53 protein-coding genes (2 of these 53 cut by a window edge) are annotated in these 57,671 nt (G+C 39.6%); 38 read left to right on the forward strand and 15 right to left on the reverse strand.

All coding sequences use genetic code 11. The features are described 5' to 3' along the window. Positions 1–235, forward strand: the 3' portion of a protein-coding gene (locus tag JGE69_RS00285; RefSeq protein WP_199111787.1) for a LysR family transcriptional regulator. The gene continues 656 nt to the left of window position 1, outside the view; 235 of the gene's 891 nt are visible here — the last part of the coding sequence; its start codon lies beyond the left edge, outside the window; the stop codon is at positions 233–235. Positions 236–248: 13 nt separating this feature from the next. On the opposite strand, the gene JGE69_RS00290 is transcribed toward JGE69_RS00285, so the two are convergent. Next, positions 249–524: a hypothetical protein gene (locus tag JGE69_RS00290; RefSeq protein ID WP_063098281.1), complete on the reverse strand. Its 276-nt coding sequence runs from the start codon at positions 522–524 to the stop codon at positions 249–251. Between the two features lie 385 nt (positions 525–909). On the opposite strand from JGE69_RS00290, the gene JGE69_RS00295 reads away from it, so the two are divergent. From JGE69_RS00295 to JGE69_RS00325, 7 genes are all read left to right on the forward strand, one after another. Beyond that, positions 910–3,546: a type VI secretion system Vgr family protein gene (locus JGE69_RS00295; protein WP_069123464.1), complete on the forward strand. Its 2,637-nt coding sequence runs from the start codon at positions 910–912 to the stop codon at positions 3,544–3,546. A gap of 2 nt (positions 3,547–3,548) precedes the next feature. Continuing rightward, the gene (locus JGE69_RS00300) at positions 3,549–4,451 is read left to right on the forward strand and encodes a DUF4123 domain-containing protein (protein ID WP_063098282.1); all 903 of its coding nucleotides are present in this window, start codon (positions 3,549–3,551) and stop codon (positions 4,449–4,451) included. A gap of 73 nt (positions 4,452–4,524) precedes the next feature. Next, positions 4,525–4,992, forward strand: coding sequence for a DUF3304 domain-containing protein (locus JGE69_RS00305; protein ID WP_060465377.1), 468 nt, complete (start codon positions 4,525–4,527; stop codon positions 4,990–4,992). Between the two features lie 23 nt (positions 4,993–5,015). Beyond that, positions 5,016–5,531 (forward strand): DUF3304 domain-containing protein, encoded by a 516-nt coding sequence (locus JGE69_RS00310; RefSeq protein ID WP_060465378.1) that lies wholly within the window; start codon positions 5,016–5,018, stop codon positions 5,529–5,531. Positions 5,532–5,558: 27 nt separating this feature from the next. Next, positions 5,559–7,073: a T6SS phospholipase effector Tle1-like catalytic domain-containing protein gene (locus JGE69_RS00315; protein WP_063098283.1), complete on the forward strand. Its 1,515-nt coding sequence runs from the start codon at positions 5,559–5,561 to the stop codon at positions 7,071–7,073. A 300-nt stretch (positions 7,074–7,373) separates the two neighbouring features. Beyond that, positions 7,374–8,081 carry a YoaK family protein gene (locus JGE69_RS00320; RefSeq protein ID WP_063098284.1) on the forward strand — a complete coding sequence of 236 codons (708 nt, stop codon included), beginning with the start codon at positions 7,374–7,376 and terminating at the stop codon, positions 8,079–8,081. Positions 8,082–8,230: 149 nt separating this feature from the next. Beyond that, a complete protein-coding gene (locus JGE69_RS00325) occupies positions 8,231–10,144 on the forward strand; it encodes an esterase/lipase family protein (RefSeq protein WP_199111788.1) in 1,914 nt (637 codons plus the stop codon). A 55-nt stretch (positions 10,145–10,199) separates the two neighbouring features. On the opposite strand, the gene JGE69_RS00330 is transcribed toward JGE69_RS00325, so the two are convergent. The 7 genes from JGE69_RS00330 to betI form a co-directional block, all read right to left on the reverse strand. Continuing rightward, the gene (locus JGE69_RS00330) at positions 10,200–11,534 is read right to left on the reverse strand and encodes a basic amino acid/polyamine antiporter (protein ID WP_002117544.1); all 1,335 of its coding nucleotides are present in this window, start codon (positions 11,532–11,534) and stop codon (positions 10,200–10,202) included. 5 nt (positions 11,535–11,539) lie between these two features. Continuing rightward, entirely contained in the window at positions 11,540–12,418 is an 879-nt protein-coding gene (locus JGE69_RS00335) for a homocysteine S-methyltransferase family protein (protein ID WP_104075123.1), read from the reverse strand. Positions 12,419–12,634: 216 nt separating this feature from the next. After that, the gene (locus JGE69_RS00340) at positions 12,635–13,105 is read right to left on the reverse strand and encodes a hypothetical protein (RefSeq protein ID WP_199111789.1); all 471 of its coding nucleotides are present in this window, start codon (positions 13,103–13,105) and stop codon (positions 12,635–12,637) included. A 91-nt stretch (positions 13,106–13,196) separates the two neighbouring features. Next, positions 13,197–14,837, reverse strand: coding sequence for a malate dehydrogenase (quinone) (mqo, locus tag JGE69_RS00345; RefSeq protein ID WP_199111790.1), 1,641 nt, complete (start codon positions 14,835–14,837; stop codon positions 13,197–13,199). 510 nt (positions 14,838–15,347) lie between these two features. Then, on the reverse strand, positions 15,348–17,006 hold the full coding sequence (gene betA, locus JGE69_RS00350; protein ID WP_199111791.1) for a choline dehydrogenase: 1,659 nt from the start codon (positions 17,004–17,006) through the stop codon (positions 15,348–15,350). Between the two features lie 95 nt (positions 17,007–17,101). Then, on the reverse strand, positions 17,102–18,574 hold the full coding sequence (gene betB, locus JGE69_RS00355; RefSeq protein ID WP_075382446.1) for a betaine-aldehyde dehydrogenase: 1,473 nt from the start codon (positions 18,572–18,574) through the stop codon (positions 17,102–17,104). After that, positions 18,567–19,190, reverse strand: coding sequence for a transcriptional regulator BetI (gene betI / locus JGE69_RS00360; RefSeq protein ID WP_005070763.1), 624 nt, complete (start codon positions 19,188–19,190; stop codon positions 18,567–18,569). Before betI ends, betB begins: the two co-directional genes overlap by 8 nt. 264 nt (positions 19,191–19,454) lie before the next feature. On the opposite strand from betI, the gene JGE69_RS00365 reads away from it, so the two are divergent. The 4 genes from JGE69_RS00365 (at position 19,455) to JGE69_RS00380 (ending at position 24,657) form a co-directional block, all read left to right on the forward strand. Then, positions 19,455–21,077, forward strand: coding sequence for a BCCT family transporter (locus JGE69_RS00365; RefSeq protein ID WP_057068449.1), 1,623 nt, complete (start codon positions 19,455–19,457; stop codon positions 21,075–21,077). Between the two features lie 121 nt (positions 21,078–21,198). Then, positions 21,199–23,265: a choline transporter gene (locus tag JGE69_RS00370; protein ID WP_199111792.1), complete on the forward strand. Its 2,067-nt coding sequence runs from the start codon at positions 21,199–21,201 to the stop codon at positions 23,263–23,265. An 11-nt stretch (positions 23,266–23,276) separates the two neighbouring features. Continuing rightward, entirely contained in the window at positions 23,277–23,891 is a 615-nt protein-coding gene (locus JGE69_RS00375; RefSeq protein ID WP_002117499.1) for a MarC family protein, read from the forward strand. A 250-nt stretch (positions 23,892–24,141) separates the two neighbouring features. Continuing rightward, positions 24,142–24,657 (forward strand): acyl-CoA thioesterase, encoded by a 516-nt coding sequence (locus JGE69_RS00380; protein WP_005070756.1) that lies wholly within the window; start codon positions 24,142–24,144, stop codon positions 24,655–24,657. A 131-nt stretch (positions 24,658–24,788) separates the two neighbouring features. Here JGE69_RS00380 and JGE69_RS00385 read toward each other — a convergent pair whose 3' ends face one another. After that, entirely contained in the window at positions 24,789–24,989 is a 201-nt protein-coding gene (locus JGE69_RS00385; RefSeq protein ID WP_000761577.1) for a hypothetical protein, read from the reverse strand. A gap of 500 nt (positions 24,990–25,489) precedes the next feature. On the opposite strand from JGE69_RS00385, the gene JGE69_RS00390 reads away from it, so the two are divergent. Then, complete coding sequence (locus JGE69_RS00390; protein ID WP_199111793.1) at positions 25,490–26,488, forward strand: CobW family GTP-binding protein; 999 nt, start codon at positions 25,490–25,492, stop codon at positions 26,486–26,488. Between the two features lie 45 nt (positions 26,489–26,533). Here the strand turns inward: JGE69_RS00390 and dctA are convergent, their stop codons facing one another. Beyond that, positions 26,534–27,796: a C4-dicarboxylate transporter DctA gene (gene dctA / locus JGE69_RS00395; RefSeq protein WP_032004182.1), complete on the reverse strand. Its 1,263-nt coding sequence runs from the start codon at positions 27,794–27,796 to the stop codon at positions 26,534–26,536. Between the two features lie 189 nt (positions 27,797–27,985). Here dctA and JGE69_RS00400 point away from each other — a divergent pair, with 189 nt between their 5' ends. The 5 genes from JGE69_RS00400 to pgaD all read left to right on the forward strand — a co-directional run bounded on the left by JGE69_RS00400 (position 27,986) and on the right by pgaD (position 32,956). Beyond that, positions 27,986–28,516: a YaeQ family protein gene (locus JGE69_RS00400; RefSeq protein ID WP_002117684.1), complete on the forward strand. Its 531-nt coding sequence runs from the start codon at positions 27,986–27,988 to the stop codon at positions 28,514–28,516. Between the two features lie 87 nt (positions 28,517–28,603). Continuing rightward, positions 28,604–28,942, forward strand: coding sequence for an FKBP-type peptidyl-prolyl cis-trans isomerase (locus JGE69_RS00405; RefSeq protein WP_002117532.1), 339 nt, complete (start codon positions 28,604–28,606; stop codon positions 28,940–28,942). Positions 28,943–29,185: 243 nt separating this feature from the next. Beyond that, positions 29,186–31,180 (forward strand): poly-beta-1,6-N-acetyl-D-glucosamine N-deacetylase PgaB, encoded by a 1,995-nt coding sequence (pgaB, locus tag JGE69_RS00410; protein WP_199111794.1) that lies wholly within the window; start codon positions 29,186–29,188, stop codon positions 31,178–31,180. Between the two features lie 13 nt (positions 31,181–31,193). Then, on the forward strand, positions 31,194–32,453 hold the full coding sequence (gene pgaC / locus JGE69_RS00415) for a poly-beta-1,6-N-acetyl-D-glucosamine synthase (protein WP_002117710.1): 1,260 nt from the start codon (positions 31,194–31,196) through the stop codon (positions 32,451–32,453). 83 nt (positions 32,454–32,536) lie between these two features. Next, positions 32,537–32,956 carry a poly-beta-1,6-N-acetyl-D-glucosamine biosynthesis protein PgaD gene (gene pgaD / locus JGE69_RS00420; protein ID WP_005075401.1) on the forward strand — a complete coding sequence of 140 codons (420 nt, stop codon included), beginning with the start codon at positions 32,537–32,539 and terminating at the stop codon, positions 32,954–32,956. 102 nt (positions 32,957–33,058) lie between these two features. Here the strand turns inward: pgaD and JGE69_RS00425 are convergent, their stop codons facing one another. Then, complete coding sequence (locus JGE69_RS00425; protein ID WP_199111795.1) at positions 33,059–33,847, reverse strand: crotonase/enoyl-CoA hydratase family protein; 789 nt, start codon at positions 33,845–33,847, stop codon at positions 33,059–33,061. Between the two features lie 246 nt (positions 33,848–34,093). On the opposite strand from JGE69_RS00425, the gene pnuC reads away from it, so the two are divergent. Beyond that, positions 34,094–34,675 carry a nicotinamide riboside transporter PnuC gene (pnuC, locus tag JGE69_RS00430; protein WP_199111796.1) on the forward strand — a complete coding sequence of 194 codons (582 nt, stop codon included), beginning with the start codon at positions 34,094–34,096 and terminating at the stop codon, positions 34,673–34,675. A 14-nt stretch (positions 34,676–34,689) separates the two neighbouring features. Beyond that, positions 34,690–34,989 (forward strand): hypothetical protein, encoded by a 300-nt coding sequence (locus JGE69_RS00435; RefSeq protein WP_199111797.1) that lies wholly within the window; start codon positions 34,690–34,692, stop codon positions 34,987–34,989. Between the two features lie 45 nt (positions 34,990–35,034). Here the strand turns inward: JGE69_RS00435 and JGE69_RS00440 are convergent, their stop codons facing one another. After that, positions 35,035–35,847: an IclR family transcriptional regulator gene (locus JGE69_RS00440; protein WP_005803024.1), complete on the reverse strand. Its 813-nt coding sequence runs from the start codon at positions 35,845–35,847 to the stop codon at positions 35,035–35,037. Between the two features lie 273 nt (positions 35,848–36,120). On the opposite strand from JGE69_RS00440, the gene JGE69_RS00445 reads away from it, so the two are divergent. The 14 genes from JGE69_RS00445 to JGE69_RS00510 all read left to right on the forward strand — a co-directional run bounded on the left by JGE69_RS00445 (position 36,121) and on the right by JGE69_RS00510 (position 49,574). Then, on the forward strand, positions 36,121–36,426 hold the full coding sequence (locus JGE69_RS00445) for a non-heme iron oxygenase ferredoxin subunit (protein WP_002117586.1): 306 nt from the start codon (positions 36,121–36,123) through the stop codon (positions 36,424–36,426). A 27-nt stretch (positions 36,427–36,453) separates the two neighbouring features. Then, the gene (locus tag JGE69_RS00450; RefSeq protein WP_005070730.1) at positions 36,454–36,753 is read left to right on the forward strand and encodes a recombinase-like helix-turn-helix domain-containing protein; all 300 of its coding nucleotides are present in this window, start codon (positions 36,454–36,456) and stop codon (positions 36,751–36,753) included. A 16-nt stretch (positions 36,754–36,769) separates the two neighbouring features. After that, on the forward strand, positions 36,770–37,837 hold the full coding sequence (locus tag JGE69_RS00455) for an aromatic ring-hydroxylating oxygenase subunit alpha (protein ID WP_005070727.1): 1,068 nt from the start codon (positions 36,770–36,772) through the stop codon (positions 37,835–37,837). Beyond that, on the forward strand, positions 37,830–38,594 hold the full coding sequence (locus JGE69_RS00460; RefSeq protein WP_125518769.1) for an SDR family oxidoreductase: 765 nt from the start codon (positions 37,830–37,832) through the stop codon (positions 38,592–38,594). Before JGE69_RS00455 ends, JGE69_RS00460 begins: the two co-directional genes overlap by 8 nt. An 11-nt stretch (positions 38,595–38,605) precedes the next feature. Further along, positions 38,606–39,535: a VOC family protein gene (locus tag JGE69_RS00465; RefSeq protein WP_069037295.1), complete on the forward strand. Its 930-nt coding sequence runs from the start codon at positions 38,606–38,608 to the stop codon at positions 39,533–39,535. A 28-nt stretch (positions 39,536–39,563) separates the two neighbouring features. Continuing rightward, positions 39,564–40,775, forward strand: a complete 1,212-nt coding sequence (locus JGE69_RS00470; RefSeq protein ID WP_005803017.1) for an NAD(P)/FAD-dependent oxidoreductase — start codon at positions 39,564–39,566, stop codon at positions 40,773–40,775. Between the two features lie 42 nt (positions 40,776–40,817). Beyond that, on the forward strand, positions 40,818–42,041 hold the full coding sequence (locus tag JGE69_RS00475) for an MFS transporter (RefSeq protein ID WP_005803015.1): 1,224 nt from the start codon (positions 40,818–40,820) through the stop codon (positions 42,039–42,041). A 23-nt stretch (positions 42,042–42,064) separates the two neighbouring features. Further along, entirely contained in the window at positions 42,065–42,586 is a 522-nt protein-coding gene (locus JGE69_RS00480; RefSeq protein WP_002117566.1) for a cupin domain-containing protein, read from the forward strand. Between the two features lie 35 nt (positions 42,587–42,621). Further along, positions 42,622–43,446, forward strand: a complete 825-nt coding sequence (locus JGE69_RS00485; protein WP_199111798.1) for an alpha/beta fold hydrolase — start codon at positions 42,622–42,624, stop codon at positions 43,444–43,446. A 15-nt stretch (positions 43,447–43,461) separates the two neighbouring features. Beyond that, positions 43,462–44,256, forward strand: a complete 795-nt coding sequence (locus JGE69_RS00490; protein ID WP_000009973.1) for an SDR family oxidoreductase — start codon at positions 43,462–43,464, stop codon at positions 44,254–44,256. 15 nt (positions 44,257–44,271) lie between these two features. Further along, a complete protein-coding gene (locus JGE69_RS00495; RefSeq protein ID WP_057077353.1) occupies positions 44,272–45,063 on the forward strand; it encodes an aspartate dehydrogenase in 792 nt (263 codons plus the stop codon). Positions 45,064–45,076: 13 nt separating this feature from the next. Beyond that, a complete protein-coding gene (locus JGE69_RS00500; RefSeq protein WP_199111799.1) occupies positions 45,077–46,543 on the forward strand; it encodes an aldehyde dehydrogenase in 1,467 nt (488 codons plus the stop codon). Positions 46,544–46,581: 38 nt separating this feature from the next. Further along, positions 46,582–48,222 carry a thiamine pyrophosphate-binding protein gene (locus JGE69_RS00505; RefSeq protein WP_199111800.1) on the forward strand — a complete coding sequence of 547 codons (1,641 nt, stop codon included), beginning with the start codon at positions 46,582–46,584 and terminating at the stop codon, positions 48,220–48,222. A 155-nt stretch (positions 48,223–48,377) separates the two neighbouring features. Then, positions 48,378–49,574 carry a hypothetical protein gene (locus JGE69_RS00510; protein WP_199111801.1) on the forward strand — a complete coding sequence of 399 codons (1,197 nt, stop codon included), beginning with the start codon at positions 48,378–48,380 and terminating at the stop codon, positions 49,572–49,574. Positions 49,575–49,635: 61 nt separating this feature from the next. Here the strand turns inward: JGE69_RS00510 and JGE69_RS00515 are convergent, their stop codons facing one another. Next, the gene (locus tag JGE69_RS00515) at positions 49,636–50,934 is read right to left on the reverse strand and encodes an MFS transporter (RefSeq protein ID WP_199111802.1); all 1,299 of its coding nucleotides are present in this window, start codon (positions 50,932–50,934) and stop codon (positions 49,636–49,638) included. Positions 50,935–51,175: 241 nt separating this feature from the next. Here JGE69_RS00515 and def point away from each other — a divergent pair, with 241 nt between their 5' ends. Together def and JGE69_RS00525 are read left to right on the forward strand one after the other, a co-directional pair. Next, positions 51,176–51,658 carry a peptide deformylase gene (gene def, locus JGE69_RS00520; RefSeq protein ID WP_199111803.1) on the forward strand — a complete coding sequence of 161 codons (483 nt, stop codon included), beginning with the start codon at positions 51,176–51,178 and terminating at the stop codon, positions 51,656–51,658. A 178-nt stretch (positions 51,659–51,836) separates the two neighbouring features. Continuing rightward, entirely contained in the window at positions 51,837–53,159 is a 1,323-nt protein-coding gene (locus JGE69_RS00525) for a glutaminase (protein ID WP_174727340.1), read from the forward strand. Here the strand turns inward: JGE69_RS00525 and JGE69_RS00530 are convergent. Next, a complete protein-coding gene (locus JGE69_RS00530; RefSeq protein WP_086264867.1) occupies positions 53,126–53,914 on the reverse strand; it encodes an AraC family transcriptional regulator in 789 nt (262 codons plus the stop codon). The genes JGE69_RS00525 and JGE69_RS00530 overlap by 34 nt on opposite strands. Before the next feature lie 106 nt (positions 53,915–54,020). Here JGE69_RS00530 and JGE69_RS00535 point away from each other — a divergent pair, with 106 nt between their 5' ends. Both JGE69_RS00535 and JGE69_RS00540 read left to right on the forward strand, forming a co-directional pair. Continuing rightward, positions 54,021–55,241, forward strand: a complete 1,221-nt coding sequence (locus JGE69_RS00535) for an MFS transporter (protein ID WP_033848582.1) — start codon at positions 54,021–54,023, stop codon at positions 55,239–55,241. Between the two features lie 269 nt (positions 55,242–55,510). Then, positions 55,511–56,746: a hypothetical protein gene (locus JGE69_RS00540; RefSeq protein WP_199111804.1), complete on the forward strand. Its 1,236-nt coding sequence runs from the start codon at positions 55,511–55,513 to the stop codon at positions 56,744–56,746. Between the two features lie 151 nt (positions 56,747–56,897). On the opposite strand, the gene JGE69_RS00545 is transcribed toward JGE69_RS00540, so the two are convergent. Then, positions 56,898–57,671, reverse strand: partial view of an aldose epimerase family protein gene (locus JGE69_RS00545; protein WP_130625646.1) — the 3' portion only. The gene runs 372 nt beyond the window's last position; only the last 774 of its 1,146 coding nucleotides appear in the window; its start codon lies off the right edge, out of view — the gene reads right to left on this strand; the stop codon is at positions 56,898–56,900.

The raw sequence follows: 57,671 nt of genomic DNA on the forward strand, positions 1-57,671 counted from the left end.
TGAAGCTGACTCGATTAGTTTACAAACCCATTTGGTTTCCGAGTCTCGCATGTACACCATGCTGGGGCCGCAAGCGTTAAAAAAAGCCAGCCAATACACCCCAATTCAAGCCGCAAAAATTATTAATCCCGCGCTCAAGCGCTATATATCTTTGTCTATTTCTAAGCACGGCTATTTAACGCCTGCGTGTAAGGCGGTGATGGAAGAAATTAGGAATTTGGCTGATTTGCTTTAATCAACCTGTAAATTTATGGCTGGCACTGTTGCATAGTACGTCTCATGGACTTTACAAAATCGCGCGGTATTTCAGGGCTTTGTAAACTCAAACTTCCAAGTTTATGCATGAGTTTAGGGGAGTATTGGCGTTCTAAACGATGATAAATGCATGTACAGCTTGCACGGCTATGACCAGCCGCGATACATTTCAGATAGAAATCACGATAAGGACTGTTTTTTTGACCCGCGAAGGCAACAGATACAAATAATAATCCCCCTAAAAAAACTGAAAAATTATAAAGTGACATATATCTACTCGAGATTGTTGTTATTGATTATCCATATTTTGGCATAACTTTTTCAGATCCAAAACCAGTTGATGTCAACTAGTGGCTTCATCATAGTTAGAACAGTTTTAGAGGTCAAATTGATTTGACATTAAAATTTCTAACTGAATACGTCATGTAGGTTTTAGAAATACATAAATATTATTAAGTAAAAATAATATATCTTACACATCATAATTATAAATAAGACAAGAAAATTATTTTAAAATAACTTTTAAATACAAAATATTATTCTATTTATTTTGTTGATTATATTTAAGTTTATTAAAAATCTATAAGCTTCTTTGTTTGAGTGTGTTGGATCTATTTGTTAAAATAAAATGGATCATTTGTGGTTAAAATAACAGTGTTAAATAATATCTTTGATTTCTTAGACAAAATTGGTTTTGCTTCACAAAAACGGGCACTACATATTTATTTTACTAATCCTGAAATAAATAATCAGGTTTTTTTACAACGTATTGATGGTTTTCATGCAATTAATGAAGGTCTCTCTGCGGAGCTTATTTGCTTATCAACAAATCCTTATATTTCTTTAAAACAATTTATTGGTTGTCAGGTTGCAGTAGAACAAGTAACAGATTCGGGTAAATTATTTAGAACGACAGGAATTATTACAGGGGCGAGTCAAGGGCAAAGCGATGGCGCTCTTTGCTTATATAAACTGACTATGCAAGATGCGACCAGTTTATGGCACAAACGACGTAATAGTCGAGTGTTTATGAACAAAAGTGTGGTAGAAATAATTGAGATTATTTTTAAAGAATGGCAAAACAAAAGCCCCTTATTTGCTGCGAGTTTACAAATAGATAGCAGTGGCTTAACGAAGAATTATGATGTTCGCCCTTTTTCTATGCAGTCAAATGAAAGTGATTATGCATATTTAACCCGTCTCATGCGGGAAGAGGGTATCAACTGGTTAGTTGATGAATCAGAGGCTATGGTCTTGAGCAACAGTCAGACGATTGAGCCTCAAAAATTACGTCTTATTGATCATAATCATGAGTATAAAATCTTAGAGCGCCGAGCTATTCGCTACCATAGAAGCAATGCAACTGAACAAAATGACAGTATTACTAGTTTTATTGCACAAAGACAGTTGCAACCCACCGCAATCCATCTTCAACGTTGGCAAGCGGATAATTTAAGTCAAGAAGATGCAAGTGGCAGTGTTTTAAGTGCACATCAGCATAGTTCACAGCGTGATAATGAAAGTTTAAGTCTTGAACAGGCATGGACAATGTCACCTGCTTGGATTGCGGATCTAAATGGAGAAGATCAGGCAACTATTTCAAGCAATAGTCAGATTGAAAAACTAAATAAACAATTAAATCAATATCAAGCTTTACAGGCAAAATATTTTATTGCTCAAAGTAGTGTACGGGATGCTCAAGTTGGTTATTGGTTTCAGTTAAATGAACACCCTGAACTTGAAAGAAATCATGAAATTTCTGATAAAGAATTTTTGATTTTAAGTAAGCGGTTTTATAACCAGAATAACCTGCCTAAAGATATACGTGATCAAGTTGAGCAACTATTAAGTTTGAGCCATTGGCAAGTCAGCCATGATCGAGCGCAAGAACGACAAGCCAATGAACTCATGGTTGTACGCCGTTATATCGATATTGTTCCAGAGTTTGACCCATTAATACATCGTCCCTCGGCCCATGTGCAACGGGCCAAAGTAGTGGGTTTAGATGGAGAAGAAATTCATGTAGATGAATGGGGACGTATCAAGGTTCGTTTTTTATTCACCCGTACCGATGACCATCAACATGATGGAGGTGCAGGAAGCAATGACAATGATACTGACTCGGCTTGGGTAGATGTATTAACTCCATGGGCAGGGGAAGGATACGGTGCACGCTTTTTGCCACGAGTGGGTGAAATCGTTGTAATTGACTTTTTTGATGGAAATATTGATCGTCCATTTGTTACAGGGCGAGTCCATGAAGGGCAACGGTCACCCACCAAATTTGATATTAAAGGCCAGCTACCGGATACCAAAAAGTTAAGTGGTATTCGTACTAAAGAAGTAAGTGGGTCTGGTTTTAACCAACTTCGGTTTGATGATACGACTGGGCAAATTAGTACTCAGCTCCATAGTAGCCATGGGGCGAGTCAGTTAAATCTAGGTAACTTAAGTCATCCTAAAGACGGCGCTACAAGCGAAGGCCGGGGAGAAGGCTTTGAACTTAGAACTGATCAATGGGGAGCTGTACGCGCAGGTGACGGTTTACTGATTTCAACATATAAACAAAAAAATGCAGCTCATGATGCGCTTAATCTAGAGCAGACGATTGCTGATTTAAAAACACATAAAGAATGGAATACAGTTCTAGAAGATAATGTAAAAGAACATAAAGTCATGGCACTAGATGCTTTAGCGACATTGACAAAAAGTATTGAGGCTTTAGAGGCAGCAGGTAAAGAGGCTGAAGTTCAAACGTTAAAGGAAGCGATTATTATTCTAACGAGTCCAGCAGATATTACCTTAAACTCATCTAAAAATATTCTTCTTCAAAGTCAGTCAAATACCCATATTTCAGCTAAAGAAAATATTAATTTGATGAGTGATCAAAATACGGTTTTAGCAAGTCAAAAGAAATTAAGTCTTTTTTCTTATGAAGACCTTATGCAAATTATTAGTGCCAAAGGAAAGTTAGAAATACAAACTCATGAAAAATCAATTGAAATGATTGCGAATGAGGTTGTTAAAATTTTGTCTGTTAAATCCAATATTGAACTCACTTCGCCAGAAGAAATTACTTTAACTGCTAACGCGTCTCAAATCAAAATCAATGGAAGCGGTGTATTTATTACCACTACTGGAAAATTTGAGGTTAAAGCAGGGCAGCATGTATTTTTGAGTGGTGCAAAAGCTGACTTACCAAAACTAACGTGGTCATTTAAAGAGAAAACTGCGAGTTGTATGAAGAACGCGAGTGAATCACATGAAGCCTTCATTGGTTTTGAGGGATAGTCATGGAAATTTTTACTCAATCGCCAGATTTGTTGGAAAATATATTTGCACCTACAGAAGAGGTTGATGAAAGCTTTTATTATTTTTTAATCGATAGTAGTTCTTTTTCAGGTGTGGATAGCTTTTGTAAGGATTTTCCATTTGATGGTGGGCAGAAAATAAACCTCTACTCAGATTTTTCTGAAAATCTACAAGAAAATGGAGCACTACTTTATTCTTTTACTCACGAAGAATGTATTAAAAATATTGAGCTAATTAAAAACATTAGAGACCAAGGTGGGCTAAATTTCTTCAATTCTTATTTTGAAATTGAACAAATTAAAGAACATCTTGATGAACTTATGGAAATTAAGCAACCTAATGGAAAAAGTGCTTTATTTCGATTTCAAGACAATTTTGCTTTTCATGCAACGGTAAGTGTAGTAAATGAATTGAAATGGAGAAAAATCTTATCATTTAAAATTAACTATTGGATTTGGCAAAATATTGATAATACTTTTCATCGTTTAGATAATGTTCCAACCAATCGCTCCATTCTTACGACATTAAGTTTTTCAGAGGATGAGTTTAAAGAGATTAATATTAATCTTAAACCAATGCGACTAATGCCTCTATTAAAAGAATATGATGAAAATTTAAAAGAGTTACCTTTTTATCAGCTCTATGAAATAGCAATAAACTTGCTTAAAGAGGCTAAAAAACAACAGTTGATCAGTTTTGAAGATGAAATTTTATTTAGTACTTTATATCACAAATTTGGTGAGTTCTTTCTTGCCGAAGGGCCTTTTAAAAAAGCTTTAAATAAAACTCAAATGACAGCAATGAGTTTTCAAAAAACGACTGATGAAATTGATTTAGAAGAGCTGGACGATTGGTATAAAAGATATCAAGAAGTTCAAGTCTAAATATATTTATTACAGAGATCATACATTGATAAAACCTCTAAAAATATTATGTTGTGCAGCAATACTTCCGTTCATGGTTGCCTGTCAGGCGGAAACGGTCGACTTAACTTTCTTAGTTTATAACTATAGTACGGAGGGGCTTGGCGAAATTCAGGTCAACGGTAAGGGAAGTACGATTGCTGATGGAGCAGAACGATTAGGCAGTGTAGGAGAGGCTGGAACAGCTTGTTGTGTTCATTTAATAGCAAACAGTGATACTGCCGATGTAAGCTTTTATACTGATCAAGGCGATGGCTATAAGCAGTACCATATTAAAGTTCTCGTAGAAAACCTCAAAGACACTCCCCAATCATATGCAGTTTTACATTATTTCCCAAATAATACAGGGGTAATTGAGGTCTCAATGCGTAGACCAAGTTTCCGTAAGGATTTATTTGATAAAGCACTAGGGAATAAAGCAAAAAATATTCAGTTAGATTCTCCAACAATGTGGAATACGATTCCTGAAAATGTAGCAGCCCGAATAGAGTATCCAGATTAAATACGACAAATTGGAATGAAATAATGAAGAATATTTTGAAATTAATACTGTCGGCAGCAATATTGCCGCTAATGGTTGCCTGTCAGGCCGAAACGGTCGATTTAACATTTATGGTTTATAACTATAGTACGGAGGGGCTTGGCGAAATTCAGGTCAATGGTAAAGGAAGTACTATTGCTGATGGAGCAGAACGATTAGGTAGTGTAGGTGGTTCAGGATCAGCTTGTTGTGTTCATTTAGTGGCAAACAGTAATACTGCCGACGTAAGCTTTTATACAGATCGGGGTGATGGTTATAAGCAGTACCATATTAAAGTTCCTGTAGAAAACCTCAAAGATACTCCCCGTTCTTTTGCGGTTTTACATTATTTTCCAAATAATACGGGGGTAATAGAGGTTTCAATGCGTTGGCCAAGTCCACGTAAAGATTTATTTGATAAAGCTTTGGGTGAAAAGGCTAAAAAGATTGTATTGGACTCTCCTGAAATGTGGAGCACTATCTCGGAAAATGAAGCAGCTCGAATAGAGTATCCCGATTGAAATTTTATAAATATCAAGACAACAGTTATGACTCAAGCAATACAAAATGAAACCCGTTCCGTGAGAGATATGCTTATAGCTGCCAAAGTTTTAGCAAAAGATGGTAAGGCTACAGAAAGCCCCTGTAAAACCTGTCGTGTGCCGGTTTGGGTCAGTTTCTTTTTTGATGGTACAGGAAATAATAAAGATGTTGATGCGGCAACTTTAAACCAAAGCAATGTAGTCGCTCTTTTTGAAGCTCATAAACAGGCTCCATTAAATGGAATTCAAAAATTTTATTATGAAGGTTTAGGTACACAGTTCAGGTTTGATAAATACTCAGTAGTGGACTCAGCAAAAATAACTGCTGCTGCACGAGGTTTACAGGGTAAAAAAATTGATATTACCGATGCTGAGTGGCGTAAACATGGTTATAGCGAGAGTGGTAAAGGTGTACAAGGAGCTTTGGGGTTAGGTGTTGCATTAGGTATACAACAACGTTTACAGAAAGCTATTTTTGAGTTAGTTGCTTATTTGGATGATATTTATAAACAAAAAGGAATTACTGAAATCAATATTTCTGCTTTTGGGTTCTCACGTGGTGCAACAGAAGCTCGTATTTTTATGAACTGGTTACAGCATGCCCCGAATGTGACTACCCAAGGCGCAGGCAGTAGCAAAAAATTGTTTTATAGAGGTAAACCATTAAAAGCAAATTTTTTAGGTATTTTTGACACAGTAGAGTCAATTGGTAATGCTGGGCAAAATAAAAATCCTGAGTTATATAGAACACGTATTGAAGACTATATAGAGCATAGTATGCACTTGGTCGCGTCTCTTGAAATGCGGCAGTCTTTTCCTTTAACTCCCACAGGTAAACCTACGGCAAATACTGTAAAAGGGCTTATTCATGACCAAAAGGTTTACCCTGGTGTACATTCTAATGTCGGGGGAGGTTATATGCCTATGGAACAGGCACGTATTTTAGGTTTGTCTCGTATTACTTTACATGCTATGTATAACCGTGCCTGTGCTTATGGATTAAAATTTTTTACCCTGAATGAATTAAGTGCTTCCAAGCAACGTAAAATAGTTTTTACAAGATTTTATGCTTTTGATTCCAAATGGCAACAAGATTTAAATAATTTTATGGGATATGTCAAAGGAGGAACCTCTTTTGAACAGCAAATGCAGAGCCAAATAGCGTTATATCATCAATGGATACGCGAAGGTGGATATGCTCGTTTTATTCATCGTAAAACGAGAGAGCGAATCGGCCGAAAAGAAAAAATCACTGCTATAACAAAACTCAATGATGGCTTGTTTGAAAATATTCGTCAGGCCCTAAATGTTTATGTACCAGAAGGTGCAAGACCGTATGATGTGATAAAAGGCAGAGATCGCAAAAGTACTTTACCAAAAGAAGTGATTTACTATTTTGAAAACTATGTTTGTGATTCAGTCGGTGGCTTTATTGCTGAAGCCAGTGACTTCCAAGCAATTCTCAATGATGGTAAAGCACCTAATTATTTTATCTCTAGAGGAATCGTTCGACCTACTTAATTCAATAAAGCAATTTGTATTATTCCTAAACAAGAGATATCGCAAACGCAGTTTATTGATGCTTATGAACAAGCTCAACAGACAGATAACTTTTTTAAATGCATCTTAGAGATGCATTTAAAATACCTTAGCTTTAAAAATAAAAAAGCTAATTACATTGTATCTTGTGTAAATACAATCTGTCTTAAAATGAATAGCTAGGTTTTTACATAAAGATCTGTTGTTATAAAGACGGAAGTTTATATTAAATTTCTGACAAAAAATTTCTAATTAAAAAACCAGTATTTGATAGGAAGTGTAATGACAGATACCCCAATTAAAAAAGACACAGAAAGTACCTGGGCAATATGTCGAGATCCTGTTTTACTCACCATGGTGGGTGGAGCAATTGATACTATTGGCTTTATTGCATTGTTTGGCTTTTTCACCGCGCATGTGACGGGAAACTTAGTGTTGGCAGGGGCAGCATGGGTTAAAGGTGGCTCGGGGTTATGGATAAAGCTCGCAGCAATCCCGCTATTTATTTTGACAGTGGTGATCACCAAACTGTTAATTGACCTTAGTCAGGTTAAGCACAAAACACTGTCTTATTTATTTTTATTTGAAGCTATTTTTCTCTTTGCCTTTATGGTTGCTGGGCTTTATTTTGAGCCATTTAAAAATGCCGATGCGATTACCGTTGCTATCACGGGTGGCCTCGGTCTAATTGCCTTAGCTATTCGTAATACTTCAAGTAAAACCCTCATTAAAAATATTAGCCCAAGTACCATGATGACAGGCAATACTACCCAGCTTGGGATTGATATTGCCAACTTACTTAAAAACAATAACGCAGCTAATCGAACAAGTTTTCTAAAAAGTGCCAGTATTGTAATTGGTTTTGTGATTGGTGCTTTCTTAGGAGCGATCCTCTATGTCTATTTTGATTTCTGGAGTGTAGCGCCGTTTATCTTACCAATTTTGTATTTCTCTTATTTAGCTTCACAGCAAAAGTTCAACCAAGCTTAATTTGAAGAAATAACAAATTAGCCTGAATTAAAATGAGTTCAGGCTTTTTTTCGTAATAAAGCAAAACGGAAGCGGAGTCGAAATTGTTCGTTCATTGCTTTACAGGCATAATGACCAGATGGGGAATACATTCGATTAAGGAAGGCAGAATGACAAAGTCTTACCATTATTCAATCATAACAATAATGGCTTTGCTCAGTGGTTGTCAGGTCATTCATTTAAAAGAAAGTAATTTAAGCAATGCTTTAAAAAGTAAGAATGAAAGTATTTTGACCGACGGCACCTTAAGTCATCAAACCCAAAACTTACTGTATTTGGTCAAAGAAGATGAAAAAACTTGCCTGCAAAATTTTGATGATTGTTTAAAGAAAATTCAGAGCTTGTCCGAAAATAGTAGCCGAGAAGAACGCTATGCTGCGCTGAGTGAAATTTACTTGGCAAAAGCTTTAGATGTCGGGCGTAGTAGCCAGTGTCATGTTATTAATAAAAGTAAGAGTTGCGTTGAGCAAGAGTTAGCGCTGTTCGATAAAAGCTTGCGCTATAGTTATGTCTATTTATTTGATTCTGAAGAGTCGCCGTTTGATCGGGTGTTTGACCATCGCCAAAATCAGGTACGTATTTTTTATAACGTGGCCTTGTCAAAGCTTATGACCACGTATTTTAATCATTTAAATACACATCGTTTTCCGCCATTGCTGAAAGCAGATGGGCATGAGTACCACGTCAATTTTGACCACGCGTTAGATGTACAAAAAATAGAAGTCGATACTTTTCGCTCAAGCTATAACATGAACTTTTCTGGTTTTAATACCGTTAACCGTAAGGATGGTTTGGGGGCAGAGTTTATTGTTGGGCGTAAAGAAAATGATGTGAATCACGGCTTCATTTTAGACCCCGATAATTTTTATGCTCACCAAGCCAATCCTAATATTCACTTACCACGCTTCTTTCCAGCTACTGCCATTGCATATCCAAAACAAAAAGCCACAGCCGATCAGGTCATTGCTGGGGCAGAGTTAGAAATTTCAATGTTCGATCCATATCGACAAGACCGTGTAAAAATTGAAGGTGTGGACTATCCACTGACTGCAAACTATTCGGCTCCTTATGGGCTTTGGTTGTCGAAATATAATTTAGGTGCGGCAGGTTATTGGTCTTTAATTAATAAAGAAGCCAATTTAATCATGCCGCATTTATATATGCTGGAACCTTTTAACCCAAATAAGAAAATTATTGTGTTTGTTCATGGTTTAGCAAGTAGCCCAGAGGCATGGGTGAGCCTAACCAATGACATTATGGGCGATGCTGAATTAAGGAAAAACTATCAGGTTTGGCAGGTGTTTTATTCAACCAATATGCCGATTTTTGAAAGTCGTTTTCAGATTTATTCATTGTTGAATCAGGCTTTTCAAAACATTGCGAAAGACAGTTATGCGGCACACGATGCAGTGTTGGTCGGGCATAGTATGGGCGGTGTGATTAGCCGTTTACTGGTGAGTAATGCCGATATTTCAGAGCAAGCCATAAAAAAAATGAATGAAGCGCAGTTAAATCGTTTAAAAGAAAATCCGGTAATTCGTGAGCGTTTTCAGTTCAAGGCTTTGCCATATTTTAATCGAGTTGTTTTTGTTTCGGCACCGCATCATGGTACAGACTACGCTGACCGATGGTTTACCCAAATTGCCCGCCGTATTATTCGTTTACCGGCTGACTTTTTTATTGCGGTCGAAATGAGAGATGAGAAAAATACCAAACTCAGAAAAGGCTTAATTGAAAATGGGGCGAGTAATTTAAGTCGCTCTTCTAACTTTATGCAGTTGACTCAAGCTATTCAACCATCATCCCAAGTGGTTTATCACTCGATTATGGGCAATATTCATGGCACGCCAGATAAGTTAAAAAGCAGTGATGGAATTGTGCCGTATCAAAGTTCGCATTTAGGTGGGGAGCAGTCGGAGTTGATCATTAAAGGTGGACATTCGATTCAAACTAGCCCTGAGGCAATTTTAGAATTACGCCGTATTTTACGATTGCATTTAAAGCAGTCGCAGCCTTCAAAGTAGAGAGTTTTATTCTTAGAAAACCACTGCTGAACTGGGCCAACAGTGGTTGAAATAATTAATTTAGCTGATTTTGTTTGAGCGATTTTTTATGCTCAAAGTAGCTGATTGAAAAAATAACCAAGCCGACCAAATACAACACACCAGACAACAGAAGTAAGTCTAGTCCTGCGGCATAGAGTAACCAAAGCGCATAGATTGAAGCGACACTTGCAATCGCAATATGCGGTGTGCGTTTATGGCGAATGGATTCTTTAAGGTAAAAAGCTGACACCAGAAAATAAGGCAGCAAAATCATGACTGATGAAATCAATAAAAGTTGAGTGTAATTTTTATTGAAAAAATACACGGCAATGAGTGAGCCTTGTACCACAAGCGTCGTCAACCAAAGTGATGAAATCGGTACATTATTTTGATTATTCTTTAAAAATAATTTTGGGAAAGCACCATTTTTTGCCGCCAAAAATGGAATTTCAGTGGCAAATAAGGTCCAACTTAAGTAAGAGGATGCAACCGAAATAATCAACCCGATGGTAATAATGATGGTACCCGGCAAACCGATCAGTTGCTGTAAAATGGTCGCCATTGATGGGTTATGCATGCCTGCAAGCGCTTCACGACTCGCCACACCATAAGCCAACACTGTCACCATCACGTAAAAACTTAATGCCAGCAAAACACCTAAAATAGTTGCTTTGCCAATGTCATGACGTTTTTTTGCACGCGATGATAAAACTACAGCACCTTCAATACCGGTAAATACCCAAAGGGTAATCAACATTAGGTCTTTCACTTGCTGCCAAAGTGGAACTTGCAAAGAAAAGTCATGTAAGTTGAGTTTGAATAGATCAAACTTAAAGGCAATGAAGGTAAAGAAGATGAAAACCACCATTGGAATGATTTTGGCAATGGTTGCCAGTAAATTCACAATCGCAGCTTCTTTAATGCCTCGACTCACTAACCAGTGTACCAGCCATACAAAAATGCTTGAGCCAATCAGTGAATAGAGCGTATTACCTTCACCAAAAATAATATGGTCTTTGCTGTCGGTAAACATGCCGACGCCTGAAAAGGCAATCACCACATAACCAACAATACCAATGGTAGTACACAACCAATAGCCCCACGCTGAGCAAAACCCGATCAGGTCCCCAAAGCCTTCTCGGGCATAGTTATAAATACCGCCGTCAAGATCTGGTCGTTGACGCGTTAAATGCAACAATGAGAGGGCCAAGAAAATAATACCGACCCCAGTAATGAGCCATGCGACTAGAAGGGCAGAACCATTGGCAACTTGAGCCATATTTTGGGGGAGGCTAAAGACGCCTGACCCCACCATAGAACTAAAGACCAGCGCTGTAAGAGACAATAATCCAATTTTGGCAGCAGACATGGTATTTATTCTTTAAAAAATTGAGAAAGTTCAGCAATGTGTTCTGGCCCGATACCACAACAACCGCCCACTAAACTTGCACCTGCTTGCTGCCATTGTTTAGCAAAACCTAGATAAGCTGGAGCATCTAAGTCTTTACGAATTTCATCGAGACCATCGTTGGCAGTAGCGCTTTCATCTTGCGGTGGGAAAGCATTGGCATAAGCACCAATTTGTACAGACTCCGGAATAAGTCCTTTAATTTCATTAATCGCTTGCAAGATCACTTCAGGTTGGCAGCAGTTAAACAACACTGCTTTGGCATTTGATTGTTTGATGAACTCAGCCACTTGCTGCATATTTTCACCAGAACGAAGGAGTGCTTGTTCTTGTTTAATCTCATCTTGCAGCGTAAATGACACCCAATAGTCCTTACCATCTTGTGGTAACAACGCATGGACTGTTTCGACTTCTTTTAAGCATGATTGGGTTTCTGCTAGCCAAAAATCTACTTCCGGTGCCAATGTTTTAATGATGGGCTCAGCAAGGCTTTTAGCCTGTTCAGGTTGGAACAGGTCGGCACGGTAAGAACCAAATAATGGTGGTAAGCAGCCTGCGATTTTGACATTTTTGCCGCTTTCTTTAACTGCATTTTTTGCCTGTTCAATTGCAACTTTAATTAAACGCACACCGTCGGTTTCAAAGCGTTCTTGTCCAATATGAAATGGCACAACAGCATAGTTGTTAGTCGTAATCACTTCTGAACCAGCGTTAATAAAATCGAGATGTACTTCTTTTACTGTTTCTGGTGCTTCAATGAGTGCAAGCGCAGACCACTCTGGTTGACGAAATGGAGCGCCACGACGGGCCAATTCACGGCCTAAACCGCCATCTAAAATTTTCATAAATTACAACGTAAAGGGAGAAAAATAATTCAGCTAATCTAGCGTGTAGATGGATCGTATTCAATCGCGAATATGCTCGATATATTTCTAAATAAATTAGATTGTTATGAATATTTTTTCTTAAAAGGAATTCTGTAGATCATGTTCAGTTTTACTGATGAAATTCATGTGAAAAAGATTACGTATTTATTTGAAAATATAGACTAAAAAATAATCTTATAACGCGCCATATTGTTGCCAACTTTCGCCAGTGTGCTGCGTTCTATAATACGCTTTAAGCTGTTCAAGCTGCATAAAGTGTATGCCTGACCAAATTAATAAACTGATGAATATTAAAACTTTAGATAAGCGACGAACTTTTTCTAGGCGAGCAAAAGCTAACAGTACAAAAAATAAGGCAGGTAAAAATATAAAGAATTGAACAGGGGAGAAAAATAAATGAGCAGTACTGAAATATAACGCCGCTGCACCCATCAGCACATTTAAAACAGAACATAGCTTTTGATATTTACCGAGCTTAAAAGAGAAGGCAGTTATGACAAGTAACACTGCAGAGCCGATGTAAATTGCTGTGCCGCCAATCATCCACATATAAAAACCGCTTACCAAAAGATAAGCCAGCAGTAAAACAAGCACGAGCTTAAAACCAAATGACAAGAGGCGAGATGATGAGTTTAAAGGCGTCATAGTGAATCTAAATATCTCAACTGAGGGCTTAAAAAACAAAAGGACGAATCGAAATTCATCCTTTTGGAATTTTATTTATACATCGTCAAACTTAGTTTTCTTTTGCAACTGGGGCAGCAGCAGTTTCATCGTTTGCAGCTTTGAACGGAGATGTATAGTTCAAGCCAAGCGTAGAACTTGTGTACTGACGAACTTTGTCGAGTAACACAGGATCTTTGCTTAAGTCTTGTTTATAAGACACTACAATTTCATGAAGCTTCTGGTTCCACTTACCTTCAGTTTGCTCAGGGAAAGCTTTTTCAAGCAAGTTAAGCATGATGTATGGAGAAGTCGAAGCACCAGGCGACGCACCTAACAATGCAGTTACAGCACCATCTTTAGACGCAAAGATTTCTGTACCGAATTGAAGTGTTGCTGGTTTACCCGGTTCTTTCTTAATGATCTGAACACGTTGACCACCTTGGCTTAAACGCCAGTCTTCAGCTTTCGCATCTGGGTAGTATTTACGAAGTTCATTTAGACGGTCTTCATCTGACATCATGACTTGGCTGACCAAGTATTTAACAAGATCAAGGTTCTCTAAACCAACAGTGGTCATTGGTAAAACGTTGTTTTTGTTGGTTGATGCCAGTAAATCAAGCTGAGAACCATTTTTCAGGAACTTGTTTGAATACGTTGCAAATGGGCCAAACAATACATATTTTTTACCATCGATATAACGTGTATCAATATGTGGTACAGACATTGGAGGAGCACCAAGTTCAGCACGGCCATATACTTTCGCTGTGTGTTCAGCAGTAATTTTTGGGTTGTCAGTAATTAAGAACTCACCACCAACAGGGAAGCCAGCATATTGTTTCGCTTCTGGTAAACCAGTAAGTTGCAATAATTTAACTGCTGCACCGCCTGCACCGATAAATACAAAACGTGTTTTAACGTGATCTACTTTACCAGTTTTCAAATTTTTGAAAGACACAGTCCAAGTTTTGTCATCATTTTGGCTGATGCCAGTCACTTCAGTTGATGTCTGTAATTTGAAATTCGGGTTTTGATTTAAATGACCCACTAATTGTTTAGTGATTGAACCATAGTTCACGTCAGAGCCAACATCCATACGGGTTGCTGCAACTTTTTGACTAGGGTCTCGGTCATTCATCACTAAAGGTGCCCATTGTTTAATCACAGCTGGGTCTTCAGTAAATTTCATACCTTTGAACAACGGGCTTTGGATCATGGCAGCATAACGTTTTTCTAAGAATTGAACGTTATCGCCCCAAACGAAAGCAATGTGCGGAACTGGATTAATGAATGATTTTGGTTCAGCTAAAACGCCTTGTTTTACCTGATATGACCAGAACTGTTTAGCAACTTCAAATTGAGAAGCAACTTTTTCAGCTTTGGCAATTTCCATCTTACCGTTTTTCTCTTCGGTATAGTTCATTTCCATAAAGCCAGAGTGGCCTGTTCCGGCATTGTTAAAGCCGTTTGAACTTTCTTGAGCAACTTGGTCAAGACGTTCATACATACGAATTTGCCAGTTTGGTTCAAGCTCAGTGAAATAAGTACCGAGAGTGGCACTCATGATGCCGCCGCCAACAAGAACAGCATCAACAACTGGCTCATCTTTTGCAGTTTCAACTTGTTTTGACGTTGTTGGTCTAAACAAGAATACAATACCTGCAATTAGAATAAGAATGATTAATACCAGAAGGTATTTCAAAAACTTTTTCATGTAAGGGGGACCTTAAAATAAGTTATTTGAGTCACTTAAGGTGTGAGGAAACCTAGACAGCGTATCCAGACAAAACGGATATAAATGCGAAAGTAAATTCTCAAAATTAGAGAACTTCGAAAAAAATAAAAATTACTTGGGATTATCGCAAACACTCTATATTTTAGACTAATTTTGCATTGACAAGACAATTTTTATAATAAATGGGGTTCATCAAAATCATAAATATGATTTATATTTAATCAAATTGAGCTTTGAAAAGATAATTTAAGCTAATTATTTTTATTTAAGTATTTGAAATTAAATTAATAAATTTAATTTGATTAAAGTTAAATCATTTGAAGAATATTTTCCTATAAAAATTGATTAATTTTTATTTCTTACCCTATTTATGTAAATAAGCTGCTCGTAAGTGCTTATTTTCTGTCATACATTGTTCTTATTAATATTGGTTCTATAAAGATTAAATTAAGGGCATATCTCTGCATAAGAAATATGCCCTTTCAGATTTTATGATGCTACATAGAACGGTGCAGTTGAACGTGGTAACGCTTCGCGTCCACGAATTTGGTCTGCAATTTTCTCGGCAATCATGATGGTGGTTGCATTTAAGTTACCGGTAATAATCAGCGGCATAATTGAGGCATCAACTACACGCAAACCCTTCATACCGTGTACACGACCTTGACCATCTACAACAGCCATTTCATCTTCACCCATCTTACAGCTACAAGACGGATGGTAAGCTGTTTCTGCATGGTTACGAACAAAGTCGTCAAGCTCTGCATCTGTTTGCAAATGTTTGCCCGGACTAATTTCTTCACCACGATATGGATCAAGCGCAGGTTGCTGCATGATTTCACGAGTAATACGAATTGCATCGCGGAACTCGCGCCAGTCTTGCTCAGTCGACATGTAGTTAAACAAGATACTTGGATGCTCAAATGGATCTTTCGATTTAAGTTTGATACGACCGCGTGAAGGCGAACGCATTGAACCGACGTGAGCTTGGAAACCATGTTCTTTCACTGCATTACTACCGTTGTAGTTAATGGCAACTGGCAAGAAATGGTACTGGATGTTTGGCCATGTAAACTCATCAGAACTACGGATAAATCCGCCTGCTTCAAACTGGTTACTTGCACCAATACCTGTACCATTAAATAGCCACTCGGCACCAATCGCAGGTTGGTTATACCATTTTAAAGCAGGGTATAAAGAAACGGGTTGCTTACATTTATATTGTAAGTACATTTCTAGATGGTCTTGCAGGTTTTCACCTACACCCGGCAAATCATGAACCACATCAATGTCCATTGATTTTAAGAAGGTACTTTGACCCACACCTGAACGCTGTAAAATTTGTGGTGACGCAATTGCGCCTGAGCATAGTAAGACTTCGCGTTTAACCAATGCACGTTGCAAGTTGTTTTGGTCAGCACCAATAATGTATTCAACACCAATGGCTTGCTTTTGATTAAACAAGATTTTGTTGGTCGTCGCATGAGTCAAAATAGTCAGGTTTGGACGACCTTTTGCCATATCCAAATAACCACGTGCAGTGCTTGAGCGACGACCCTTAGGCGTAACTGTACGGTCCATTGGACCAAAGCCTTCTTGTTGGTAACCATTTAAGTCATCAGTACGTGGGTAACCTGCTTGTACACCAGCTTCAACCATGGCATGGAACAACACATTGTTGCCATTTTTAGGGGTAGCAACGGACACAGGACCATTGCCGCCATGGTAGTCATTTTCACCAATGTCACGGGTTTCGGCTTTTTTATAGTAAGGTAAACAGTCAGCATAAGACCAGTTTTCAAGGCCCTTATGCGTTGACCATTGTTCTAAATCCATGGCATTACCGCGAATATAGCACATGCCATTAATTAAAGATGAGCCACCTAAACCTTTACCACGACCACACTCCATACGACGGTTGTTCATGTGTGGCTCTGGGTCAGTTAAATAAGCCCAGTTATAGCGACGACCTTGAAGAGGGTAGGCCAAAGCTGCCGGCATTTGTGTACGGAAATCCAAGCGATAATCCGGTCCACCTGCTTCTAGCAGTAAAACGGTAGTATCTTTGTCTTCAGTAAGACGCGCAGCGAGTACATTTCCGGCAGATCCTGCGCCAATAATAATGTAATCATATTCTTTAATATTCATAACTATCCTTTTTTTACTAACAGTTTGCCTGAGCAATCTATAAAGACTGCTCGGCATATGTGATTTAGGTTGAAGTGTTTAAAGCGATGGAGGCATTAAAAAATACTTTGATAATCGCCAAGTTCAACTTGAATAGATTTGATACGGGTATAGTGCCCAAGCGTGGTCAAGCCATTTTCGCGGCCTACACCAGATTGTTTATAGCCACCGACTGGCATCTCGGCAGGCGATTCACCCCACGTGTTAATCCAGCAAATACCGGCTTCAATTTGGTGAATAATACGATGAGCACGGCTGATGTCTTGAGTAACTACGCCGGCAGCTAAACCAAAGGTCGTGTCGTTAGCACGTTGAATCACTTCTTCTTCAGTTTCATAGCTTAAGATGCTCATGACAGGTCCAAAAATCTCTTCTTGAACAATAGCCATCTGGTCAGTGCAGTCGCTAAATACTGTAGGTAGTACATAAGCGCCTTTGGCAAGTTCGCCTTCTGTAGCACGACCACCACCAATTAACACTTTAGCGCCTTGTTGTTTGCCTGACTCAATGAAAGACAACACTTTTTCCATGTGAGGGAAGCTAGTGAGTGGACCGAAGTTGGTGTCTTCAGCCATTGGGTCGCCAATGCGAATACGTTTTACACGTTCTACAACCGCTTTTTCAAAGTCGGCTAGAAGTGATTTTGGAACAAATACACGCGTACCGTTGGTACATACCTGACCTGAGCTAAAGAAGTTCGCCATGACTGCAATATCTGCTGCACGGTTCAGGTCGGCATCTTCACAAATAATCAGTGGAGATTTACCACCGAGTTCCATGGTCACTTCTTTTAGCGTAGAGCCAGCAGCACTTGCCATGACTTTTTTGCCAGTTTCCACACCACCAGTAAATGAGATTTTTTCAATCACAGGATGTTCAGTGAGCCACTGACCAATTTCACGGCCAGCACCTTGCACCACGTTAAATACGCCGTCTGGAACGCCTGCTTCTGTATAGATTTCTGCAAGTTTAAATGCAGTGAGTGGAGTGGTTTCACTTGGTTTGAAAATCATGGCATTACCCGCAGCAAGGGCAGGGGCAGATTTCCATAAAGCAATTTGAATTGGATAGTTCCAAGCACCAATACCAGCAACTACACCTAACGGTTCACGGCGTGTATAAAAGAAACTTGATTCGCGAAGTGGAACTTGTTCGCCTTGAATAGCTGTTGCAAGTCCTGCGTAGTATTCGAGTACATCTGCGCCAGTCACAATATCGACTGTAGATGTTTCGCTGAAAGCTTTACCTGTGTCGAGTGTTTCAAGACGGGCAAGCTCATCATTACGTTCACGAAGAATGTCGACAGCACGACGTAAAATACGAGAACGTTCCATGGCAGTCATGGCAGCCCAGATTTTTTGTCCTTGTTGGGCACTTTGTACAGCAGCTTCAATATCTTGTTCAGAAGCTTGTTGAAGAGTCGCGATTGTCTCGCCGTTGGCAGGGTTAATACTATTAAATGTTTTACCACTGGTTGCTTTAACGTAGCGTCCATGGATATACAATTGATGAACTTGTACATCACTCATTTTGTCTCTCCTGCAAAGGCTTGTTCGCAAATTGCAATTGCGTTTGTACATAATCGTAAGCAATGGAACGAGCAAGATTGCTGTCAAATTCGTTATGACGGCTTAAACTGCCTCGTAACCATAATCCATCAATCAATGCTGCCAAACCTCTAGCGGCAACACTGGCCTGTTGTTCATCCATTAACTTAAGAAAATAAAATTTCAAGTTGGAGTACAGGCGTTGATCATTAATCTTTTGTAAGCGGCTTAAGTCTGGTACATGCATACTTGCTGACCAAAAGTCCAACCAGACCCGCATTGCTTTTTCATTGACCTGACTAATGTCAAAGTTAGAGTCGATAATGGCCTTAATCTGGCTCTCTGGATGCGAATCTGCTTCTGCTCTGTACTGTTCGGTTTTACGACGCAGAACATTTAACATTTCTTGCATACAGGTATTTATCAACCCCTGTTTGTCGCCAAAGTAATGGCTGACAATGCCGGTCGACAGCTCGGCTTTTTTTGCAATTTGTGCAATGGTGGTATTGGATAACCCCACTTCATAAATTACGTCGAGTGCAGCGTTCATGATTTCTTCACGTCGCACATGTTCTGGTTTTACTCTGCGTTTTGTCATGGTTGTCCACATCAGCACTTTTATGGGTGCTTAAAATTCAACATGTTAACTTGCAGAGCATCATAGCACTTTTTTATCATACTTGTTATTGATTGAACGTTCAATCAATAACAAGTATGATATGTAAAAATCAATGAATTTTTGAACATGCTTCTAAAAAGAAAGAAGTGAAATCAAAGGTTCTAAAGGATAGGATGATGCGCATAAGTACATTACTTATCACGTTATTTTGAGAAAAATACACCGATTGCAAGGAGCAATAAGATGGTGTTGAAAAGTGATGGATATTCTTCAGACCATATTCGGTTAAATCGTTTCGTATTTTGGAGTTCAGCCATCAGTATTGGCATTTTTGGCCTACTTTTTGTGCTGTTTCCAGAAAAAAGTCAGTTTTGGTTGACCTATGTACAAGAGCAAGTAAATCACTTTTTCGGGTGGTATTACATGCTGGTTATTGTGCTGTGTCTGGGCTTTGTCGCTTGGCTCGCCTTTTCAAAAGTAGGACAGATTCCTTTAGGAAAAGATGACGACAAACCTGAGTTTAGCTATTTGGCTTGGACTTCAATGCTGTTTTCGGCAGGGATTGGTATTGCGCTACTTTATTATGGTGTGGCCGAACCTGTTGACCATTTTTTAAGACCGCCAGAAGGTGAGGCAGGAACGATTCAGGCAGCCCGTAATGCGATGACTTATAGCTTTTTGCATTGGGGGATTCATGGCTGGGTGCTCTATGCATTGCTCGGAGTTACTTTAGGCTACTTTGCTTTTAGACAAAACTTGCCATTAGCACTGCGTTCAGCGCTTTACCCAATTTTTGGAGAGCGAGTGCATGGCTTGGTGGGTGATTTTGTCGATGGTTTTGGAATTTTAGCGACGGTTATTTCCTTAGTGACCAACTTGGGAATTGGAGCATTAGTACTCGTATCGGGCATTTGTTATTTACTTCCTCAAATTCCGGATAACTCTGCGACTTTAATTACTGCCGTGCTCATTATGATGTTCGTTGCGACGATTACGACAGTGGTGGGTATTGAAAAAGGTTTAGCATGGTTGTCGCGTATTAATTTACGTCTGCTATATGCCTTACTTTTATTTGTATTTTTAACGGGTCCGACAAACCATTTATTAAATGGTCTGGTACAAAATACGGGCGATTATCTCAATAATTTTATTGGTAAAAGTTTTGATATGTATTTGTACAATCAAAAAGCCAGTGGCTGGTTGGGTTCGTGGACTGTATTTTATTGGGCTTGGTGGATTGCATGGGCGCCTTTTGTCGGTATGTTTATTGCCCGCATTTCAAAAGGACGTACCATTCGTGAAGTAGTATTAGGTGTATGCCTGATTCCACTCGGCTTTACACTGGCTTGGATTTCGGTTTTTGGAAACACTGCAATTTATTTTATCTTGCAGCAAAAACAGAAAGTATTAGGTGATATGGTCTTAACTGATCCAGCATTATCTTTATTTAAATTACTCGAATATCTGCCGTTTAATCCTTACGTTGCTGGTATTGTTGTTGTAATTTGTTTCGTTTTATTTTTGACACCAGTTGGCTCTGGTACACTAATGATCGCTAATTTGTCCTCAAAAGGGGGCACCAATGATAGTGATTCACCGATCTGGTTACGCGTCTTTTGGTCTGTGGTAATTACCATTGTAAGTATTGGCTTGCTTCTAGCCGGTAGTTTTAACTCCATGCAAAGTGCTGTGGTGTTATGTGGTTTACCATTTTCAGTCATTATTTTGCTTTATATGTTTGGTTTAGCCAAAGCGTTAAAGCAAGATGATTTTGACCCTCAATTAGTGAAAAAACAGTTAGCTGTTTCAAAAGACATTTCAGTCCCATCGAATTGTGACCAGAATAAAGTGACCGAGGTTTTATAACCTCAATCGATCACATCTATATATTATTTTTTTGCGTTTAAAGTCGTCTTTTCATTGTTTTAAATAAGAGTGAAAAGACGAAATTAAATATTTTGTTTTTATTTTATTCCTTGAGGATTGTATGGCAACAGATAATCCAAGAGCAGTTGATGATTTAACATTATCTAAATCTAAAAAAGACCCGCTCAACCGTGTGGTTTTTTATTTTTCAGCTGTACTTATTTTAATTTTTTCTCTCGTCACGTTTTTGTTCAACGATTTTGCTAATCGGGTCATGAATGCCGTGCTTCAGTGGGTAACTTCAACTTTTGGTTGGTATTATCTGCTTGCCGCAACATTATATATGGCGTTCGTGATTTTTATTGCCTGCTCAAGATATGGCAGTATCAAATTAGGACCTAAGCATTCAAAGCCTGAGTTTAGTTTACTGAGTTGGTCTGCCATGCTGTTCTCGGCTGGTATTGGTATCGACCTCATGTTCTTCTCGGTCGCTGAACCACTATCTCATTATATGCAACCTCCAGTCGGAGCAGGGCAAACCTATGAAGCAGCACGCCAAAGTATGGTTTGGACCTTATTCCACTATGGTTTAACTGGTTGGTGTATGTATGCCTTGATTGGTATGTCATTGGGATATTTCAGCTATCGTTATAATTTGCCGCTTACCATTCGTTCTGCACTTTACCCAATTTTCGGGAACAGAATTAATGGTGCGATTGGGCATAGTGTTGATACAGCTGCCGTGATCGGGACAATTTTTGGTATTGCGACGACCTGCGGGATTGGAGTAGTACAGCTGAATTATGGCCTACATGTGTTATTGGGGTTACCAGAAAATATCTGGATGCAATTTATCCTGATTGCTGTTGCGGTCGGTATTAGTATTATTTCGGTGACATCTGGGGTCAATAAAGGCCTGCGGATTTTATCTGAAATCAATATTTATGTTTCGGTCGGGTTATTGCTGTTTATTTTATTCTTGGGAAATACCGAGTTTTTACTCAATGCCCTTGTCCAAAATATTGGTGACTATTTAACTCGTTTCCCTGCTTTAGCATTACAAAGTTTTGCTTTTGAACAGCCTAAAGAATGGATGAGTAGTTGGACTTTCTTCTTCTGGGCGTGGTGGATTGCTTGGTCTCCATTTGTAGGACTCTTTCTGGCACGTATCTCAAGAGGGCGTACTATTCGTGAGTTTGTCTGCGGTACCTTAATTATTCCCCTTCTATTTACACTTACGTGGTTATCTATTTTTGGTAATAGTGCTCTGCACAGCGTTATTTTTGAAGGCAATCAAACCTTAGCAGCGACTGTGTTAGCAAATCCGGCTCATGGTTTTTATGACCTGTTAGCGCAATATCCAGGTTTTACCTTTATTGCTTCAATTGCCACTGTAACAGGACTTTTGTTCTACGTGACTTCTGCCGATTCAGGAGCTCTGGTTTTAGGTAACTTCACCACTAAACTCACTAATATTGATAATGATGCTCCACGTTGGTTAAGCGTGTTTTGGGCAGTGGCGATTGGTTTACTTACATTAGCCATGCTCATGACCAACGGCATTACCGCCTTGCAAAACGCAACTATTATTATGGGATTGCCGTTTAGTTTTGTGATGTTCCTTGTGATGGCCGGGCTTTATAAGTCGCTCAGACTTGAAGATTACAGGCATGCTAGTCTCAGTATGAATGCAGCACCAGTGGTAGGGAACGTTGATATTCTGAACTGGAAACAGCGTTTAACTCGAGTCATGCATCATCCGGGAACTACTGAAACACAGCGCATGCTAGATACGGTGTGTTTGCCAGCTGTTCAGGCTGTTGCTGATGAGTTGATTAAGCAGGGTATGAATGTGGATATACAGCAAACCCCGCTTGAAGATGAAGATACGCTTTACCATTTAGATCTGACTATCCATTTGGAAGAAGAGCAAAACTTTGTTTATCAGATCTGGCCTGTACGCTATAGCGCGCCGAACTTCAGTCAGCGTGTAAAACGTGGCAAACAGTTCTATTTCCGACTTGAAACCTATCTTTATGACGGCTCGCAAGATAACGATCTGGTTGGCTACAGTAAAGAACAGGTCATTAACGATATTTTAGATAAATATGAAAGACATATGACGTTCTTACATATTAATCGTATTAGCCCCGGGAATCGTCCATTGTTCCCAGATCCACAAGCTTAAGAGGAAAATGCATGGCTTCTCCTTATCTACATTCTTTTGCTTTATTTTTCTCGTTGCTCAATCCATTTTTAATGAGCATTTATATGATTGGCCTGATCCGCCATTCAGAAGCCAAGGTGTTTAATAAAGCACTGATTCAGGGAAGTTTGATTGCTTTTGTCGTGTTCATGCTATTTGCATGGGGCGGCGAAACAATTTTTAGTAAATATCTGAATGTACGTTTTGAAGCCTTTCAGATTTTTGGAGGCCTTATCTTTTTGGTGATTGGCTACCGCTATGTGTTTCAAGGTGCCGACACCATTGGAGAAATGCGTGGTGCTCCAGAACATCTGGCTGGCACCATTGCCATGCCGTTTATGATCGGTCCAGGGACTATTAGCGCTGCGGTAGTCACAGGAATTGAAATGTCAATTGGTGAAGCAGCCCTAGTGATTGCTTTCACCTTGTTTTTAACTTGCAGTATTTTGATTTTGATGAAATTTTCACATGATCATTTACGCTATAAACATGCCAAACATATTGACCGCTATTTTGATATTGTCGGGCGTTTATCTGCTTTATTAATTGGTACGATCGCCATTGATATGATTATTAATGGTGTAACAGGCGTCATTAATAAAGTTTAGCAAGTCACTCATAAGAACCTGCTATGCCATTGAACATGGAATAAAATGGCATAGCATCTTCTAAAAAATTCTAAGATAAATAGAACAGCTTTAAAAAATAACTTTAAAAATAGTGCCTTAAAAAATTAAATTTTTAAAAACAATCAAAGATATTAAAAAATACGATGCTATGTTATGGATTTAAGCATGTTTTTTTTGTGAATTATCAACCATAATGTTGACTGAGCTTGTTTTAAGACAGAGTTGAGCTATGCCTACATTAGATGAAATGACCACAGCAACTGATGATCAGTCTGAATTGACGATGTCAGTTTTGATGACGCCTGATATGGCAAATTTTTCAGGTAATGTTCATGGTGGTACGATTCTAAAACTACTAGACCAAGTCGCTTATGCTTGCGCAAGTCGTTATTCGGGTGGCTACGTGGTGACTTTATCTGTAGATAAAGTAAATTTTAAAGAACCTATTTATGTAGGTGAGTTGGTAACCTTCTTGGCAAGTGTTAACCATGTAGGCCGTACTTCAATGGAAGTCGGAATCCGTGTTGAAGCGCAAAATATCCAGAAGCGGACAGTGCGCCATACCAATAGTTGTTATTTCACGATGGTTGCTGTTGATGAACAGGGCAAGCCATGTGAAGTACCTCAATTAAATCTCAATACAGAATGGAAGCGTTGCCGCTTTGAAGCTGCTGAGCATCGTAAGGTTTTACGTCTTCAAGAAAACCACAACCCATCTTGTAGCATGTATAAGAAAACTTCTTAAAAAAATAGATCAAATTAAAAAAGGATCGAACCGCAGCATGGTTCGATCCTTTTTCTTCTTTACCAAAATTCAGCGTCCATTTTTCATTTCAGTAAAATTATCTCTGAGCTTGGAGGAGAATGCTGAGAGAATTAACGAGTTGCAGGAGCAGCTTCAGAAGCAGAACCTACAGCATCAGATGCAGCATTTGCAGTGTTTGCTTGTTCTTGAGTTGAAACAACAACTTTTTCTTCACCAGCAGTGTTATGTGCTTGGTCGTGCTTAGAAGCAGCGAAAGTTGAAGCAGCAGTTAAAGCAAGTGTAGTAGCGAGTAAAGTTTTAGCTAATTTCATTTTATGGCATCCTTAAATTTCATTTAAAAATAAATTAAACCTAATCGTTCATACATACCTGAAACCTGTATGGCTGAATGACTAAGCTAGGACACATGCTAAGCCGAGCTTGGTATTACATCAATTAACTTAACAATCTATTACGGCTATCTTAACAATATGAAATATACGGGTCATTTATGTGAGCAATCTGTAAAATAAAAGGGCTTAAATACACCTTAAAATGTGAAAAAATATTTCTTATCGAATGAAAAAAGATCAACTGTGTTACGTAAACCTAACACTCTGGCATGAATTGTGAATGCGCCTAAATAGAATATTCCGTTTGAATTATAATTATCCAGAGTTAATATAGATTTTAAATGAGATGTATGTCACATATTAACTATTTCGGCCTGATAATTGAAAAGTATATCTTCAAAGTTAAAAATCATTTTCATGCTACTTAAACAGTGATATATCTTTCTTAGTTTTTTAAACCTTGTTGATTTGAGCTGCTTGTGAAACTGATAGCCCCAAAAACTGTTCCCACCCATATTATTTCTGGTTTTTTAGGGGCAGGAAAAACCACATTATTACAGCATTTATTAAGCCAAAAACCTAAAGATGAGGTTTGGGCTGTATTAATGAATGAGTTTGGACAAATTGGAGTAGACCAACAACTCTTACCTCAAGATGCAGGATATGCAGTCAAAGAACTATTAGGGGGCTGTCTATGTTGTAGCAGTCAATTGCCGATGCATATTGCTTTAGCACGTCTTTTGAGTGAACAAAAGCCAGATCGACTCTTTATTGAGCCGACTGGACTTGGGCATCCTTCTCAATTATTTGACCAACTGACTGAGCCTCATTGGCAAAGTAGTTTAGCCATGCGGGCACTGATTACTGTGGTAGATGGTAGTCGTTTGCATGATACCAATTGGGTTAAACAAAACCTTTATGAAGATCAGTTAAAAGCTGCCCAGATTGTGGTGGTGTCACATACCGATGTTATGACTTTTGAAGATGATCAGGCGCTTGAGCTATTAAAAGACGAATACCAGCCTTATCACCAAGAGTGGATTAAAATTGAACATGGTCAGTTAGCGTTAAATAAAATTGATGTAGCTGCTCGTTTAACTGAGCGATCTATACAACCTTTACTTAAACTTCAAAAACAAATGACTGAAACCGAGGTTAAGAAGGAAATTCAGCAATTACCTTATCATTATGTCGAGTCGGCACAAGGCTATATTGTGGCTGGTTGGAAGTTGCCTAAACGCTGGAAATTTGAGTTTTATGCTCTGCTTGATGTGTTGTGTGCACAGCAAGACTGGCTCCGAATTAAGGGAATTTTTAACACAGATCAAGGATGGAAAGTTTTTAACTTTAATCCTGATCAGTTTAATTATAAGTCGGGTGAAGAGGGCATTGATAACCGTATTGAAATCATTAGCGGACATCATCACGATTGGTTGGCTTTTGAAACAGCATTACTTGCCTGTCAGTTTGAAAAGTAGAGAACATTAAACCAAAAGTAATTCAATGTTCTCTGCAGAGTGGGATTAAGGTTTGCTATCTAACACAGCTTTAGCTTGCGCATGATCAATATCTTTTTCCCAGTGAGCGATCACTACGGTCGCGACACAGTTACCAATTAAGTTGGTACAGGCACGAATAATTCCGATAAACCAGTCGACTGAAAGTAGAAGCACTAAGCCAATTGCAGGGAGACTTGGTATCACTGAAAGTGTGGCTGCAAGAATAACTAAGGCTGAACCTGGAATACCGTGTGCACCTTTAGAAGTAATGAGCGAAACCAGCAAAATAGCCAGTAAGTCATGCATAGATAAATCAATATTGCAGGCCTGTGCAATAAAGATCACGCCTAAAGTTAAGTAAATTGAAAAGCCATCTAAATTAAATGAATAACCAGTTGGAATAACCAAACCGACAGTTGAATCTTTAATTCCCAAATTTTTGAGTTTTTTCATAATTTGAGGAAGAACAGAGTCAGAAGAAGCGGTACCTAAAACAATAGCGAGTTCATCTTTAAAATAGCCCACAAATTTGAAAATGTTGAGACCGGCAAGTTTTAAAATCGAACCTAAAACAATAACGACAAATAAAATGCAGGTTGCATAAAACAGTAAAACTAAATAACCCAATTGTAAGAGTGAATCTAAACCAAATTTAGCAGTGGTATAGGCGACTGAACCGAATACACCAATTGGAGCTAAACGAATAATGAGTCCCATAATTTTAAAGAAGACTTCCGAAAAAGCTTCAAGCGCTTGACGTACTAACTCTGCCAAATGTTTAGGAATTAAAAGTAGGGAAACACCAAATAAAATAGCGATCAATAAAACCTGTAAAATATCGCCGTTTGCAAAAGCGGCAGTGAAGGTCTTGGGAATAATATTGAGTAGAAATTCCGAACCTGTATGCATCTCGTGGGCACGTTCGGTATAGGTACTTAAATCTTTTGCATCTAAATGGCTAATATCGATATTCATACCGACGCCCGGTTTAAATACATAGGCCACAATAATGCCTAAAATTAAAGCAATACTGGTCACCACTTCAAAATAGAGAATCGTTTTTGCACCGACTTTGCCCATTTTTTTTATGTCGTTTGCACCATAGATTCCCAGTACAACAACACAAAACACAATTGGTGCAATCAGCATCTTAATTAAAGAAATAAAACCATCACCTAATGGCTTTAGAGAAAGGGAGAAATCATGAAAGCCGATTCCAACTGCAACCCCAAGAAAGAGCGCACAAAGAACCTGTAAAAATAAACTACGCTTGAGCTTTAGCCACATAAGTCATCAATTTTAGCAAGAGGAAAATATCTCTCTCTAAAGCAAAAAGCCGGCCAACTATAAAATAAGCTGAGCGTTTTGGAAGAATATGCAAATTTCACATGACTATGCTTTGCATTGTTTAGTTTTTTTATAATTTTTTACCCAAAATCGAGTATCCTTAGCGCCAAATTTTTGGACATATTAATCATGGCGCTTAAAGCAACAATTTATAAGGCAGACTTGAATATTGCCAATATGGATGACCATATTTATGGTGATTATCAACTGACGCTTGCCTTGCATCCTTCGGAAACTTTAGAACGCTTAATGGTTCGTTTGATGGCTTTTGCCCGTTTCGCAAGTGATGAGCTTGAGTTTACTAAAGACCTTTTTGAAACTGATGAGCCAGCGTTATGGCAAAAAGATTTAACGGGTCAGTTAGAAACATGGATTGAAGTTGGCTTACCATCTGAAGATAAAGTCAAAAAAGCCAGTGCGCGCTGTAAAACAGTTGCGCTTGTTGTGTATGGCACACAAGTCGAAGAATGGTGGAAACGAAACAGTAAAATTAAAACGTTAAGTAACGTTCAGGTGTGGCAAATTGCTCCTCAAAGTACAGCAGAGCTTGAACAACTTTGTGAACGTACAATGCAGCTTCAATTAAATGTCATGGACAACGAGTGGACGCTTTTAGGTGAAAAGGGTCAGGCAAGTGTTGTGTGGACACAGTTACAGTAACATAGAAAAGCGCAACAAATTCTACAGATTCAGTTGGTACACTAAGTACCAATTGCGATTTTAAAGATTCAGATTAAGGGGTAAACCATGTCAAATGAATTAGAAATTATCGATTTAAAAGTAGGTGAAGGCAAAGAAGCGGTTAAAGGTGCTTTGATTACAACTCACTACACAGGTTGGTTAGAAGACGGTACAAAATTTGATTCTTCAATTGATCGCGGTAATTATTTTGAATGCGTGATTGGAACAGGCCGTGTAATTAAAGGTTGGGACCAAGGCATTATGGGAATGAAAGTTGGCGGCAAGCGTAAGTTAATCGTACCTGCTCATTTAGCTTATGGTGAGCGTAAAATGGGTAAGATTATTCCCGCTAATTCTAATTTAATTTTTGAAATTGAATTATTCGATGTCAAAACTCGTGACTAGTGAAAATTTAAAGCCCTTTAGAGGGCTTTCTTGTTTATATGAGCTTTAAATATAAATACATTATTAATTTATATTTTAGCTTTTTAAATATTTAAGATTATTTTCAGATTATTTGATTATAAATGCTGACTGAGAAACTGTTCATTTATGGGCAGGCTGACATTAAGACCAAATTCCAAAAAGTTTGCGTCTTAAAATCAAACTTCGCATAAATAATCTATATTGTTATTGAGACGCTATTTCATGATTATCCGCTTTGCATCTCCTTTGTTGAACATATCACTTGGCTTAGCTTTGGCAGGCTTGTCAGGCATGGCATTAGCCAAACCACCTAAACTGGACGCGTCAACACTTACGGTGATTGGTTATCATGAAATTACCGATACTAAAAATGCATTAATTCCTCAATATGCAGTGACGACTCAACAATTTACACAGCATGTTGAATGGCTGCAAAAAAACGGATTCCATTTTATTACGGTTGATCAGTTGATCCGTGCTCATCAAGGTAAATTTCAACTGCCTACAAAACCTGTTCTATTAACTGTAGACGATGGTTATCAATCTTTCTATCAAAATGCTTATCCAGTCATTAAAGCTAAAAAAATTCCGGTTGTTCTTGCTGTTGTAGGTTCATGGTTAGAGCCAAAAGCTGGGCAAAAAGTCGATTTTTCAGGGGAAGAAATTCCACGCGATAAAATCTTAAGCTGGCCTGAGCTGAAAGTAATGCAAGATAGTGGCTTTGTTGAAATTGCAAACCATAGCTATCATTTGCACCGCGGTATTACAGGCAACCCGCAAGGCAACTCTGAACCTGCCGCAACTACTCGTTTTTATGATGTAAAAACTCAAACCTACGAGAACGATGCACAATATCAGGCACGTATTTATAACGACTTAAAGAAAAATAACGAACTACTTAAAGCACACGGCTTACGTTCGCCACGCATTATGGTATGGCCTTATGGCCGCTATAATATGCAAACAGTTCAAATTGCTAAAAAGCTGGGTATGCCAATTACCATTACACTGGATGATGGGGCAGACCACGCAAAACAATCTCTTCAAAATATGAGCCGTATTTTGGTAGAAGGCGATATGACTACTGATGATTTGGCTCAAGAAATTAAAAATCGTGAATTGAATTTAACGGATAACAACCGTCCGCAAAAAATTATGCATATCGATCTGGACTATATTTATGATCCAGACCCGAAACAGCAAGAACGTAATTTAGGTCACTTGTTAGACCGAATTAATGCGATGGGTGTAAATACTGTCTATTTACAGGCATTTTCAGATCCAGACGCGAATGGCTCTGCTGATATGGTGTATTTCCCAAATCGTCACATTCCAATGCGTGCCGACTTGTTTAACCGTGTAGCATGGCAAATTCAAACCCGTACGCCTGTAAGTCGTATTTATGCATGGATGCCTTTATTGGCATGGGAATTACCAAAAACTGATCCAGTTTCTAAAGATTTGGTGGTGACAGAGCAAGCAAAAACAGGTGAACACCTTAATATGGGGTATATCCGTTTAAGTCCGTTCTCAGCAGACGCACGCCAAACTATTCGTGAGATTTATCAAGATTTGGCTAAGTCATCTTCATTTAACGGAATTTTATTCCATGACGACGTCACCTTATCTGACTATGAAGATGCAAGCCCAGATGCCTTAAAAGCTTATGCGAAACAAGGTTTACCTACAGATTTGGCAAAAATTCGCGATAACGATCAAGATTTGCAAAAATGGACGGCATATAAGACAAAATATCTAGATGATTTTGCAATGCAACTCGTTGATGACGTGCGACAATATGAACCGTTCTTGCTCACCGCACGTAACTTATATGCGCAAGTTGCTTTAAAACCATATGCAGAAAACTGGTATTCACAATCGCTTGAAGAGTCGTTAAAACGCTATGACTTTACGGCTATTATGGCAATGCCTTATATGGAACAGGTCGATAATGCTGATCAGTTCTATAAAGATATGGTTGATCGCGTGAAACAATATCCAAATGGTATTAAGAAAACTGTTTTTGAGTTACAGGCAACCGACTGGCGTAAAAACGAAAAGGTACCTTCAACTGAAATGGCCGCAACAATTCATTCTCTGTATCAGCAAGGTGTAATGCATGTCGGATATTACCCAGATGACCCAATTAAAGATCATCCGGATGTGGACACTATGCATAAAGCATTTGCTGAAAAATCATCTCGTCTTGTGCCGTAGTCGAGGCTAAAACATGACAATCTTTGCTGCAATATGGTCGCATGCCTTAAAATTCGTTTTCTATTATCCATTATTCATGTCGTATTTATGGATGATTGGCGCGATTATTTTCTATTGGAAAGAACGTCAGGCCCCGCCTTACGATCAACCAGCTCCATTAGAGAGTTATCCAAAAGTTGCTGTATTAATTCCTTGTTTTAATGAAGGGGATAATGCAGAAGAAACCATTAGCCATGCATTAAAACTGGACTATCCTCATTTTGAAGTGATTGCGATTAATGATGGTAGCTCGGACAATACAGGCGAGGTACTCGACCGCTTAGCAGCACAACATGAAAAACTCCGTGTTGTTCATTTGGCGCAAAACCAAGGTAAAGCCATGGGGTTGCAAGCCGGAAGCTTAATGACCGATGCCGAGTTTTTAATTGGTATCGATGGCGATGCTTTACTTGATCCTCATGCAGCAAAGTGGATGATTCGTCATTTTCAGGAAAATCCAACAGTTGCAGCTGTGACGGGTAATCCGCGTATCCGTACTCGCTCAACTTTGCTAGGGCGTATTCAGGTCGGTGAGTTTTCTTCGATTGTCGGCATGATTAAACGTGCACAACGTACCTTTGGACGCTTATTTACCGTATCGGGTGTAATTACCGCTTTTCGTAAGAGCGCTGTTCACCAAGTCGATTATTGGTCACCAAATATGTTGACTGAAGATATCGATATTACTTGGAAATTGCAACGTGCAGGTTGGGACATTCGTTTTGAACCGAATGCCTTGGTCTGGATTTTAATGCCTGAAACTTTAAACGGTTTGTGGAAACAACGTTTACGTTGGGCTATGGGTGGGGCACAGGTATTAATTAAAAATATTGATGTGTTCACTAAGCCAAAACTAAATTTTTTATGGCCATTAATGTTTGAGCTGTGCTTAACCTTAGTTTGGTCGTATTTAATGTTGGCGATGGCTTTATTATGGTTGGTACATTTTATTTTACCGGTCCCTGCTTTAGCCGTTGTGAGCTCTCCATTTTTACCGTATGGTAGCGGTATTTTATTGGGGGCAACCTGTCTCATTCAGTTTGCTTTAAGCAAATGGATGGATAGTCGTTATGAACCACATCTAGGAAAAAACTATTTCTGGATGATCTGGTATCCATTGGTCTTTTGGCTAATCACCATCTCGGCAACTATTGTGGCATTTCCAAAAGTTTTAAAACGTGGAGATGAGAAACGTGCGCGTTGGGTGAGCCCGGATCGGGGCATTCGTGGATGAAATGCAAGAGTCATGAGATTTTAAAGATCGTGCTGTATTGATGTCTGGGGAAAACCACAGCACTTCGTTAGGTAAAGAGAGAAATGAAGACAAATTCGTTGATTATTGATTTACGCCGTCAATTACCATGGCATAAACGCTATGCTTCTACAACAAGCACAGCCATGATGTGGGCGGTTTGGTTGTTGCTGTGGCGTCCATTTGTACTTATCTGGGTTTTGGCTGAACTCCAAAAAACACATTTAGTTCACCGTTTGTTTAGTGCCTTTGGTTTGGGCATTGAACATGGCATTACTGCGTTAATTGCTTGTGCAATTTGCTTATTGTTGTGGAGTCATGTGCTGCCTGAGCATCGTGTTGGCGGTAATGCGCTTAAAGCAAAACAGACAGAGGATTATGCGCGCTATTTTGATTTACCTGAACATGAAATTGAACAGGGACGTAGTCAGAAAATTACAGTCGTTCACCATGATGAGCTAGGTAAAATCGTTAGAGTTGAATAAAGAAGATTAATGAAAAAAAGCCCGCATCGTGTGGGCTTTTTTTACGCTAATTTCTGTATATCCATAGGTTTTAAACTGTAGAGCGCAGTGCTTGAGCAGGTATTATTTACCTTTAAAAACAGGAGGTCTTTTTTGCAACATGGCAAATACACCTTCTTGAACATCTTCTGTTGTGAGCAAAGGTTGAAGATGGTTTTGTAATTGCTTAAAGGCAACCCCGTAACCTTCGTTAATAGCTTCACGAGCAGAGGCGAGGGTCGCTTTTACAGCAAGAGGAGCAGCTAGCGCAACATGTTCAGCAAGTTCTATTGCACGGTTGAGTTGAGAACCATCTGGGCATATTTCGGTAATCAGGTTCATATCAAATGCTGCTTTTGCATCGAAAGAGTCACCAGTGAGTAAATAACGCATGGCTTTGGCCCAGCCTGCGGCTTGAGTAAAACGTGCAGTAGCTCCCCCAAAAGGTAAGATGCCACGTTGAACTTCCATTTGAGCAAATTGTGTATTTTCACTCGCAATCGTAATATCTGCGTTAAGAAATAGTTCTATACCAGCGGTGTAACAATAACCTTGTACCGCTACTATCAAAGGTTTACTGAGCTTTTGGCCGATTGTGCCCCAAGGGTTAATTTCATTTTCACTAAAATCAAAAACACCTGTAGCGAGTTTAGGTTGTAACTCAACTAGGTCCAAACCAGCTGTAAAATGATCGCCATGAGCAAAAATAACCGCGCAGCGCAGGGCATCATTATTTTCATATTCAGTGAGTGCTAGTGATAAGTCTTTGATCATGTGACTATCAAAAGCATTACGTTTTGCTGCCCGATCTAGACCAATTAAAAAAATATGCCCGCGGGTTTCACGGCTGACTTTTCCTTCTTGATTTGACATATTGTCATGCTCTTTATTCGTCTTTAATCATGTTTTAAACAATCGTTTAAAAACTAGCAAATAGAAATTGTTAGTAACTTGATCAGTATTTGTTTTGTCTGTGTATTGAGATAAATCGATAGCATTAGAAAAGAGTAAAACCTCAGACAACTTTAATTTCCATCATTTATTTAAATTAGCAGTTTGCTTAGCTTTATATTTTTCTCATAATACCTCGTCAAATTGATCTCAATAAGCAGCTGTTTTATGTCACCTCTAGAAATCTTTGCGGTCTTGATTAGCCTGATTGGAGTCGGATTAACGGTAATCCGTAATATGTGGTGTTGGCTGTTTAATTTCTTTGCCTTTGTTTTATATGCGTATTTGTTTTACGAATTTAAGCTATATGGCGAAACGATTTTGCAGTTCTTTTTTATGGTCGTAAATTTTTATGGCTTTTACTACTGGCTTAAAGGAAAGCAGCAAGATCACGATATTCGAATTGAACCGATTGCAGTTCAAACCGCTGTCATCCAAATGATCATTGCCGCGGTAGGTGGCTTGCTTTTTGGCTTAATTCTTAAAAACTTTACCGATGCAGCAGTGCCTATGCTCGACTCTCAACTTGCAGCATTTAGTTTGCTTGCAACGTATTGGACCAGCCGAAAACATATTGCGACTTGGGTACTTTGGGTATTTGTCGATATTATTTATGTCGGCATGTTTATCTATAAAGATTTATTTTTAACAGCTGCGTTATATGCAGCATTTGTTATGATGGCCGCTTATGGTTGGTATCAATGGGAAAAGGTTAAAAAGAAACAGCTTTTAGCCTCTAACCAGCTTTAATTTGGAGAGCGATCATGTTGTTGAGCTTAGAGGTTTATAAACAACAACAGTTTGATCAAATGGCTGCAAAAATAATGGCCAAGCCAAAAGAATATTGTGAATTTAATTCTGTATCTGATTTTTATAACGCTGCGTGGCTCAACGGTTTTCCACAAGGTACTCAGGTCTCTGCGACAGGTTTAGATGATGGTGCTGAAGAGTTTTATGCAGTTATTCAGTTTAAACAACAGTATTTAAAATTTGATATTAAAGAAAATAATTCGACAATTATCTTTCAGGATATGAATGGGAAAGTATTTGAAAGTAATTTTTAATTGAAGAAATAAAAGTACAAAAAAAGCGACTTAACGTCGCTTTTTTTAATAAATAAATTTGGAAATTTTGTTTGCTGTTTCAACAACTAGGTTTGCGATATCTTCTTTAAATGTTCTTTCATCGTAAGTGGTAATTGGACAACTTACAGAGATAACAGCGACCATTTTACCATTTGACTGTTTAAAAATAGGCGCCGCGCAGGCTGCCATATCGTGATTGTAATGACCCCAGCTCACCATGGTTTTTTGAGTTTTTACATAAGAGAGTCTTTGCAATAAAGCTTTTAAATTGGTTGGCGTCAGTTCAGAGAAACTGTCCCAATCGCTAAAATTGCGGTAACGCTGACGTACTTCAGTTTCAGGTAAATCAGATAAAAGCATTTGACCAATGACGGTTGCATGGGCAGGCCAGCGAGTTCCTAAACTAATGTTGCTCGTAAAGGTTCCCATCGATTGGATATTATTTACAAAGACAATATGAGTACCTTCTAAAATAGAAAGATGTACAGCGAGTTTGGTTTGGTCACGTAGTTCTTTCATTAAAGGTGTCGATAAATCGAGTAATGAAAGTTTAGATAAACTGTTAAAACCAAGTTCCATGACTTTGGAATCGAGTGCATAAGTTTTTTGAGATGCTTTTCTTAAATAGCCACAAGATTCGAGTGTATAAATCAGGCGAAATGCACTAGAACGGTTCACTTCTAAAATTTCAGCAATTTCTGTAATGGTCATTTCTTGCGCTTGTTGATTAAATGCTTGCAAGATAGCTAAACCCCGTACAAGTCCGGGAACTAAATATCGGTCATCATTTTTTGTTGTTTCCGATTCGTGCGAATCTTCTTCAATTGCTATGCTCATTCGTGTCATTTTCCTATAAATAAAACATGATTCAATTTGGGGCATGCTGCTTTATTTTATAACTATTGTAATTGTTAAAAATGCATAAAACAATTTTTATATTTAAAACTTTGTTTCCTTCTTGAAACGTAACAAAATATTTAAAAATTAGTAAACTAATGAATTTTATATTTATTTTTACTTTGACAAAAAATGATCAAGGGGATTATGCTTAGCTTGTGTTTTGAAAATCAAATTATGTTTTGTATATAAAACAAAATGAGGACGCAAGGTATGAGTTGGATCTCAGTTTGTCAGCAGGGTGACGTTAGCGAAGATGAGCCGAAAGCCATCGAAATTGAAGGGAAAAAAATAGGCGTATTTTTCGTCGATGAAAATTACTTTGCTATCGAAAATGTTTGCCCTCATGCGTATGCCTTATTAACCGAAGGATTTATCGAAGATCAGACTGTTGAATGTCCATTGCACGAAGCAATTTTTGACATTCAAACAGGTGAGCTAAAAAGTGGGCCAGGGTGTAGAAACCTATGTACGTACCCAGTTCGTGTTGAAGGACAGGATATTCAAATTCAACTCTAGTCCTCACATGTACAAGGAAGCAGAACAATGAAGACATTTAATGAAAAGTTGGCAAGCTGGATTCATGCAACGCCGGCAACCGAAGCAGGTATCAACAATATTCAAATTCCAGGTCAATCTGAATTGTTGGTTTGGCAGACACGTTATAAAGAGCCAACTCTCTATGAACAGGATTTTGTAAAAAACTTGATTCAGGCATTTTCTGCGGGCGCAACAGAGTTAGATGACGTTGTTTCTGCACTTAATCAACAGGGTTTCCGCTGTGAATCTGGTGATGAATGGACTTCTGCAAGCTTTACAGAAGAAATGCAACGTTTAGGTTATTGATTCAGGGAAGAATAAAATGAACGCAATCGTATCAACTTCACAAAGCGCTGAAGAATATTTAGAACTTGGTTTACGTGACCAATGGCATCCGGTTTTGGCAAGTTGGGAAGTCGCTGCTAATCCAGTCGGTATTACCCGTTTAGGCGAAAATATCGTGGTTTGGCGTGATGCCGAAGGTCAGGTTCATGCACTTGAAGATCGCTGTCCACACCGAGGTGCTCGTCTTTCCCTTGGTTGGAACTTAGGTGACCGAGTTGCTTGCTGGTATCACGGTGTTGAAGTTCGTGCTGATGGTGTGGTTGCTGATGTGCCAGCGGTTCATGAATGTCCAATGACCGGCACTAAATGTTTAAAGAACTATCCTGTCATTGAGCAACATGGCGCAATCTTCATCTGGTTTGGTATTGATGCAAATGAACAACCAGCACCGCTTGAGTTCCCAGAGCAACTTGCAAGTGAAGAGTGGAGTGCGTTCCTTTGCCAAGCAGACTGGAAAGTAAACCATCAATACGCGATTGATAATGTGATGGACCCAATGCATGGGACCTATTTACACGCGACATCGCACTCGATGGCAGATGGTGAACGTACTGCAGAGATGAAGCACCGCACGACCGATAATGGCTTTGTTTTTGAAAAAGAAGGTCAAACAGGTGTGAACTTTGACTGGGTTGAATATGGTTCAACAGGTGCAAGCTGGTTACGTCTTTCAATTCCATACCGTAAACAATTTGGTCCAGGTGGTGAATTCTGGATTGTGGGTTATGCAACGCCAATTGATGCCAACAATACTCGCGTATTTTTCTGGCGCTGCCGTAAGGTGAGTGGTTGGCAACGTAATGTATGGCGTTTCTTATATCGCAATCACTTAGAACAGTTGCATTGGGATGTATTAGAACAAGACCGAATTATTTTAGAAAACCTTGCGCCAAATGCGCGTGAAAAAGAGTTTCTCTATCAACACGATGTTGGTCTTGCGCGTTTACGCCGTTTAATGAAAAAAGAAGCTGAGAAGCAATTAAAGAAAATTGCTGCACTAAATGCATCAAACCGTATCGAGATGCAGGAAGAAGCTCATGGCTAATGTAGCGTTGTTGCAAGGCAAAAAAGTTTTAGTGACTGGTGCTGCGCGTGGTTTAGGTAGAGATTTCGCTCAAGCCATTGCCGAGGCAGGTGCTGAAGTTGTGATGGCAGATATTTTGTCTAACTTGGTGCAACAAGAAGCACAAGCGTTACAACAACAAGGACTAAATGTTCATGCTGTCACCGTTGACCTTGCCAATGCAGACTCTATTGAAAATGCTGTTGCAAAAAGCGTTGAAGTATTACGGGGACTAGATGGCCTTGTGAATTGCGCGGCACTGGCGACCAATGTCGGTGGAAAAAATATGATTGATTACGATCCTGAACTTTGGGATCGGGTCATGAATATTAATGTGAAAGGCACATGGCTGATCAGTAAGGCATGCGTTCCCCATTTAAAGCAATCGGCTGCAGGCAAGATCATTAATGTTGCTTCCGATACAGCACTTTGGGGCGCACCGAACCTGATGGCTTATGTTGCTAGTAAAGGTGCAATTGTTGCCATGACGCGTTCAATGGCAAGAGAGTTGGGACAATCTAATATCTGTGTCAACACATTGTCACCGGGCCTTACTCTGGTTGAAGCAACCGAGTATGTGCCTCAAGAACGTCACGATTTATATGTCAACGGAAGAGCGATTCAACGTCAGCAACTTCCACAAGATTTAAATGGAACAGCATTGTATCTACTGTCGGATTTGTCCTCTTTTGTGACAGGTCAAAATATTCCGGTCAATGGCGGTTTTGTCTTTAACTAAGGAGTAGTCAAATGATTACAGGGATCGAGATTTTAAAGTTTGGAGTTGAAGATAGAGCCGCTTCAAACAAGTTTTTGGCAGATTTTGGTTTAAGCCAAAGTACTTCGGATATTGAAGGTACTGATCTTTACCAAACCCAAAATGGTAGCAAGATTTATCTATTTAATTGTGATGATGAGCGTTTGCCGACTGCTATTGAACAAGGTTCAACTTTACGTGAAGTGACTTGGGGCGTTGATAGTGCTCAAGACCTTGAAGACTTGGCAGCTCGTTTGGCCGATGTAGAAGGTTTTAAACGTACTGAAAATACAGTTGAGTGTATCGACCCAAATGGCATGACCATTCGTTTTGAACAAAGTTTTGTTAAAGAAGTACCTGAACTTAAAACGGAAGGTATTAACCAATACGGCAACATTCAACGTGTGAATGCAGCAAGTCCTGTTTATGAAAAAGGTCAACCTGTTGCGATTGGACATGTGGTGTTCTTCACACCGGATTTGGCAACAACTGAAAACTTCTATATTGAAAAAGTAGGTTTCCATTTATCTGATGCTTACAAAAATCGCGGTGCATTCTTACGTTGCCGCGGTGAAGGTTATCACCATGATTTATTCTTGCTCAGTGTTCCAAATAAACCTGCTGGCTTAAATCACGTTGCATTTGTCGTTCGTGATATCCATGAAGTGATTGGGGGCGGTTTAAATATGAATCGTTCGGAGTGGTCAACCTTTATTGGACCAGGACGTCATCCAATTTCTTCTGCTTATTTCTGGTACGTCAACTCACCATTAGGTGGTGCATTTGAATACTACACCAACGATGATTATTTGACAGAAGAATGGCAACCACGTGTAGAAGAACATCGTCTAGAGCTTTTCACTGAATGGGCGATTGAAGGTGGTCTTGATGACACAACCCGCCGTCAGGTGAAGCCTGTTTAACAGGTATTGCTTTACAAGGAAGATGGCTATGGAAAAGATCGTAATTGTAGGTGCCGGACAGGCAGCGGGTTGGGCAGTAAGTACCTTGCGTCAAAATGGGTATGTGGGCGAAATTCACGTGGTTTCAAATGAAGATCAAGTGTTTTATGAGCGTCCGCCACTGTCTAAGCAAGTACTTTCAAAAGAAGCAACGTATGAAAGTTTGAATCTGTTCTCTCCTGAGCAGGTTCAAGAGTTTAACGTTCAATGGCATAAACCGGAAATTGCGACAAAAGTCGATCGTGAGCAAAAACAGGTTCATTTAGAAAGTGGTCAGGTTTTGCCGTATGACAAATTGCTGATTGCAACTGGAAGCCGTGCACGTGTACCCGTCAATACATGGCAGTTCATTCCAAATGTTGTGACTTTACGCAATGTGCATGACTGTGAACGTTTGGCTGAAATTTTAAAGAATGCAAAAAATGTCGCTGTGATTGGCGGTGGCTGGATTGGTTTAGAAATTGCTGCAACTGCACGTAAGCAAGGTAAAGATGTTCATATTTTTGAATATGGCGACCGTTTATGTGCAAGAAGCGTGAGCCCGGAAGTTTCTGCATTTTTAAAAAATATGCATGAAACTCAAGGTACAAAAATTCATTTAGACAGCAAGAGTCTTCATTTAGTTGAAGCGCCAAATCAAAAAGTTGAAGTGGTGAATCACCCACAAAATAGCCAGTTATTTGACTGTGTCGTAGTAGGTGCAGGCGCTGAGATTGCCAAAGAGTTAGGTGTACATGCTGGTCTCGATGTGAAAGATGGCATTGTAGTGAATTGTTTTGGGCAAACTTCAGATCAAAACATTTATGCCGCAGGTGATGTTGCGATTCATCCGGGCTTGGGTTATTGCATTCAGTCATGGGCAAATGCACAAAATCAGGCGATTGCAGCTGCGAAGTCAATGCTCGGCATTGAAACCGAATATAGCGATATTCCATGGCTTTGGTCAGATCAATATCACTTTAATATCCAGATTTTAGGTACGTATCAACCTGAAAAAACGAAGGAAGTAGTCATTCGCCAAGGTGGGGAAGATCAGGTGAGCTATTTATATCTGGACCATGAAAATCGTTTGCTCAACATGATTGCCATTAATGATTCTAAACTGATCAAACTGGCAAAACGTTGGATGCAAGCCAACACCGTTTTAGATCCAAAACTATTAGCAGATGCTGAATTTAATGTCATGAAGTTAAAACCGTAAACATTAAATCTGGTTCTCATTACCAAATCGAAGGAATGACACATGAGTAATGAAGAAAAAAGTGGATTGAAGCATTGGGTACCTGCTTTTGTCCTTATGGTGTGTGTGGTACTGGCGTTTTTCGACAAGATTAGTATTGCGGTTTTATTTTCAGATCCTCATTTTCAAAGTGCAATGGGAATTGCTGAAGATAAGGCCAAGCTCGGATGGCTCATGACAAGTTTCTTACTTGCTTATGGTTTTTCATCAGTCTTTCTAAGCTTTTTGGGTGACATCTTTAACCCAAAGAAAATGCTGTTCTGGAGTGTAACGTCGTGGGGCGTACTCATGTTCTGTATGGGGTTCACCACCAGTTATTCAGGCATGTTGGTTTTACGTGTACTGCTTGGTTTAGCAGAAGGCCCGTTATTTGCCTTGGCATACACCATTGTTAAGCAGACTTATACGGACCGTCAGCAGGCACGTGCTTCTACCATGTTCTTACTTGGAACACCGATTGGTGCATTCCTTGGGTTCCCGATCACTGCAAATGTTTTAGCTCACCACGACTGGCATACCACTTTTTTTGTGATGGCTGCGCTAACCCTGATTGCGATTTTTAGCATTGTTTTTGGTCTGCGTAACTTGCAGCTCAAGAAAACTGTCGAAATTGAGGGCGAGAGTAAACGCACTAATTTCAAAGGTCACATTGCCAATACTAAATTGCTGCTCAGCAACAGCGCATTCTGGTTGGTTTGTCTCTTTAACATTGCGTTGATGACGTATTTGTGGGGCTTAAACAGCTGGGTTCCTTCTTACTTAATGCAAGACAAAGGATTCAATCTCAAAGAGTTTGGGATGTATTCAAGCTTTCCGTTCATTGCCATGTTAATTGGCGAAATTATCGGTGCGTTTTTATCTGACAAGTTAGGCCGCCGCGCAATTCAAGTATTTAGCGGTTTATTACTCGCGGGCATCTTCATGTATGTGATGGTCATTATGACTGAGCCATTATTGATTATTGCTGCCATGTCTTTAAGTGCTATGGCATGGGGTTTTGGAGTAGCAGCTGTATTTGCTCTGCTTGCAAGAGTAACGACCTCAAATGTAGGGGCGACTGCGGGCGGAATATTTAACGGTTTAGGTAATTTTGCAAGTGCAATTGCGCCTGTTCTTATCGGTTACATCGTGATGCAAACACATAGTTTTAATTTAGGAATTACCTTCTTGGCCGCTGTCGCTGTCATTGGGTCGTTGTTCTTGGTTCCTCTTTTAAAACGTTATTAATTCACTGTATAGGAGTTTAAAAAATGACTACACAACAATTCGAATCGTGGGCACAACCAGAGGGTGCTTCTTTAGAAGATTGGTTAAACACACGTATTGCTCGCTTTGAGACACGTAAATATGACTTTGATGCTTTGAAGTTCCAAGCAGATTACGACCCGAAATATCGCCGTGCACAAATGCGTTACATGGGTACGGGTGCAACAGGTGTTGCAAATGACGGTAACACCGTTCCAGCAGAAAACTTCACGTTTTCAACCATGGTTCTACCACCACAGTGTGAAGGTCCTTTGCACATTCACCACGATGTTGAAGAAGTTTTCTTTATGCTTCGCGGCGAAATTGATTTGTTTATTGAGCACAACGGCGAAAAATTTGAAACCCGTTTAAAAGAGCGTGATCTGATTTCAATTCCACCGGGAATTTACCGTGGTCTGTTTAACCCAGGTCAAGAAGATGCCTTGATGTGTGTGATGTTAGGAACAGGTAAACCAACCATTCCGAACTATCCACCAGAGCATCCATTGTCTCAAATCAAACGTTAATTGTTTGATGAAGTGAATGAAGGAAAGAATTGAAAATGATGACACTCATTGAAAAGTTAGCAGAATTTCCGGTGAAAACCGTTACTGTTCAAGGCCAGCAGCAAGCCTATCGGGAAGCCGGTCAGGGCGAGTACCTTGTGCTGTTGCATGGTATTAGTTCAGGTTCTGCTTCATGGGTAAACCAACTTGAAGTGCTGTCTCATCATTTTCATGTCATTGCCTGGGACGCACCGGGCTATGGCAAATCAGATGAACTTTTAACTGATCAGCCCAATGCTACTGATTACGTAAAGCGTTTGGCAGCATTGTTAGATGTTTTAAAAATTGAAAAAGCAATTGTGGTCGGACACTCATTAGGTGCCTTACAGGCCAGTGCATTTGCTGCACTTTACCCAGAGCGAGTGGAACACTTGGTTGTTGCTAACTTAGCTCAAGGCTACCAACGCCACGATGAGCAAACACAAATTCAGGTTTTTGAAAAAAGACCAAAAATGTTGAAAGAACTAGGCGCTAAAGGAATGGCTGAAAGCCGTGGACCTCATTTGATTTATAAACAAGAGCCACAAGCCTTAGCTTTAGTTTCAGAGGTGATGCAGCAGCTGACCCTAAAAGGTTTCACCCATGCATCGTACTTACTGGCATATGACGAAATACGTAATTACTTAACCAATTTAAAAGTCCCATGCACAGTCATTGCAGGGCAGCAAGATCAAATCACTCCTGCGTTAGGTATACAAGAGCTTGCTCAGGAATTGCAGTTGGAACAGCGCTTCGTCATAGAAGATGCAGGACATTTAAGTTATGTCGACCAACCGCAAGCATTTAACCAAATTATGTTGACGATTCAGGAACAATCGTAAGAGAGATTAAGGATTATGAGCTTCCAAGTTGAAGGAAAAGTTGCAGTTGTTACCGGTGGCTCATCTGGGATTGGGCTGGCTGCTGTTGAAATACTGGTTGCAGAGGGTGCAAAAGTTGCTTGGTGTGGTCGCGATGAAGAACGTCTAAATGCTTCAAAGCACTATATTTTAGAAAAATTTCCGCATGCCAATATTTTTACCAAAGCATGTAATGTGTTGAAAAAAGAAGAAGTTCAGCAATTTGCCAAAGAGGTCAAACTCAATTTGGGCAATGTGGACATGCTCATTAACAATGCTGGGCAAGGCCGTGTTTCAAATTTTGAAAATACGCAAGATGAAGACTGGATGAAAGAAATCGAGCTGAAATATTTCAGTGTTTTACATCCGGTAAGAGCTTTTCTTGATGACTTAAAACAGTCGGCAAATGCCTCAATTACCAATGTGAACTCGTTACTGGCATTGCAACCGGAACCGCACATGATTGCGACGTCATCTGCACGCGCTGCACTGTTGAACTTAACCCATTCGTTGGCGCATGAGTTTACTCAATATGGCGTTCGTGTGAACTCGATTTTACTCGGTATGGTCGAATCTGCGCAGTGGAAACGCCGTTATGAAACCCGTTCAGATTTAAATCTGTCATGGGAAGAGTGGACAGGCAATATCGCAAAAAATCGTGGCATTCCTATGCAGCGTTTAGGTCGTCCAGAAGAGCCTGCACGTGCTTTAGTTTTCTTGGCATCACCATTGGCATCTTACACCACAGGTTCGGCAATAGATGTCTCAGGTGGTTTTAACAAACATTTATAAATATTAGGTGCTGTCATGAAAAAGTTGATGATGATTGGTTTTGGCGCAATGGCAGCAGAAGTGTATGCCCACTTGCCTCAAGATCTGCAACTCAAATGGATTGTCGTGCCATCTCGTAGCATTGAAAAAGTTCAATCACAAGTCTCGTCTGACATTCAGGTGATTTCTGATATTGAGCAATGCGATGGTACGCCAGACTATGTCATTGAGGTGGCAGGTCAAGCAGCAGTGAAAGAGCATGCTCAAAAAGTTTTAGCGAAAGGCTGGACCATTGGTCTGATTTCGGTGGGTACTTTGGCTGATAACGAGTTTTTAATTCAGCTTAAGCAAACTGCCGAAAAAAATGATGCACATTTGCATTTGCTTGCAGGGGCTATCGCAGGTATTGACGGTATTTCTGCGGCCAAAGAAGGTGGTTTGCAAAAAGTCACTTACAAAGGCTGTAAAAGTCCAAAAAGCTGGAAGGGTAGTTATGCAGAGCAATTAGTCGATCTAGACCATGTTGCTGAAGCTACAGTCTTTTTCACAGGAACTGCGCGTGAAGCTGCCATGAAATTTCCAGCTAATGCCAACGTTGCAGCAACCATTGCACTTGCAGGACTTGGTATGGATGAAACCATGGTTGAGTTAACTGTTGATCCAACCATCAACAAAAACAAACACACTATTGTGGCAGAAGGTGGCTTTGGGCAAATGACTATTGAACTGGTGGGCGTGCCGTTACCAAGTAACCCAAAAACATCAACTTTGGCTGCGCTTAGCGTGATTCGTGCTTGTCGCAACAGTGTAGAAGCAATACAGATTTAAGAAGGATTTGATCATGGCAAAGGAAATTTATATTGCAGGTGAATGGCGATTAGGCCGTGGTGCAGTCATTCAAAGCCTGTTTCCGGCAGATCAGTCGGTAAACGCTGAGCTTTCAACAGCAACGCTTGAAGATGTAAATGAAGCAATTGAAAAAGCGGATCAGGCTTGGCGTCAACCGAGCTGGAGAAACAGTTTGCCGCATGTGCGTGCACGTATTCTCTACAAAGTTGCAGACATTATTGAAGCGCGTGTAGATGAATTAGCCAAATTACAAACACGTGATAATGGTAAGCCTTTAACCGAAACTCGTGGCTTGGTGATGAGCGCGGCGGCAACTGCACGTTATGTTGCTGCGGCATGTGAAACATTGAACGATGAGCTCACCACTCAACGTGCTCCAGACTTTATGACCATGAGCGTGCATGAACCTGTAGGCGTTGTGGCAGCCATTACTCCTTGGAACTCTCCAATTGCGAGTGAAGTTCAAAAGCTTGCTCCAGCTTTGGCAGCAGGAAATGCCGTGGTGTTAAAACCAGCAGAAGCAACTTCACTGATTGCTTTAGAGCTTGCCAAAATTTTTGAAGAAGCAGGCTTACCAAAAGGCTTACTCAGTGTGTTAGTGGGGCGTGGTTCTGTGATTGGTGATGCTATTGCTCAGCACCCATTGGTTCGTAAAATTTCTTTTACAGGTGGAACAACCACGGGACGTCATTTGGCACACATTGCCGCAGATAAACTGATTACTACTTCGCTTGAGTTAGGTGGTAAGTCACCAACCATCGTTTTGCCGGATGCGGATGTCGAACTGGCAGCTAAAGGTGTCGCGTACGGTATTTTTAGCTCGGCAGGCCAAGCGTGTATCGCAGGTTCTCGCTTGTTTATTCATAGCAGTCTTTACGATCAGTTTTTAACGCGTTTGGTTGAAATTACCAAAGGCTTACGTGTGGGCCATCCGGAACAGGCGGGTGTGCATTTAGGGCCACTGGTCAATGACAAGCATTTGCAGTCAGTTGACCGCTATGTGCAACTTGCTAAAAGCGAAGGTGGTCAAGTTCTGATTGGTGGTGAAGCGCTTACGACTGGTGACTATGCCAAAGGAAGCTATTACTTACCAACCATCATCACGGGCTTAAATAACAGTGCTCAAACCTGTCAGGAAGAAATTTTTGGCCCTGTTTTAGTGGTTATGAAATATGACAACGAGCAAGATTTAATTGCCCAAGCCAATGACAGTTGTTTTGGCCTTGCTGCAGGTATCTGGACTGAAAGCTATCGCAAAGCTTGGCGTATTGCACGTGCATTAGAAGTGGGAACGGTATGGATTAATACCTATAAAAAATTCTCGATTAGTGCGCCGTTTGGTGGCTTTAAAGACAGTGGAATTGGGCGCGAGAAAGGCCGTTTGGGCATTTTATCGTACATGCAACAAAAGAGTATTTATATGGGGCTGAATGAACAGCCTAACCCTTGGTGCGATTAATAAATTCAAGGACTGAAAACAAATTTTGAGGAATAGACATGACTGAACGTGTAAATGTAGGCGAAGCAATCGCAAGAGTTTTAGAAGTGCACCAAGTTGATAGTATTTATGGTGTTATTTCCATCCACAATTTACCTATTGCCGATGCGGTAGGGCGCCGTGAAAAAATGCGCTTTGTCGCAGCCCGTGGTGAAGCGGGCGCGGTCACCATGGCAGATGCACACTCACGCTTTAAAGGCCTAGGTGTAGCGTTAACCAGTACGGGTGCTGGTGCAGGTAATGCGGTGGGTTCACTCATTGAAGCAATGAATGCGGGTAGCCCTGTATTGCATTTAACAGGTCAAGTTGAGCGTGAATATCTCGACCGTGATGCAAGCTTCATCCATGAAACTAAAGACCAACTTACATTCTTGCGTGCATCGAGCAAAGCAGCATTTCGTATTACCAGTCCAGACAATGCAGTTGGCGTAATTCGTGAAGCCATCCGTGTAGCAACTACAGTTCCAATGGGACCGGTAAGTGTTGAGCTACCTATTGATGTACAGGCAGCAGAAATTGATTTGCCACTTAATCTTGGGCCAGTCAAAGCGCTTGAGTTGCCACAGGCAGAGCAAGCTGAAATTGATCTTCTTGTCAGTGAAATCAAAAAAGCAAAACGTCCAATTTTCTGGATTGGTGGTGGAACTTTAAATAGCATTGCCGAAGTTAAAGCAATTGCAGATTTAGGTATTCCTGTTGTGTCATCGACGCATGCTCGTGGGGTGTTGCCAGATGATCATCCACGTAGTTTAGGTGCTTTTCATAACTCGGCAGGTGTTGAGCAATTATTAAAAGATGCTGATTTAATGGTGGTAGTGGGTTCTCGTTTACGTAGTAATGAAACCAAAACCTATTCGGTTGAATTCCCTGAAAATATTATTCAGGTAGATGCAAACCCAGTTGCTCAGCAACGTAATTACAAAATCCGTAACTTCATTTGTGGCGATGCCAAAGATGTCTTAACACGTGTGTTAGAACAGCTTCAAGGAACTTCAAAAGTTGATGCCGATTACGATGCTGCTGTTGTGGCTGCTAAACAAGCTGCAATTGATGCACTTCGTAAACAAATCGATCAATACGCTTTAATTTGTGATCACTTGCGTGCAGCTTTACCTCAAGACGGCATTTTTGTACGTGACATCACCATGTCGGGTAGTACATGGGGCAGTCGTTTATTCCCGGTACAAGCACCAAACCAAAACATCCACTCGCTTGCGGGTGCAATTGGTTTAGGCCTTGCAACAGCAATCGGTGCTTCAGTTGCTAACCCTGACAAAAAAGTAATTGGTTTAGTCGGCGATGGCGGCTTAATGCTTGGCATTGGTGAAATTGCAACTATGGTGCAAGAAAACACCAACATGGTCTTAATGATTATGAATGACGGTGGTTATGGCGTAATGCGTGGCATTCAAAATAACTACTTCGGTGGTCGTCAGTATTTCAATGAATTGCATACGCCAGATTACAAACTTCTTGGCGAATCAATGGGTGTGAAAAGCTGGAAAGTCGGTAGTGCAGATGAGTTTAAAACGGTTATTCAAGAGGCTGTCGCTTTTGAAGGGCCAACTGTGATTGAGCTCGATATGAACTCGATTGGACCATTAAACTTCGCGGGTCCACCGCAAAAGAAACTGTATTAACCAGTTTGGATGGTTTAGTACATATGCGATGGGAGCTGCTAAGCCATCCTTTTTTTAGATAAATTTTTTTGTCTAAAAAACAATAAAAACGAAGTTTTACAGGTAAAACAAATAAAGTTCCAGCAGGACGCTGGAACTCAATCAAGGATGTAGAGATGAAAAAGACTTCATTGATCATGGCATTCATTGCACCGCTTACGCTGGGGGTAAGCGTCGATGCATTTGCAAAAGACTCATTGCTTGAATGGAAAAGTGATGACGGCACCGACTCATTAAAGTTAGGTGGGGTGGTTCGGTTAAATCAACGCTATGAAGATTGGGAAGGGCCAAACCGTGGTTTTGGTAAGCTCCATTTTGATATTTTCAGGGTTGATCTCAAAGGTAAATTTGATGATGCCTATATCAATGCCAGCTATATGTTTCAAGACCAACAGAAAACGTCCATTGAAAAAGCATATGTTGGCTATAACTTAGATGCCAATAACAGCATCGAAGCGGGGCTAGTCTATAAACCTTTTACGATTTATCCTTATCCGCAAAATGGCTGGACCTATCACATTCCATTCTTTTTAGGTTATGGCAATAACATTGCACCGGGGATCAACTGGAATTATCACAACAAAGATTGGGATGTAAAACTCGGTTATTATCCTCAAATGTTAGAGACGAACCTGCGTTATTCCCCTGAAAGTGCAACTTATGATGACTTGGCAGGAAATGCATTTCCATCTCAAAAAGCCTATCAAAATGAAAAGCGCAATCAGGTGAATACCCGTATTGTTCGCAAGTTAGAAACTGATTTCGGTAAGCAAGAGTTCGGTGTATCGGGTGCAATCGCCCAGCTACATAATGATATTACCGATAAAGACGGCAAATATTATGCAGTCGGTTTGCATACTGAAAACAACTACAAACGCTTTAATTTACAAAGCTCGGTCATCCACTATCAATACGATGCTAAAAATCCGGATGGTGTAAATAGTGATATGACTTTGATGGGAGCGAATGGCCTTACGCCTGCTTATTTCATTGCTTCGGAAGGTACGATAGCCAGTTTAAACCTTGCCTATACGTTGCCTGTGACCAATATGGGCAAGCTAAAAGCCATTAAGTTTTATAATGACTATAGTTATCTCGATAAAAAACGTGATGATTGGTCAGATTCGCAAATGAATACCACAGGGATGATGTTTATTGCTTCACCATTTATGGTTTGGGCAGATTATACCTGGGGTAAAAATTCGAACATCATTGGTGGCTCGACCAATTCAACAGGATATACCTCTGCAACTTCACCAAATAGTGATAAATGGCTATACCGTATTAACTTTAATATCGGGTTTACTTTCTAAAGTAAGCAGCAATAAAAAACCACGCAATTGGCGTGGTTTTTTATTTAATAAGTGAAAATTTTTAATACCTGTTTTTTTCGAACTTATTCCAAAACACAAAGGCAGTCACAAAGGCCAAAATGGTTAGCGAGAAAATATAATACATCGCACCAATATCACTATATTGACTGAGCCAATGAACTAAAGGCAGGGTCATACCACCAACAATTGCATACGATAAATTATAAGAAAATGAAATGCCCGAAAAGCGAACAGGCGCGGGGAACATTTTAACCATACTGCTCGACACCATGCCGACAGTACCAGAGCATAGACCCAACAACATATATAAACCAAAAATGGTTGAATGTGCCGCGTGTCCCAAACTATTATAAAAAACTGCTGCTGTGAGTGCCACGGCAAGCGCACCGACCATCATGACTTTGCCACAGCCAAAACGGTCAGCAAAATAGCCTGCCAAAATACAGCCGACCATTTGCATGACAATGGCTGCACTTTGCATTTCAAAAGTTTGAGAACGCTCAAAGCCAAACGTACCAGTTAATAAATTTGGCATGGCTAAAATCACCACCACCACACAACCTGTTAAAAACCATGTAAATAACATGCCAATCGCAACAGCTGTTTTATGCGTTTTTAACACTTGTTTTACAGGCATTTCTTTTGAGATTTCTTTACGAGCTTGCATGGCTTTAAACACAGGCGTTTCTTTTAAATAAGTCCGCAAATAAAGTGCAACCAGACCAAAAATACCACCTGCAATGAAAGGAATACGCCATGCCCAGTCATGGATTTGTCCTTCACTAAAATTCAGTGAAATCCATAAAGACATCAATGCACCCAATAAAATTCCTAAAGACAGCCCAGCGGTGAGTAAACCATTTGCCAGTCCAATTTTTCTTTCAGGTACATGTTCAGACACAAATGTCCATGCGGCTGGAATTTCACCCCCAATCGCAATACCTTGGACCACACGCATAAGCAATAAAAGTAGGGGTGCCAAATATCCGATATTTTCAAAGGTAGGCAATATCCCGATAAACAGGGTAGGCAGTGCCATCAGTAAAATAGAAAGCGAAAATAGTTTTTTACGACCGACCAAGTCACCAAAATGGGCCATGACAACCCCGCCTAAGGGCCTGAAAAAATAACCTGCTGCAAAAATACCGTAAGTGTTGAGCATGGCCCAAAACGGACTAAGTGTGCTAGGGAAAAAGAGGTCGGAAATGATTTTGGCGTAAAACACATAAATCACAAAATCATAAAACTCTAAAGCTCCACCCAATGAAGAAAGGGCGAGGGTTCGTTTATCTTCTTTATTAAGATAGTTCGCATCCTGCAAAGTTAATTCCTGATCCATTTTTTACTTAATTGTTGTAATTGAAGTTTGGATATTAATGGAAAAGTGAAGTAAAAGTAAATGGAGGAAATTTGTTCTATATGGTAACGGGTAACGTCGGTTGGACTTGCTCAGATCAAAAAGCTTTAAAACAAAAAACGCTTTAGATGAAACAAAAACAGATGTAGGAATGGCTTTTCTTTTGTTTGGTTCAGCGACACAATAAAACTTGTTATAGCCAGTTTAATGAGAGAGTCAAAGGATGAGTGTAGTTTTACCTGTCGCGAAGCGTGGTGAAGATATTTTGAAACTGACTGCGGCCCCTGTGTCGGCAAATGAGTTAAACAGTAATTGGCTTTATCAGCTTGCTGACGCTATGCATGCGACAATGCTTGAGCGTAATGGAGTAGGGATTGCTGCACCGCAAGTTTATATCTCTAAACGCGTCATTATTGTGGCGTCTCGTCCAAACCCACGTTATCCCGATGCACCTGAAATGGAAGCAGTGGTCATGGTGAATCCTGAGATTTTAGAGTTCTCAAACGAGGTTTGTTTAGGTGAAGAAGGTTGCTTAAGTGTGCCAGACGAGAGGGGGCAAGTTGAACGCGCAGAAAAGGTTAAGGTTAAATATTTAACACTTCAGGGTGAAGCAGTTGAAATGATTTTCCATGGTTTTCCTGCTCGTATTGTTCAACATGAAGTCGATCATTTAAATGGGATCTTATTTGTAGAAAGAATAATCTAATCTTTAGTTTAAAGTTTTGAAAAACCTATAATGAGCTTGAAAAGGATAACTCATCGGAATTAGAATACTTATATCGTGATATTTAAATCATTACAAAAGATATAATTTTAATATTATCAGCAGGTTGTGCTGAAATTTTGCGCGATGTTGTAAATCTCCTCATTTAAGGTTACTGACCATGAAAACCCCTCTCCCAGAATATTTGGCAAATGTTATAGAAGCCTGTGACATCGATAACAGCGGTCATCTCGCCGATTATATTCCTGAGTTGGCAAATGCAAACCCAAATCGATTAGCTTTAGCAATGTCTACGGTAGATGGTGAAATTTATTCGGTCGGTGATGATGATGTTGAATTCACCATACAATCAATTTCTAAACCATTTGTATATGCCTATGTTTTACAACAGCTTGGCATTGATGCAGTACTTGCGAAAGTAGGGGTAGAGCCTTCGGGGGAAGCCTTTAATGAAATTTCATTAGGTAAAGACGGCCGTCCCAAAAACCCGATGATCAACTCTGGCGCAATTACTGTACATTCCTTGATTCAGGTTAAACATGGTTTGCATAGCGCAGAAATCCTACGCCGTTTTATGAGCGAGCTTGCTGGTCGTGAATTAAGTTTTGATGAGTCTGTTTATGATTCGGAAGTCAAAACAGCCTACCGTAATCTTTCGATCGGTTATATGCTGCGCACGGTGGGGATTTTGGAAACTGACCCTGTTGATATTGTGAATGGTTACATTCGTCAATGTGCGATCATGGTTACAGTTAAAGATCTGGTACGCATGGGCAGTGTACTTGCCAATGGCGGGGTCGACCCTAGAACTGGAAAACGCCTATTAAACCGATCTGTAGTTAGACAAGTGCTCAGTGTCATGATGAGCTGTGGCATGTATGATGCCGCGGGTGACTGGCTTTCAACTGTAGGTATTCCTGCTAAAAGTGGTGTAGCAGGGGGGATTTTGGGTGTGCTACCGGGGCAGGTCAGTATTGCTGCTTTTTCACCTCGACTAGATGAGCATGGTCATAGTGTTCGAGGAATCGATATTTTAGAGCGATTATCTCGTGACATGGGATTACATCTCATGGAAGGTACGCCTTCTGCCCAGACCATTGTACAAAGTCATTACCGTACAGGAAAAGATGCATCATTAAGTGTGTATGTGCTTCGGGGTGTATTGAAATTTACCGAAGCTGAAATGTTGTTGCGTATTTTACAAGACGAGACAACTGATCAAAGCACAATCGTTATTGATTTAACCCAGATTTCACTTATCCACGATGTGGGTAAACGTATGTTTTTAGAAGGCGTAGATCGTCTGATTGATGATGGTCATACCCTTGTTTTAGTTGATCCTGAACAGCGCTTAGACCATGCCAGAACCGCCAAAGATCGAGAACTTCATGTCTATCATGATTTCGATGATTTATTGGAAAAACATGAGATCCGCTCTAAAAAAAAGACTTATAGCGACATCGCGGCACTTCTAAACTGCTGAGGTGTTTTTCCTAGATGTCGCTTAAACATCGCACTGAATGCGCTGGGGTTTGTATACCCCAGTGACTCTGAAATTTGGGCAATAGATTCGCCATTCGCGATTTTACTCAAGGCAAGTGCAATATGCATTTGCTGTACCCATGCCCGATAAGACAGCCCAGTTTCTTTTTGGAACATACGCATTAAAGTTCTAGAGCTCGTACCAATATCATCAGCCCAATCTGTTAAATCTTTTGAATGGTCAGGAGTATGTAATAACTCTTGGCAAATTTTTAAGAGTCTTTTGTCTTTCGGCCACGGAATCTGAATAGACAACAAATTAGCGCGATGGATTTCTTCAAAAATCAAAATTTGTAAAGAACGGGAAAGCTCTTGAGAGGTCGCTGTATTTGGAGTGTCCTCTCGTTCAATTTCATTTAAACGAATCAAAAGTTCATGTAACAGGTTACTGACTCGAATAATAAAGCAATGTTGTCCCATTAAAGCTGCTGCATTTACTTCAACCAATGCGGTATTTAACTTAACGTGACTCAGTGAAATCACGCTGTGCTCTACATGTGCTGGAATCCATAATGCACACATGGGTGGCACAATCCACACATGATTAGGCGTAAAAACTTGAATGTTGCCAGTGGATGCATATAAAAACTGCGCACGTGTATGCGTATGGGTAGGAGTGATTTCTCGGTAAGAATGCTCGGAAGATAGCCCAATCACCAGTTCAGATAAATCAGACTGAATAAGAGAATCGGACATAAACTATCCTAAAAATTGTCACTTATACAATGATTATTGGAAGATAACTTTATAAGCGACAATTTACAATAAGCATCTCATTTAAAAATATTGGAGTTTTTCAGGTATGACGTCTTCAATACAATTGAAAGATGGTATTGCCAATACCGTTGCAAATGATCAGCCTCAAGGAATGATTATTAAAATTGTAGGCGCCGTAGCAGTCGCACATTTACTAAATGATTTAATTCAGGCGGTGCTACCAGCCATCTATCCAATGCTAAAAGCAAACTTTTCACTGAGTTTTGCCCAAGTCGGCCTGATCTCGTTTGTATATCAAATTACAGGTTCACTGCTACAGCCTTGGATTGGACTTTATACCGATAAACATCCAAAACCATATCTTCTTCCACTCGGAATGGTCGTCACATTCTGCGGCATTATCTTGTTAGCATTTTCACCAAGTTTTGCTGTGTTGCTATGTGCATCTGCACTGATTGGGGTTGGGTCTGCAACCTTTCACCCAGAAGCTTCGCGGGTGGCACGAATGGCATCGGGCGGGCGCTTCGGTACAGCTCAGTCGACTTTTCAGGTGGGCGGAAACACAGGTACAGCCATTGGGCCATTGTTGGCAGCTTTACTCATTGTCCCATTTGGACAGCATGCAGTTGCCGGCTTAGTGATATTTGCACTTTTGGCGATTTGGGTTTTATTTGGTGTAAGCCGTTGGACTGTGAGCCATGCTAAAAATCAGGTAGCTGCACGTGCAACTCAAGCACATACTAAATTGCATGGTCGTAAGCTCATTATTGCTTTGAGCACAATTAGTGTATTGATGTTTGCCAAATTCACCTACATTGCCAGCATTAGTAACTACTTTACTTTTTACTTAATTCAAAAGTTCCATATCAGTATTCAAACAGCTCAATTGCATTTGTTTGCCTTCTTGGCAGCCGTTGCTTTAGGTACATTTGCAGGTGGCCCAATTGGTGACAAAATTGGCCGTAAAGCGGTTATTTGGGTTTCATTTGTTGGTATGGCGCCGTTTGCATTAATGATGCCGTTTGCAAACTTATTATGGACAACAGTTTTCTCAATTATTGCAGGTTTAGTGTTGTCATCGGCTTTTGCAGCGATGGTGGTTTACGCACAAGAAGCTGTTCCGGGCCGTGTGGGTATGATTGCAGGTTTAATGTTTGGGCTTATGTTTGGGGTAAGTGGTATTGCCGCAGCTGGGTTAGGACATTTAGCTGATATTAACGGCATTGAATGGGTATTTGGTTTATGTTCATTGTTGCCATTACTTGGTTTTGCAACTGCATTTTTACCCAACACAAAAGTTAAATAAAACCATCACTCCGTTGTTTTAAATCCTCCAGTCTTAAAAGGGTTGGGGGATTTTCTATTAGAAAAGAGATCTATATATTAGGGTGATAAATTTATTTTAATTAAAATAATAAAGTTAATTCAATAGGCTATCTTGTCCTATGAAAAAAATTGTTTAAAATCGCAAGGCAATATATCAAGACATAAATTGATAATATTATAGAAACAGTAATAATTTCTTAATTTATTGAATTTATTATATAAAATAAAATTTGTTATAGGTGGTATGAAGTGTTCGCTATTAAGCAATTATCATTAAGTGTTTTTCTCGTTTCTACATTAACTTTAGTTGCATGTGGTGGGGGTGGTGGAGGAAGTTCCACGGACGGTTCTTCTACATCTTCAAAATCAAATCCTAATGAAATCCCGACTTTATCATCTACTCCTTTGATTAATTACACTACAACTTTTGAGCAAAATCTCACTATAATTAATGAAAAAAATAATGGCATATCAACCCAGCTTGTTCCAAGTAATGGATCTAGTAACAGTGTGATTGAACCTAGTTATAGTGTAAGAACTTATGGAAATTCAGGGCTTTCATTTTACTATAAATTAGATAAAAATCAATTTATTAGGGTGGAGTACGATAAGCTTTCTGGCAAAGTAATAAATGCAAGAATTGATACGGAGAAATCTTCTTTAACTTGTAGGAATGATAAGTGGACTCCTGAAGGTTGTGAAGGAATTAGTATGATTTATGATGACCGTACTGGTGATTCAACACTATTATTTAATAATAAAAAATTTGAAGATTCATATTATACAGATTCCTCTTCGACTAATGAAAAGATAACGTATTTAGTTACATTGAATGGTACGGTAAAAGGGAGTATTAGCAGTAAACCTTTAGTATTTACAGATTTTGAAAAGACCCATAATGGTGAAATTACTGTTAATGGTAAGAAAATGGATATTCTTCGAGCCTATATGAGGGATACTCAGCTTGTTGTTCAATTTACGAATGGTGAGAGCTTATATTTGCTTACAGGTAAATCATCAGGGTTGGTTAACTCTTATTATACAGGAGAAGAGATTCTCTCTAGTGCGGCGGCTATGGGGACATTAAAAAAACTAGATAACGATCGAGTAAATGTAGAATTTAATAACGTTTACTTTAATTCAAAAACTGGATCTAACTCTAAAATAGCCTCAGGAAATATTACTTTAATCAATAGTTACGCCAAAATTGATATCTCAAATGTAGGAAAAATTGATACAAACGAGGTTTATGCTTATGAACTCTCTAATAAAGAAATAACTTACTTTATTACATCTACTACTGGGCATGGTTATATCACTGTTCAAGGACAAAATCCTGTGAATATTCAGATAAATGGCTATTCTTGTACCTTAAGTGATTGTAAAAATGTATTGATCTCTAAAGATGGTTCTTATATCCAATTGAAGGGTACAAAGCTGGGTGATGTGAGTGTGACTGGTTCAATTCGAACAAATATTCATTAAGTCATTCATTTCACCTTGGACTAATTGGATAGGAGTGAGGTGACGGTTAATATTCGGTATTTTATGAATACAAAAGTTAAATAAATGAAAAGACTCTCAGCCATATTTAGCTGAGAGTCTTTTTAATATGAACATAGCCTCATTGAAAAGATTATTTTTGAACACCAAACTTAAATACGGTGACACTGTTATAAGTTTGATTTGGGTTTAAACGTGTAGAAGGGAAAGCTGATTGATTCGGGCTATCTGGAAAATGCTGTGTTTCTAATGCTAGCGCATCTGCTTGTCGATAGAGTACGCCATTTGCACCAGTAACATTTCCGAGTAAATGATTGGCTGTATACATTTGAACGCTTGGTTCAGTGGTTAAAACCTGCATGGTTCGTTTAGATTTTGGGTCAACCACAATAGCTGCAAGATTGAGTTTCCCTTGAGACTTTTGATTAATTACCCAAGTTTGGTCATAGCCATATCCATAGGCCAATTGCTGATTATTCGCTCGAATATCTTTTACGATTGCTTTAGGTGTCCGAAAATCAAAAGGTGTACCTGCAACCGAAGCTATTTCACCTGTGGGTAAAGAGTTTTGATCGGTTACCAATATACGGTCTGCATTGAGTTGTACCACATGATCTAGTACACCATAAGGATTATTGCCAGCGCCTGATAAGTTGAAATAACTGTGGTTGGTGAGATTGACGACTGTCGGTTGATCAGTTTTGGCTTTATATTCGATCTGGAATTCATTTTGATCTGAAAGACTGTAGATCACTTCTACATCTAATTTTCCGGGAAAACCTTGATCACCATTTGGACTGGTTAACTTAAGAGAAGCTTTAACGGTTTCACCTTTAGAAACGAGGGGCTTAACTTGCCAAACACGTTTATCAAAACCGGGATTACCGCTATGTAATGAATTCGGCCC

It is taken from the genome of Acinetobacter sp. C13 (assembly GCF_016809775.1).
Lineage (GTDB): Bacteria > Pseudomonadota > Gammaproteobacteria > Pseudomonadales > Moraxellaceae > Acinetobacter > Acinetobacter pittii.

Bases quoted from the DNA above. Each gene is read 5' to 3' on its own strand.
- pnuC (WP_199111796.1), top strand. From the start codon at position 34,094: ATGTCACCTCTAGAAATCTTTGCGGTCTTGATTAGCCTGATTGGAGTC.
- JGE69_RS00450 (WP_005070730.1), top strand. From the start codon at position 36,454: ATGAAGACATTTAATGAAAAGTTGGCAAGCTGGATTCATGCAACGCCG.
- JGE69_RS00495 (WP_057077353.1), top strand. From the start codon at position 44,272: ATGAAAAAGTTGATGATGATTGGTTTTGGCGCAATGGCAGCAGAAGTG.
- JGE69_RS00505 (WP_199111800.1), top strand. From the start codon at position 46,582: ATGACTGAACGTGTAAATGTAGGCGAAGCAATCGCAAGAGTTTTAGAA.
- pgaB (WP_199111794.1), top strand. From the start codon at position 29,186: ATGATTATCCGCTTTGCATCTCCTTTGTTGAACATATCACTTGGCTTA.
- JGE69_RS00310 (WP_060465378.1), top strand. From the start codon at position 5,016: ATGAAGAATATTTTGAAATTAATACTGTCGGCAGCAATATTGCCGCTA.
- JGE69_RS00385 (WP_000761577.1), bottom strand. From the start codon at position 24,989: ATGAAATTAGCTAAAACTTTACTCGCTACTACACTTGCTTTAACTGCT.
- JGE69_RS00425 (WP_199111795.1), bottom strand. From the start codon at position 33,847: ATGTCAAATCAAGAAGGAAAAGTCAGCCGTGAAACCCGCGGGCATATT.
- JGE69_RS00300 (WP_063098282.1), top strand. From the start codon at position 3,549: ATGGAAATTTTTACTCAATCGCCAGATTTGTTGGAAAATATATTTGCA.
- JGE69_RS00435 (WP_199111797.1), top strand. From the start codon at position 34,690: ATGTTGTTGAGCTTAGAGGTTTATAAACAACAACAGTTTGATCAAATG.
- JGE69_RS00380 (WP_005070756.1), top strand. From the start codon at position 24,142: ATGCCTACATTAGATGAAATGACCACAGCAACTGATGATCAGTCTGAA.
- def (WP_199111803.1), top strand. From the start codon at position 51,176: ATGAGTGTAGTTTTACCTGTCGCGAAGCGTGGTGAAGATATTTTGAAA.
- JGE69_RS00460 (WP_125518769.1), top strand. From the start codon at position 37,830: ATGGCTAATGTAGCGTTGTTGCAAGGCAAAAAAGTTTTAGTGACTGGT.
- dctA (WP_032004182.1), bottom strand. From the start codon at position 27,796: ATGTGGCTAAAGCTCAAGCGTAGTTTATTTTTACAGGTTCTTTGTGCG.
- JGE69_RS00525 (WP_174727340.1), top strand. From the start codon at position 51,837: ATGAAAACCCCTCTCCCAGAATATTTGGCAAATGTTATAGAAGCCTGT.
- betI (WP_005070763.1), bottom strand. From the start codon at position 19,190: ATGACAAAACGCAGAGTAAAACCAGAACATGTGCGACGTGAAGAAATC.
- pgaC (WP_002117710.1), top strand. From the start codon at position 31,194: ATGACAATCTTTGCTGCAATATGGTCGCATGCCTTAAAATTCGTTTTC.
- JGE69_RS00470 (WP_005803017.1), top strand. From the start codon at position 39,564: ATGGAAAAGATCGTAATTGTAGGTGCCGGACAGGCAGCGGGTTGGGCA.
- JGE69_RS00305 (WP_060465377.1), top strand. From the start codon at position 4,525: ATGGTTGCCTGTCAGGCGGAAACGGTCGACTTAACTTTCTTAGTTTAT.
- betA (WP_199111791.1), bottom strand. From the start codon at position 17,006: ATGAATATTAAAGAATATGATTACATTATTATTGGCGCAGGATCTGCC.
- JGE69_RS00400 (WP_002117684.1), top strand. From the start codon at position 27,986: ATGGCGCTTAAAGCAACAATTTATAAGGCAGACTTGAATATTGCCAAT.
- JGE69_RS00485 (WP_199111798.1), top strand. From the start codon at position 42,622: ATGATGACACTCATTGAAAAGTTAGCAGAATTTCCGGTGAAAACCGTT.
- JGE69_RS00365 (WP_057068449.1), top strand. From the start codon at position 19,455: ATGGTGTTGAAAAGTGATGGATATTCTTCAGACCATATTCGGTTAAAT.
- JGE69_RS00500 (WP_199111799.1), top strand. From the start codon at position 45,077: ATGGCAAAGGAAATTTATATTGCAGGTGAATGGCGATTAGGCCGTGGT.
- JGE69_RS00340 (WP_199111789.1), bottom strand. From the start codon at position 13,105: ATGACGCCTTTAAACTCATCATCTCGCCTCTTGTCATTTGGTTTTAAG.
- JGE69_RS00455 (WP_005070727.1), top strand. From the start codon at position 36,770: ATGAACGCAATCGTATCAACTTCACAAAGCGCTGAAGAATATTTAGAA.
- JGE69_RS00490 (WP_000009973.1), top strand. From the start codon at position 43,462: ATGAGCTTCCAAGTTGAAGGAAAAGTTGCAGTTGTTACCGGTGGCTCA.
- mqo (WP_199111790.1), bottom strand. From the start codon at position 14,837: ATGAAAAAGTTTTTGAAATACCTTCTGGTATTAATCATTCTTATTCTA.
- JGE69_RS00370 (WP_199111792.1), top strand. From the start codon at position 21,199: ATGGCAACAGATAATCCAAGAGCAGTTGATGATTTAACATTATCTAAA.
- JGE69_RS00325 (WP_199111788.1), top strand. From the start codon at position 8,231: ATGACAAAGTCTTACCATTATTCAATCATAACAATAATGGCTTTGCTC.
- JGE69_RS00475 (WP_005803015.1), top strand. From the start codon at position 40,818: ATGAGTAATGAAGAAAAAAGTGGATTGAAGCATTGGGTACCTGCTTTT.
- JGE69_RS00375 (WP_002117499.1), top strand. From the start codon at position 23,277: ATGGCTTCTCCTTATCTACATTCTTTTGCTTTATTTTTCTCGTTGCTC.
- JGE69_RS00405 (WP_002117532.1), top strand. From the start codon at position 28,604: ATGTCAAATGAATTAGAAATTATCGATTTAAAAGTAGGTGAAGGCAAA.
- JGE69_RS00465 (WP_069037295.1), top strand. From the start codon at position 38,606: ATGATTACAGGGATCGAGATTTTAAAGTTTGGAGTTGAAGATAGAGCC.
- JGE69_RS00290 (WP_063098281.1), bottom strand. From the start codon at position 524: ATGTCACTTTATAATTTTTCAGTTTTTTTAGGGGGATTATTATTTGTA.
- JGE69_RS00335 (WP_104075123.1), bottom strand. From the start codon at position 12,418: ATGAAAATTTTAGATGGCGGTTTAGGCCGTGAATTGGCCCGTCGTGGC.
- JGE69_RS00535 (WP_033848582.1), top strand. From the start codon at position 54,021: ATGACGTCTTCAATACAATTGAAAGATGGTATTGCCAATACCGTTGCA.
- JGE69_RS00320 (WP_063098284.1), top strand. From the start codon at position 7,374: ATGACAGATACCCCAATTAAAAAAGACACAGAAAGTACCTGGGCAATA.
- betB (WP_075382446.1), bottom strand. From the start codon at position 18,574: ATGAGTGATGTACAAGTTCATCAATTGTATATCCATGGACGCTACGTT.
- pgaD (WP_005075401.1), top strand. From the start codon at position 32,537: ATGAAGACAAATTCGTTGATTATTGATTTACGCCGTCAATTACCATGG.
- JGE69_RS00530 (WP_086264867.1), bottom strand. From the start codon at position 53,914: ATGTCCGATTCTCTTATTCAGTCTGATTTATCTGAACTGGTGATTGGG.
- JGE69_RS00480 (WP_002117566.1), top strand. From the start codon at position 42,065: ATGACTACACAACAATTCGAATCGTGGGCACAACCAGAGGGTGCTTCT.
- JGE69_RS00445 (WP_002117586.1), top strand. From the start codon at position 36,121: ATGAGTTGGATCTCAGTTTGTCAGCAGGGTGACGTTAGCGAAGATGAG.
- JGE69_RS00330 (WP_002117544.1), bottom strand. From the start codon at position 11,534: ATGTCTGCTGCCAAAATTGGATTATTGTCTCTTACAGCGCTGGTCTTT.
- JGE69_RS00315 (WP_063098283.1), top strand. From the start codon at position 5,559: ATGACTCAAGCAATACAAAATGAAACCCGTTCCGTGAGAGATATGCTT.
- JGE69_RS00515 (WP_199111802.1), bottom strand. From the start codon at position 50,934: ATGGATCAGGAATTAACTTTGCAGGATGCGAACTATCTTAATAAAGAA.
- JGE69_RS00440 (WP_005803024.1), bottom strand. From the start codon at position 35,847: ATGAGCATAGCAATTGAAGAAGATTCGCACGAATCGGAAACAACAAAA.
- JGE69_RS00510 (WP_199111801.1), top strand. From the start codon at position 48,378: ATGAAAAAGACTTCATTGATCATGGCATTCATTGCACCGCTTACGCTG.